This window comes from Elstera cyanobacteriorum (assembly GCF_002251735.1).
GTDB classification, from domain to species: Bacteria; Pseudomonadota; Alphaproteobacteria; order Elsterales; family Elsteraceae; genus Elstera; species Elstera cyanobacteriorum.
On sequence record NZ_NOXS01000032.1, the window covers coordinates 167,556 to 223,920 of the forward strand.

Here is a 56,365-nt window from a genome sequence, read left to right on the forward strand (position 1 = left end):
AGGTTTCTTCCGCCGTTTGGCCGGGGGCGTGCGCGGCGATCCCGACGCACAGGGTCACCGATAGGCGTGGATCAATCTCCGCCCAGGGATAGGCCGCCACCGCTTGGCGCACCTGCTCGCAGAGGATAATTGCCGAGTCAAAATCCGTGTTCGGCAGGGCCAGAACAAACTCTTCACCCCCATAACGGCCTACGGTATCGCCCGCGCGCAGGGTCTGCGTCAGCAGAAGAGCGATCTGTCGCAACACCGCGTCCCCGGTCGCGTGGGAACAAGCGTCGTTAATGCGCTTAAAGAAATCGATATCGGCGAGCGCCAGAACCAGCGGCGCCCCCCGCGCCTCGGCGTCGCGCACCAGACCGGCGGCGATCTCGTCGAAATGACGGCGGTTGAACAGGCCGGTCAGCCCATCGCGGATGCTGACTTCGTAGAGTTTTTCGGCATGGGCGTTGATTTCGCGGTTCTTATCGCGCAGCGCTTCGTGGCTGCGGGCCAGCTCGTCGCTCATGCGGTTGAAGGCTTCGGCAAGCAGGCCGATTTCGTCGCGGGACCGCACCGGCACTTGCTGCCGCAACACTCCGCCGTGCATTCCGGCAATCGCCTGGGTAAAGGGCGACAGCGTGCGATTGACGTGCCGCCCGGCCAAGAGGCCTAAGAGAATGGCCATCAAGGCCGCCGCACCGCTGCCCCAGATCAGGGCATTCTGCATCGCGGCCAGATAGGCAAGGTCGGTGGTCGAATAATTCGCGGTACCCTGGGGCAGGGCATAGGCAACAATTTCGCCTTTCACCCGGATCGGCACGCCCTGCGCCCGTTCGTCGGCGGTCACCTGCCGCCGCATGCCAAATTCATCAAGCTGACGGGGATTGAGCACGATCCCCTCGGGATCATAGAGCGTAAAGCGAAACAGTGGCCGAAAGTTCCCCCCCTCGCTTCCCGTCCCTATCGGGTAGGGCGGCCGGGCGGGGCGGGAGCCGAACTCCCCCGGGCGCATAGGGGGCAGCGGTTGGGCCTGGTCGGCGTCCCCTGTATCGGTTTCTGCCCCGCGCGCGGCCAAAAACGCCCGGCGCCGCCCAACAAACTGGGTGAAGGGTTCAAGCTTTATCCCAGCTTCCCACGAGCCATAGGTCAGCCAATAGGCCGCAACATCGCCCCGGAAATTGCGGGCTGATCCGGCCTCCACGATCTCCCCGAACCGCCGCTCCAGCCGCTCATAGGCAACACCACCCATGACCGCAACCGTAATGAGGCTCGTCAGCAAGAAGGCCATGATCAGCTTTAAGCGTAAGGACATTGAGACGCTACTCCGAGTACAGGGGTAAGGTGCCGTGCTGCGGCGCGAAGAGCAAGCCCTCGGGAAGCCGCGTGACGGCGGCGGCATTCGGCCCTATGGTCGCGCCATTGCGGGGGGCCTGAGGAGCGAGCATGGCGTTCTTTCTGTCGAAACTGCTTTGGATGATTGCCAATCCAGCCAATCTGATGGGAGTGCTGGCGCTGCTGGCGACCGTGGCAGCCTTGCTGCGCTGGCGGCGGCTGATGATCGGTACCCTCACGCTGCTGCTCGCACTCTGTACGGCGATGACGGTCACGCCGCTGCCGAATGCGGTGCTGGCTGCACTGGAATTGCGCTTTCCCCAGCCTGACCTCGGCAAACTTCCTAAGGTAGACGGCATCATCGTGCTGGGCGGCGCGGTCGATACCAACCGGTCGGGTGATTTCAATACGCTGGTCGTCACCGATGCCGCCGAACGGCTGCTAGCGCTGTCCGACCTTGGCCGCCGCTTTCCGAACGCAAAGCTGGTGATGACCGGCGGGTCTGCCAATATCGACCGCGACGGCGCCTTGATGGAAGCCGATCTGGTGCGTGACAAGTTTCTTCCGATGGTCGGGATCGACCCTGGCCGGGTGATCTTCGAGCGCGACTCGCGGAACACGGATGAAAACGCCCGCTTTAGCGCCGCCCTCGTCAAGCCCCAGCCGGGGGACGTCTGGCTGCTGGTGACCAGCGCTTACCATATGCCCCGCGCCGTGGGGATTTTCCGCCACCAAGGCTGGCCGGTGGTGCCCTATCCAGTGGATTACGGCTCGTCGCGCGATAGCCCGATTAGCTTTGATCTGCTCGGTGGGATGCAGAACTTCTATTGGGCGAGCCGCGAATGGATCGGGCTTGTCTATTACCGGCTTTTGGGGCGGACGGACAGTCTCTTTCCGGGTCCGTAATAAGCCGGGTGATTGCGTCATACGACGAGCTGTGCGAGAAGGAACGCAGAGGCAGCGTAACACAGGAAGCGGCAATGCGGGCGAGGCACTTACGGAAGGGCACAGGGGCGGTGGCCCTGGCGGCACTGCTGCTTAGCCTGCCAGTTCGCGCGCAAACCGATCCGGGCTTCAGCGCTTGGCTGCAAAGCTTTAAAGCTGACGCGGCGCAAAAGGGTATTTCGGCCCGCACGCTCGATAGCGCCCTGACCGGCATCGCGCCGATCCCTCGCGTTCTGGAACTCGACCAGCGCCAGCCAGAGAAAACCATCCGGTTCGAAACCTACCGCCGCTCGGTGATCAGTGACGCCCGCGTAAAAGCCGCGCGGGAGCGGCTGGCCCAGCATCGGGCCGCCTTGACCGACGTTTCAACCAGTAGCGGCGTTCCTGCCCCCTATATCCTGGCCCTGTGGGCGGTCGAAAGCGATTTCGGGCGCGGGCAGGGCGGGTTTGCGGTGGTTCCAGCGCTGGCTACCTTGGCCTACGAGGGGCGGCGGCGCGAGTTCTTCGCGAATGAGCTGATCGCGGCGTTGCAGATTCTGGATCGTGGGGAGGCGACGCTTAGCCAATTGCGCGGCTCTTGGGCCGGGGCGATGGGCCAATCGCAGTTTATGCCGTCGAGCTACTTGAAGTATGCCAAAGACGGCGATGGGGACGGCAAGCGCGATATTTGGGGCAATCCGCGCGATGTTTTTGCGTCCATCGCCAATTATCTTGCGACGGTCGGCTGGCGCCCGGACCTCCGGTGGGGGCGGGAAGTCTCGGCCCCGGCGGGGTTGGCGGCGGATCTCGTCGGTCTCAAGACGCGGAAGCCGCTGGCGGATTGGGAGGCGCTGGGAATCACGCGGCGTGACGGCCAACCGGTGACCGGCCCTGCGGGGCTCGAAGCCTCGCTAGTGCAACCCGATGGGCCGGAGGGGCCGTCTTATTTGGTCTATGATAACTTCCGTACCTTAATGGATTGGAACCGCTCGACATATTTCGCCACGGCCATCGGCCTGCTGGCAGATCGGATTGGGGATGGCTAAGGCGATAATGCTCTATCGGGATACGACGAACCATATGCGGACGCTGCTTCGGGTCGGGGTCATCGGGCTGACGGCGGCGGGCTTAGCCGCCTGTAGCTCCCGCCCGCCTGCGACTACCCCTGCCACCACAAGCGCCGGGTCCGCCGATACTTCGCAGGTGCCGGAGAAGGCGGTCTATAAGGTCGGCAATCCCTATCAGATTAACGGCATTACCTATTATCCGTCCGAAGATTATTCGTATGACGAAACGGGGGTTGCCTCCTGGTACGGCCCCGGCTTCCACGCCAAACTCACCGCGAATGGCGAGGATTATGACCAAAACGATATGACGGTCGCGCATCGCACGCTGCCCATGCCCAGTTTCGTGCGCGTAACGAACCTTGATAATGGCCGGGTCGCGGTGTTCCGGGTCAATGACCGGGGGCCTTATGCGCGCGGTCGGATTATCGATATTTCCCGGCGCGGGGCGCAATTGCTGGGCTTCGATCAAGCCGGAACGGCGCGGGTGCGGGTGCAGATTCTCGCGGCCGAATCCCGCCAGCTTGCCGATGCGATGCGCTCGCAGGGGCGGGTTGCGCCGGATAATGCCAGCAAGGGCAGTGGCACGCTGATCGCGCGGGTCGCCCCCCCCGCCAATGATCCAAAGGCCAATGCCGCGCCGCGCAGCAGCGTTGCCGTCGAGCGGCTTGATGCGCCCAACGGGGTGAAATCCGCCCCCTCCGCTGCGGTCCCATCGGCGCCGAGTGCGCCGCCGGTCGTCGGCACGCAGCCGGTCATTCAGCCGCCGCCCGATCCGACCGGGTTGGCGCCGACCACAGCCCCGAAACGGACACAATTGTTTGTTCAGGTCGCCGCGCTGTCGAGCGAGGAGGGCGCGCGCGTGCTGAGCCAGCGCTTGACCGGCTATGGTAAGGTGATCATTCAACCGGTGACCACGGGCAGTGGCCAGCGGCTCCAGCGCGTCCGCATCGGGCCGCTGGCGACGGTCGAAGATGGCGACCGTACCCTAGATGATGTTATCAACCGCGGCGGCTATCCCGATGCCCGCCTCGTGGTCGAATAAGCGAAGGAGTAGAAGGGTCATGCGCATGCGGAACGAGACGCAGCGGTTTCTGTCGGGTAGGCTTCTCGGTGGTGTCGCCGCCGCGCTGATCGCCCTGACGGTGACGGCCCCCGTCGCGCAGGCGCAGCAGCAGCAGCCGAAGCCGCCCGCGCAAAAGGCCGCGCCTGCCGCTAAACCGGCGCAGGGCGCAAAGCCACCGACCCAGACCCCGCCGCCACCCCCCGCGCCGACCGTTAACGCCAAAGGCTGGCCGATCATCGAAACAACGGGGACGCATGCCCTGCTGTTGGATGCGAATACCGGCACGATCCTGATGGAAAAGAACGCCGATCAGCGCATGTACCCCTCGTCGATGACGAAAATGCTGACAACGCATATCGTCTTCGAAAAGCTGAAAAAAGGTGATCTGAAGCTGAGCGACGAGTTCCCCATCTCGGAAAAAGCCTGGCGGATGGGCGGCTCTAAGATGTTCATCGATGTCGGCTCGCGGGTCACGGTGCAAGATTTGCTGCATGGCGCCGTCATCGCCTCCGGCAATGATGCCTGCGTGGCGCTGGCCGAAGGGATTTCCGGGTCAGAAGAAGCCTTTGCCGACGAAATGAACCGGCATGCCAAAGCCATTGGCATGACCGATACGCATTTCCGCAATTCATCGGGCTGGCCAGACCCGGATCATTGGACCACGGCGCACGATCTCGCGGTGCTGGCCCTCTCGACCATTCGCAATTTTCCTGAATATTACCCGATGTATGCGCAGCGGGAATTCACCTTCAATAATATCAAGCAGGGCAACCGTAACCCGCTGCTCTACGATCTGCCGGGGGCCGATGGCTTGAAGACGGGGCACACCGAAGTCGCGGGTTACGGCCTGACGGGCTCGGCGGTGCGCGACGGGCGGCGGCTGGTGCTGGTCGTCAATGGTCTTAAGTCCATGAAGGACCGCGCCCAGGAAACCGCCCGCCTGATGGAATGGGGCTTCCGCGAGTTTGACGCCTATCTGCTCGGCAAACCGGGGGATACGCTGACCGATGTGCCGGTTTGGCTCGGCACACAGCCGACCGTGGCCGTAACCGTCAAAGACTCGGCCTATGTCACCCTGCCGCGCCGCTTGCGCAAGGACATGGTGGCAACGGCAAAGTTCGATGGGCCGGTCGAAGCGCCCGTGCTGAAAGGGCAGGCGGTTGGCAAGCTGGTGGTCAGCGCCCCAGGGGCGGATGCTATCGAAATCCCGCTGGTTGCTGCTGCCGATGTCCCGGAGCTCGGGCTGTTCGGCCGGGTTGGCGCGGCGATGCGCCACTATCTGCTCGGGTCGGCGCAATAGGGCATGACCGCGCGTTTCATCAGCTTTGAAGGCGGCGAGGGCGGCGGAAAATCGACCCAGATCGCCCGCCTTGCCGACTGGCTGCGCGGGCGCGGTAAGAGCGTCTTAACAACGCGGGAGCCGGGCGGCTCTCCAGGGGCAGAGGAAATCCGCACCCTCTTCGTCACCGGCGCGGCCGACCGCTGGGATGGGGTGACGGAAGCCCTGCTGGTTTCCGCCGCGCGCCGCGATCATGTGATGAAAACCATCCGCCCGGCCTTGGCGGCGGGAACCTGGGTCTTGTGTGACCGCTTCGCCGATTCGACGCTCGCCTATCAGGGCTATGGCCGGGGGTTGTCGCTGGAGATGCTCAAAACGCTGCAAGCGCTGGCAACCGATGGGCTGACCCCGGATCTTACCCTGTGGTTCGACGTACCGGTTACGATCGGTCTGCACCGCGCCGCCGCCCGGCGAGGTACCGAAGCGCGCTTCGAGAGCCTGGACACTGGTTTTCACGAAAGACTTGCCCAAGGCTATGCCACCCTGGCCGCCGCCGAACCGGCGCGGTTCCGGCGGATCGACGCGGCGGCACCGCTGGCGGCGGTTGAAGCGGCGGTGATCGATACTGTCGCCGCCCGTTTCCCCGATCTCGGCTAATGCGCGCGCCCCGCGAAACCCTGTCCCTGATCGGCCATGCTGAGGCGGAACGGCTAGCGGGCGAGGCGCTTTCAGGGGATCGCGTGCCGCAAGCCTGGCTGCTGACTGGCCCGCCAGGGGTTGGAAAGGCGACCTTCGCCTACCGCATGGCGCGGTTTCTGCTGACGGGTGCCGGTTCCGATGCTGGCCCCAGCCTATTCGGTGACGCGGCGCCCGCAACGGGGCTGGGCGTTGATCCCGATCATCCCGCCGTGCGCCAAATCGCCGCCGGATCGCACCCCGATCTTCTGGTCATCGAACGGGCGATGGACGAGAAAAAGGATAAGCTGAAAGCGGCGATCAGCGTCGATCAAGTGCGCGAGATCGGCCAGTTCCTGCATCTCACCGCGTCGCAAGGCGGCTGGCGCATTGTCATCGTCGATACCGCCGACGAGATGAATACCAATGCCGCCAATGCTTTGCTGAAGGTTCTGGAGGAGCCGCCGAAACGCTCCATGCTGCTGCTGGTCAGCAATACCCCTGGGCGCCTGCTGCCGACCATCCGCTCGCGCTGCCGTCTGCTGCGCTTCAGCCCCTTAGCGGATGCCGAGGTTCGCGCGGTGGCCGCCGAAGTGCTGGACGCGGGCGAGACGCTCGACCCTATCGCCGTGCTGCTGGCCGACGGCGCACCGGGCCGGGCGCTCGCCCTCGCTGAGCCAGAAACGCGGGCGGTGCTGACCGACCTTCTGGCGCTGCTGAAACAGGGCGCGCGGCTTGACCCCCTGGCCCTGCACGCTTTCGCCGATAAGCTGGGTAAGGCCGGGGCGGACGCGCTTTACCGCAGCTTTCTTGACCTATTCGACGCGTGGCTGATGCGCATTATCCGCCACACAGCCCGAACGGGCAGCCCGCCCAATGACTTGCCGGGCGAAGCGGACGCCGCGCAAGCCGCGATTGCAGCGGCAGGAAGCCTTGATCGTTTGATCGAGGTATGGGAAAAAAACGGTCAGCTTTTCCGGCAGACCGATGGGCTTAATCTCGACCGCAAACAAGCGGTTCTATCGGCCCTGCTGCCCCTGACTCTGCGTCCCTGACGCTTGAAGGAAATTCGATGGCCGCGTCCCCCTCTGTGCCCAGCTATTACGTTACGACACCGATCTATTATGTGAACGACAAGCCCCATATCGGTCATGCTTACACGACGCTGGCCTGCGACGTGCTAGCGCGGTTTCTGCGCCTTGATGGAACCCAAGTGCATTTTCTGACCGGCACGGACGAACACGGGCAGAAGGTGGAAAAATCGGCGGCAGCGGCGGGGATCGATCCGAAAGCTTTCACCGATAAGGTTTCACAGAATTTCCGCGATCTCGCCGTGCGGATGAATTACACCAACGATGATTTCATCCGCACTACCGAACCGCGCCATTACACTGCCTGTCAGGCGCTGTGGAAACGGTTGATGGACAAGGGCGAAATCTACCTGGGGGCCTATGAAGGTTGGTATGCGATCCGCGACGAGGCTTTTTATGCCGAATCAGAGTTGATCGAGACGCCGAACGGCAAGAAAGCCCCGACCGGCGCCGATGTGGAATGGGTGACGGAGCCGAGCTACTTCTTCCGCCTGTCCAACTGGGGCGACAAGCTGCTGGCGTTCTACGACGCCAACCCGGATTTCATCGCCCCGCGCTCCCGCCGCAACGAGGTGATCAGCTTCGTCAAGGGCGGCCTGCAAGACCTCTCCGTCTCGCGCACCAGCTTCTCCTGGGGCGTGCCGGTGCAAGGCGACGACAAGCACATCATGTACGTCTGGTTTGATGCGCTGACCAACTATCTGAGCGCCATCGGCTATCCCGATGAAACTAATCAGGCTTTCAAGGACTTCTGGCCCGCCTCGTTGCATATGGTCGGCAAGGATATTCTGCGCTTCCACGCGGTATTCTGGCCTGCCTTCCTGCTGGCGGCCGACCTGCCGCCGCCGAAGCGCGTCTTCGCCCATGGCTGGTGGACCAACGAAGGGCAGAAGATTTCGAAATCCTTGGGCAATGTCATCGATCCGCTGGTGCTGATCGATACCTATGGCCTTGATCCGGTGCGCTATTTCCTGCTGCGCGAAGTGAGCTTCGGCAATGATGGCGATTTCAGCCATGCCCAGATGGTCAAGCGCATCAATACCGATCTCGCCAATGATCTCGGCAATCTGGCCCAGCGCGTGCTGTCGATGATCGGCAAGAACTGCGGCGGCATCGTGCCGACGCCGGGGCCGTTCACGGAGACCGATACCGAAATGCTGGACGCCGCCGCCGCCCTGCACGCAGGTGTGCGCGAGCAGTTCTTGGAACAAGCCTTCCACCGGGCCCTGGAAAGCGTTTGGGACGTGGTGGTTGCCGCCAACCGTTATGTCGATCAACAGGCGCCCTGGACCCTGCGCAAGACCGATTTTGCGCGGATGGAAACCGTGCTCTATGTCCTGGCCGAAGTCGTGCGCCAAGTCGCGCTGATTTTGCAGGCGGTCATGCCCGCGTCGGCGGAAAAGCTGCTCGATCAGGTGGCCGTGCCCGCCGACCGCCGCAGCTTTGCCGATTTCACGACGCGCCTTGCGCCGGGCACCGCGCTTCCGGCGCCGCAGGGCGTCTTCCCGCGCTGGGTGGCGGCGGAAGAGGGGGCGACCTCGTGAGCCTACTCGTCGATAGCCATTGCCACCTCGATTTCCCGGATTTTTCGGAAGATCTCGACGGCGTCGTCACCCGCGCCAATGCGGCAGGCATTGGGTTGATGCTGACCATCGGCACCAAGTTGCACGCCTTCCCCGGCGTGCGCGCGGTGGCGGAACGGTTTGGCAATATCTATTGCTCGGTCGGCGTTCATCCGCACGAGGCGGAGAATGACTGGGGCTATGCTGCCGAAACCCTGGTCGCCGAAACACAGCACCCGAAGGTGGTGGCCATCGGCGAAACCGGCCTCGATTATTACTACGACCATAGCCCGCGCGATTTGCAGCAAAAGAGCTTCCGCGCCCATTGCGACGCCGCCCGGCGCACCGGCCTGCCGATCATCGTCCATACCCGCGATGCCGACGATGATACCATCAACCTGCTGGAAAGCGAGTTGGTGCAGGGGCCGTTTACGGGCGTGATCCATTGCTTCACCGGCACCCGGCGGCTGGCGGAAGCCTGCTTGGCGATGGGCTTCTATATCTCCATCTCCGGCATCATCACCTTCAAAAGCGCCGCCGATCTGAAGCAGACGGTGGCCGATGCCGTGCCGCTGGACAAGCTGCTGGTCGAGACCGACTCGCCCTATCTGGCGCCGATCCCCCATCGCGGCAAACGCAATGAACCGGCCTTTACCCGGAAGACCGCCGAATGCGTTGCCGGGCTGAAGGGCGTTTCGGTGGAGGCTTTGGCCGAGGCAACCACGGATAATTTCTTCCGGCTGTTCAGCAAAGTCCCGCGCGCGGCGCTGCTGGAGCGGGCGGCGTGAAAATCACCATCCTCGGCAGCGGCGCCTCGGGCGGGGTGCCGCTGGTCGGCGGCATTTGGGGCGCCTGCGATCCCAACGAACCGAAGAACCGCCGCCGCCGCGCGTCGATCCTGGTTGAAATCGAGCCGAGTGACCCGGAAGGGAGCGGGGAGGCGGCAACCATCCTCGTCGATACCGCCCCCGATCTGCGCGAACAATTGCTGATGACCGGCACGCGGCGGATTGATGCGCTGCTGTGGACCCACGCCCACGCCGACCATATGAACGGCATCGACGACGTGCGGATGATCAACCGCTTTATGCAGGCCGCGATTCCCGCCTATGGCCCGCCGGAGACCATTGAGCACGCCCACCGTGCCTTCGGCTACGCGCTGGCGCCGCTGCCAGAAGGCGTGACTTTCTATTTTAAACCCTGCCTCGACGGTCGCCCGATCCCGCCTGGCCCGTTCACCGCCGCTGGGGTCAAGATCACCGCCGTCGATCAAGACCACGGGTTTTCCCGCACCTATGGCTACCGCTTCGGGCGTATGGCCTATTCCACCGATGTCGTGCAGATGCCGCCGGAGGTGCTGGCGCACTATGCCGACCTCGACCTGTGGATCATCGACGCTTTCCGCCCCACACCCCACACCACCCACAGCCACCTCGCCCGCACCCTGGAGTGGATCGCCACGGTCAAGCCGAAGCGCGCCATTCTCACCCATATGAACGAAGATATGGATTACGCCACACTGAAGGCGACGCTGCCGGAAGGGGTGGAGCCGGGGTTCGATGGGATGGTGGTGGGGGTTTGAAACCCGCCAAATTTCTCTATTTTTGAAACTCTTGAGGCATCTCCCTAAACGGGCAAACATCATCGTCAAAAGGTACATGCCGCCGACGAAACTGAGTCCCCTCCACGATCTCCGGCGTGTTGATCCTGTCCATGCGGAAGTGGCGGAAATCGTCGCGGGCGGCGTCCCAGGCCACGAGATACCAGAGGGGCGTTAGGATCAGAAGGGCCTGGGGTTCGACCTCGCGGATGGTTGTCGCGCCTTTTGCGTCACGGTAGTGGAAGCGCAGAGGGAGCCGTTGAAGAAAAGCTGTCTCGAAGGCGGGCAGCAGAAGCGGATCAATCATCCCTAGGTTTGAAATATCCTGCTTGGGCGATAGTTGCCCGACATAGAGGCAGTCCAGAAGTCGGCGCAGGTCGCGCACCTTGTCCGCAGGAAGGGTTCTCTCGATCTTGGCAAGCCCCGCATCAGCCAAATTGGCGAAGGGCAGGGACCGGGCCGCACGCATCGCCGCAACGCTGATGAGAAGCGCGAACACCTCCGTCACCGTGAGTCGAGCCGTGGTTTGCACCGATTCCGGGTCAAGCTGAAGCCCGCCGCCCCGGCCGGATTCGGCATGGATGACGAAACCTTGATCGCGCAGCGCACCAATATCGCGCAGCACCGTTCGCCGCGAAGCGCCAACTTCTGCTGCCAAGTCGTTGACGGTCGAGGTTCCGGTGCGCCGGAGGATACGCACGATCGCATCGTGTCGAAGGCGGATGGTCATTGATCCGAACCCTAGCTCTTTTGGTGCCAAGTTATGGCACCAATTCACGGTACTCGGGTCGGGCTAACGCAACAAGGAGCGGACCATGACGCCTCAAAACCAAACACCTATCGCCCGCGCAACGCCGGTCATCGTCAACCCTTCCCACCTGCATGACCCGACGCCGAATGGTTACAGCACAGCGGTAATCGCCCCTGCTTCTGGCCGGTTGGCATTTATCTCAGGACAAGGCGGACAAGACCAGACCGGGGCTCTCTCGTCCGATTTCGGCGAACAGGTGACGCAAGCTTACGCGAACCTCGCTGCTGTGATCGACGCGCTCGGCGCGCGCCGGGATCAAGTGTTGAAACTAACGGTTTTCGTGGTGGACCATGATATGGCGAAGTTAGGGGCGCTGACCGAGGCCGTGACGCGGATGTTCGGCGGCAAACTGCCGGCACAGACGTTGGTTCCCGTGCCAAAACTCGCCATCGACCCGATGCTTTTTGAGGTTGAGGCGGTGGTTCTTTTGGATTGTTAACGCCCATCACGCTTGGGTGCGGGCGCGCAGGATGCGCCCCATCCAAACGAGCCGACTAACTATTCCGCTGCGTCCCGCTTCGCCGCCTGCCACAGCACTTCCATCTCCTCAAGGCTAGCGGCCTCCACCGACCGGCCCTCCGCCCGCAGGGCCGCCTCGATGAAGCGGAAGCGCTTATCAAACTTGGCATTGGTGCCGCGCAAAGCCGCCTCGGGATCGACGTTCAAATGCCGGGCGAGGTTGACGGCGCAGAAGAGGATATCGCCCAACTCCTCCTCCAGCCGCGCGGCATCGCGGGTGGGGGCGGTGAATTCGGCTTCGAACTCCGCCAGTTCCTCGCGCAGCTTGTCGAACACATCCTTGGGATCGGTCCAATCGAAGCCAACGCGCGCGGCGCGCTTTTGCAGTTTCAGGGCGCGCAGCAAGGCGGGCAGGGCGAGGGCGACATCGTCCAGCACACTCTCGGCCTTGCCTTTGGCGGCGCGTTCCTCGGCCTTGATGACCTCCCAGGCCGCCACCTGCCCGTCGCTGTCGCGGCCATCGGCCTGGGCGAAAACATGGGGGTGACGGCGGATCATCTTGGTGCTGATCGCCTCCGCTACATCGGCGAAGGTGAAGCCGCCCGCGTCCTGGGCGATTTGCGCTTGGAAGACCACCTGCAGTAGTAGGTCGCCCAACTCCTCCTTCAGCGCCTGCGGGTCGCCTTGGTTCACCGCCTCGGAGACCTCATAGGCTTCCTCGATGGTATAGGGCGCAATGGTGGCGTGGGTTTGCTCTAAATCCCACGGGCAGCCGCCCTCTGGGGAACGGAGGCGCGCCATAATCGCCAGCAGGCGCTGCATCGGATCGGCATGATCGGGGGGAGGGGGGAGGGCGGCCCCGGCGGGGGCGGTCATGCTGCCACCTCTGCCGGGGCCTCGGTCGCCACCCGCTCCAACCGGCCCTCGGTCAGCACATAGAAGGCATCCTGGGGCCGGTCCTGGGCGAACATCGCGGCAAGGTCGAGCCCCTGATACAGACCGCGCAAAATAATCCCGGAAATCCCGTGGGAAACGACGATATGCGGTGCCTTAACGGCGGCATGCTCCGCCAGCCAATCGCGCAGGCGGGGGATCGCGCCCGCATCGCCCTCGCCGCCCGGCGCGGTTCGGAACAAATCGACAACATCAAGCTGCTGGCGGTCGGCGGGCAGGGTAGCGCGCACCTTGTGCCAGTCGAGACCTTCCCACGCGCCCGCCGTCATTTCCTTCAGGCGCGGATCGATGCGATGGCGGAGGGTATACCCGCCCGGCCCGCGCGTTAGTTCCGCCGCAAGACGCGCCGCCGTCTCCCGCGTCCGCCCGAGCGGGCTGATTTGCAGCGTGACCGGGCCGGGGGCGGGGAAGCGTTCCGCCAAATAGGCCCGCGCCGCCACGCCCATCGCCGTCGCCTGCGCCCGCCCCAGCGCCGTCAAGGGCGAATCGCCGCTGCCTTGAATGCGCAGCACTTTGTTCCATTCGGTCTGACCGTGGCGAAACAGCAAAATCAAGGCTCAACCTCCTCCGGGGCGCATCCGAACCGCAGCAGAACGCCGCTGGGGTCGTGAATGTAGAATTCTTTCATACCCCAGGGCCGGGTTTCAAATGCCGAAAGCCGGGGGACGCCCCGCGCCGCATACTCGGCATAGAGCGCCACCACCTGCCCGCCGCGAATATAGCAGGAGGTGTTTTCGGCAAGGTGACGATCCGGCGTCGGCCAGAAATGGAGTTCCATCCCGCCGCGCCGAACGATCAGATAGGTTTCGTCGCTATAAACGATCTCGCTGAACCCAAGCAGATCGGCATAAAAGGCCCGCGCCTCGGCAAGATCGCGCGCGGGCAGAACGGGCAAGCAAAGGGCGGTATCGGTCATCGGTAACCTCGAAACGGGGAGCGGTTGGCGGCGCTAAGGCTCTGACGCAAGAGCATCCTGCTTGCTCTCTAGCAGAATACTCGACAAGGCCAAAATCTTGGCCTGTGGCGCATCCTTTCGCCACGCCAGTCTGATCTTCACGTGTCCGAACTTCGGGCGCAACTTGTGCACGCTCAGCCGGTCGCGCTCGGTATAGGTATCGAGCACGCAGTGAGGGATTAACGCCACCCCCATGCCAACGGCGACACAGCCAAGAATCAGATGGTACGAGCCGACTTCGACGATCCGCTCCGGCACGGCATGGTCGCGGGCAAACCAGTCTTCAAGGCGTTTGCGGTGCGGGCACCCCGGATGAAACGCCAGAATGGACTTTGATTGCAGGTCTTTGGGAGAAGATATGCTGGGATGTTTTGCCTCGGCGACGATAACAAGCTCCTCGTCGTAAATGATCGTCGTTGAGAGCCTTCGGTCAGAGACGGGGTCGGGGATCAGGGCGGCATCAAGCTCGGAAGCAAGAACCCGATTGACCAAATCGTGGGGATCTCCCGAATAAAGCTCCAAAGCCACGTCGGGATATTGCTCGTGGAAGCGGCCGAGCGGTTTCGGCAGGCGGACCGCCGCTGTGCTTTCCATAGCCCCAATCCGCAAGATGCCCGTCGGCTTGTCGCTCTGCACCGCGCTCACCGCTTCCTGGGATAACGCTACAAGGCGCTCGGCGTAGCCAACCAAAAGATGACCCGATGGCGATAACTGCAAGCGCCTCCCGTCGCGGACAAAGAGCTTCACGCCCAGTTTTTCCTCCAGAACCTGAATCCGTGCGGTAACGCTTGACTGCGCCCGGTGCAGGACTTCTGACGCGCGCACAATCCCGCCCGCCCGAACCACGGCCAGAAATATCCGCAGGTCCGAAAGCTCCATAAAAGCATCTCCTTTTCCGAACGGTTCGTTCTCAATAAGTCATTTTTTTCGATTTTTCATTTTCGCTAGAATTCCCGCCCGATGCAATTGAACCAACTGAACAAACGATAAAAATCGGAGTGGCCTGAGCATGTCAGCAAGATCAATTCAAGATGCGGGGCCCGCCGACCGTCGGCGGGCCGGGATAGGGGTGCTGTGTGGTCTCGCCGTAGCCTTGATCTGGTCGGGTTGGTCGGTTGCGACCCGGTTTGCGGTAACGACCAGTCTTGGCCCCTACGATGTAACGTTCCTGCGCTTCGGTATATCGGCGCTGCTGCTGTGGCCCATCCTTGTCCGAAAAGGCCTCGGCCTTCAGCAGATCGGCATCGTTCGGCTAGGGGTGATGGTGCTCGGTGCCGGGGTTCCGTTCATGTTGCTCAGTTCGACGGGGATGCAGTTCGCCCCGGCTTCCCACGTCGCGACGCTGATGATCGGCACAATGCCAATCTCGGTGGCGTTGCTGTCCGGGCTTTTATTTGGCGAAAGGTTCACCCGCCAGCAGTTGGGGGGCATGGGTATCGTCATCACCGGGGTGATCTGCATTGGCGGATACGCGTTGATCATAAATCGCGCAGCCGGGGAGTGGCGCGGCGATCTTTTGTTTCTTTTGGCCGGCCTGTTCTTCGCCGGTTTCACCGTGGCGCAGCGGCGGTCGGGCGTTAGCCCGTGGCATGCGACGGCGTTGGTGAACTGTCTTTCGGCGATGCTTTTCACGCCGATCTATTTTCTTTGGCTGAAACCGAACATCTTCACCGCACCCTCGGCAGAGGTCGGCTTTCAGGTCGTCGCGCAAGGGGTCGTGGTCGCGATTCTTGGAATGTATTTCTACTCGGAAGCCGTTCGCCGTTTGGGGGCGCCTCGAGCGGCGATCTTCGGCGCACTCGCGCCAGCCCTTGCGGTGCTGATCGGTATGGTCGTTCTTAAAGAGATCCCTGCAGGGTTGACGCTCGTCGGTATCGGGTTGGTCATGGGCGGTGTCGGGCTTGTTGTCACCGGAGCGCGCCACGCTAAAGCTTGAGGGGGCAAGCTAGATGGTTCGGCGGCGGCTCTTCGCCGTCGCCCAAACAAGGGGTGCGGCGTCAGGACAACCAATTTGCGCTGAAAGTAGGGTGGATTTTGCAAACCCTCAAATGTCGCATAATGTATATTATGTCGCATTTGAATGGAATTTTCTGAACCCGTCAACGCTGAGGCTTTCTCGCTCCTGTGACCCTGGACCCGCCATCGCTATCAAACAGCGTCTCCCGTGCTTTGGTTCACGGGCTTGTTGGGCGCTAGAATCGGTGCGAGCGATTCGGCGATACCGGTAATGCCAGCATTCGATAGGCCAGCGTCTTTCATCACGGCATCGATGATCGGCTTTGCGACCTGGTATTGCAGGGCTGAATTCATCACTTGCTCGGGGAATGTTGCCCCGCTGCTTCCCGGCGCGGCGGTCGTCCCGGTCCCATCGCTCCCCAAGCCTGTAACCTGAACGATGCGGATCGATTCGATCTGCTCCATCGGCTTCACGGCCTTTTCCAGAATGGCCGGAAGCTGCTGTAACAACAAGGTGCGGACCTGAAGATCGATCTGCGCCGCAGACAGCGTGTTGAGCGCGGCGTTGAGGGCCCGGCGGCCTTCGGCTTCGGCAAGCGCGGCCTCCTGCCGGGCTTTCGCTTCGATGGTGATCGCGTCGGCACGATCCAGCGCCGCCTCTTTTTCCGCTGCCGCCGAAACGCGCACGGAAATGGCATTTTGTTCGGCCAGCTTCTCGGCCTCGATCAATTGGATTGATTTTTCGCGTTCCGCAGAGGCGATTTCGCGGGCCGTTGTCACCGCTTCCTCGGCCTTGGCGGCCTCCGCCCGGGCAAGGTTCGCCGCCGCCTCGGCCTCGGACTGATCGCGCGATTTATGGGAAATGGCGATTTGCGTATTCTGCCGCGCGATTTCGACTTCCTTGCGCTGTTCGGCGGTCAAAACCTGAGTATTGCGCTCCACATCAATCTCTTGCGTGCGGATCGCTAGGTTTTTATCGATTTCCGCCGCCTTGACCTGGCGTTCGGCCTCGATCCGTTTTTGGCTGATCTGCCGGTCAGCCTCCACTTTGACCGCTTCAGCCTCAAGGTTGCGGTTGGCTTGCTGGGTGGCGATCAGGGCCATTTGTTCGGCGCGGGCAGTTTCGATTTCGCGCTGTTGGCTCAGTTGCGCAAATTCTTGGTCTTTCTCGATGGCGAGTTTTTGGCGCGTGGCGTCGAGATTCTTAGCCCGCACCTGCATTTCCGTATCTTGCTCGACATCATTGCGCTGCTTGCGCCGCGCCTCGGTCTGTTCGGTGAGACGGGTCAAGCCTTCCGCATCGAAGGCGTTGTTTGGATTGAAGAATTGCTTATCGGTCTGGTCTAAGCTGGTCAGCGATACCGACTCGAGTTCCAGGCCGTTTTTCTCCAGATCTTCGGCAACGGCATTTTGCACCGCTTGAACGAAATCGCGACGCTTGTCCTGCAATTCCTGGATGGTCATGGTGGCTGCGGTCGCCCGCAAGGAATCGACGAATTTATCTTCGACCAAGGTGCGCAGCTCGTCGGGGCTTAATGTCCGGGCCCCGAGCGTCTGGGCCGCCGTACTCACCGCTTCTTCAGTTTGCTTGACGCGAACGAAAAACCCAACGTTCACATCCACACGCATGCGGTCGCGGGTGATCAAGCTCTCACGCTCGCGTCGATGCACCTCGAGCTTCAAGGTGTTCATATTGACGTGAATAAGCTCATGGAACACGGGCAGGATGATCGCCCCACCGTCCATGATCACCTTTTGCCCGCCCAACCCCGTGCGCACGAAAGCGAGCTGCTTTGTCGCCCGGCGGTATAACCGCGCCAGCACCAACCCGATCCCGATGAGCGCAATCAGCGGAATCACCGCAAGGATGGTCAGGTCCGAAAACAGAATTTTCTCGAGCACGGGGGTTCTCCAAGAACGATGGGGTTAGGAGAGCGGGGGTTTAATGAAGGCCGCAGCGGCTTGCGGATCACGGATGGCGCGATAAAACGCGCCCTGTTTATGAACGATGATAATCGGCGTGCCGATGGCGAATTCTTCGCCCTCGCGATCCGGTTCAACCATCAGATAGTGCATACGGTTATGATGGTCCCTCACCTGGGCTTGGGCGGCAAAGCCCGACCGTGCACTTCCGCCAGAAATCACCCCGCCCCGCCCGATGAAGCTTGCGTCACTGACAGCGCTCGTTTCGTCCCGTGGGAAAAACCGCCCCAAGGAAGCCCCGAATAACCGCATGCTCAGAATGCCAAACGGCAGGGCGGCGAGGCTGGCCAGCAGCGCCGGAAGATAGGCGTCAGCCACGCCGACGCTAACCTGCTGAAGTGCGTATCCTCCGACCGAAAACCCCGTGAGGAACAGCATCAGCAGGACCAAGGCGGGCACTTGACCGATATGCAGCCACGCGAGCGCATCCCCCCACAGCCCATGACCACTACCATCGGGAATCAGATCGTCTAGCACCGCCGAGAGATTCTGGGCGAAGAGCAGACCGACCAGTTCAACGATCACAAGCCCAATGAGCAAAAATGCGGCCACCCCGAAAGGGGCTGTTGCGGTCGCGGTGAAAAATCCCATGGGCAGTTCCCTAAGGTCGGCACAGACGCGCAACGATTATAAGCGGTTTGCCCGGCTCAGACTTCTTGAAGTTGTGTCATACACATCAAAAAGACGCGGCCCCCTCATCCCCCTTTAAAACATCACCACCTGCCGGATCGTCTTGCCCGCCGCCAGCCGGTCGAACGCCTCGTTGATCCGCTCCAACGGTAGCGTCTCGCTCAGCAGCCGGTCCACCGGCAGTTTCCCGGCGCGGAAGAGCGAAACAAGGCGCGGAATATCGCGCGTCGGGATGCAGCTCCCGATATAGCTGCCCTTCAGGGTCCGTTCCTCGGCGACCAAGGACACCTGCTGGATCGCCACCGACTTCGACGGATGCGCCAACCCCGCCGTGACCGTGGTGCCGCCGCGCCGGGTGATGCGGTATGCGAGGTCTAAGGCCGGGACCGATCCGGCCATCTCTAGACAGATATCGACGCCGCCGCCCGTGGCCTGCTTGACCTGCTCGATACAATCAGCGTCGGACGCCAGAAAGGCATCGGTCGCGCCAAGGCCACGCGCGAAGGCCAGTTTCTCCGGCAGCAGATCAACCGCCACAACCCGCGTCGCCCCGGCGGCCAGCGCGCCGAGTAAAGCCGCATAGCCAACACCGCCGAGACCGACGACCGCAACCGACTGGCCCGGGCGCACCCCCGCCGTATTCACCGCCGCGCCAACGCCCGTCAGTACCGCGCAACCAAAGAGTGCTGCCTGTTCGAACGGCAGATCCTTATCCACCTTCACCAGCGACCGTCGCGACACAACGGCGTGGTCGGCGAAGGCCGAAACGCCGATATGATGGTTCACCGGCACCGCGTCTGCGCGCAAGCGCCGGGCGCCCGACAGAAGCTCCCCCCGGCCATTGGCGGCATTGCCCGGTTCACAGAGGGCTGGGCGGCCCTCCGCGCATGGGTCGCAATGACCGCAGCTCGGCACAAAGATCAGAACGACGTGATCGCCGGGCGCGAGATCATCGACCCCTGCCCCGAGTTCAACGACTTCACCCGCCGCCTCGTGCCCCAGCACCATCGGCACCGGGCGCGGGCGGTCGCCATTGATGACCGAAAGGTCGGAATGGCAAAGGCCCGCCGCCCGAATGCGCAGCAGCACTTCGCCAGGGCCGGGCGGATCGAGGGTAATCGGTTCGATCCGCAGCGGCTGGCTATCGGCATAGGGCTGCGGTTTGCCAACCTCGCGCAGAACGGCGGCGTTGATTTTCATGGGCTTCCTCCCTCCCGGTCTTTTGGGGGCATCATAGCCGGGCGCTTAAGAACTCCGCTACCGCTTGGCGCAGGCTTTCCCCGAGTTTCTCAACAGCAGGCGGCGGCGCGGCCTCGGCAAACGCAAGACGGAGGGAGACGCGCGGCAGCGGCGGCAAAATTCCCTCCGGCAGCGGGGCAAGATCGGGCGGGCAGAAGCGCGCCACGCGCACGGTGATCGCCAGCCCGGCACGGATGGAGGGCGACAGGCCGCCGAGGCTCGGGCTACCAAAAACCAGTCGCCACGCTTGCCCGGCAGCGTCCAACGTCGCAAGGCCCGCCTTGCGGAACAGGCACGGCGCATCCAGCAGCGCCAGCGGTAACGGTTGCCCAGGGGGCGGCCCCCAGCCTGGGGCGCCAATCCAGGCGAGATCGACCAGCCCGAGATCCTGCCCAGTGGGGCTCTGGGGTTCGGCAAACAGCAAAATCAGATCGAGGCTACCGTCGCGCAGCATGCGATTTAAGGTTTCCTGCCGCTCCACCCGCCCCTCCAGCACCACATCGGGATGGGCGCGGGCGAAGCGGGCGAGGGCGTTCGGCAAGACCGTATCGGCAATATCCTGGGGCACGCCGAGCCGCACCCGCCCGCTCAGCCCCTGCCCGCGCACCGCCGCCAGGGCCTCATCGTTGAGCGCCAGCAGCCGCTGGGCATAGGCAAGCAGCACTTCCCCCGCTTCAGTCGGCACCAACCCGCGCCCGGATTTCACGAACAGCTTGCGGCCAAGCTGCGCCTCCAGCCGCCGCAACTGTAGGCTGACCGCTGACTGCGTTCGCCCTACCCGGTCGGCCGCGCGGGAAAAACCACCCAGATGCTCGGCGGCGACCAGGGTGCGCAGAATGGCAAGGTCCAGCGTATCGTTCATTACTTTTCCAAAAATAATGTTTCACATACAATTTATCAATTTTTTTTAAGCATAGCGAGGGGGTAGAACAGGGGCGCACCCCCTTCCTGCTCAGGAGAACCGCTATGCCCCTCGTTCGTCTCGATCTGCCGCAAAGCCTGGCCGACCAAGCCCGCCCCATCGCCGATGCCGTTCATACCGCCTTGGTGTCGGCGATTGGCATTCCCGCCGACGACCGGTTTCAGGTGATCGCGCTGCACGCGCCGGAGCATCTGATCATCGACGCGCAGTACCTCGGCATTCCGCGCAGCGGCAGGGCGCTGATCGTGCAGATTTACCTGCGCAAGGGCCGGTCGGTGGAGCTTAAGAAGGCGCTCTACGCCGCCATCGCCGCCAATCTCACCGCGCTGGGTTTGCGGGCCGAAGACGTGCTGGTGTCGCTATCGGAAAACGATCTGCCCGATTGGTCTTTCGGTCTGGGGCTTGCCCAATATTGTTAAGCCCGTACACTGGCGCCCGCAGACCTGTTTCCGCCTTGGAGTTTTCCTATGACGACCGCCCCGAAAACTGTTCTCGTTACCGGCGCGACCGCTGGTTTCGGCACTGCCATTGCCCGCCGTTTCATCGACGAAGGGCACCGCGTGATTGCCACCGGCCGCCGGGAGGATCGGTTGGCCGCGTTGCAAGCGGAACTCGGGGCAGACAGGCTCTTGACGCTGACGGTGGATGCCCGCGACCGCAAAGCGGTGGAGGCGGCCTTCACCGCCCTCCCCGCCCCCTTTGCCGAGGTTGATGTGCTGGTCAATAACGCCGGTCTGGCCCTTGGCCTCGGCCCGGCTCCCGACGCCGATCTCGACGATTGGGAGGTGATGGTTGATACCAATGTGAAGGGCCTGCTCTACGCTACCCGCCTACTGCTGCCCGGCATGGTGGCACGCAATCGGGGGCATATCGTCATGCTCGGTTCGACCGCTGCCGAATGGCCCTATCCCGGTGGGCATGTCTATGGCGCAACAAAGGCCTTCGTGCATCAGTTCGCGCTGAACCTGCGCGCCGATCTCGTGGGCAGCAATGTCCGCGTGACGGATATTCAGCCGGGTCTCTGCGGCGGGACAGAGTTTTCCAACATCCGCTTTAAGGGCGACGACGCCAAGGCCGCCGCCATGTATGCGGGCACCCAGCCGCTAACCGCCGAGGATATTGCCGAAGCGGTCTATTGGGTTACCAACCTGCCCAAGCATGTGAACATCAATACGGTTCAGATGATGCCGACCTGCCAAGCCAATGGCCCGCTGGCAGTAAAGCGCGAGGGTTAGTCAAGGCCGATCAGGGCCTTGAATTCCGGCGTGAAATAGGCGCGCAGGGCGGCGTAGGGAATTTCGGCGACCATATTGGACCCGAAACTCCCCGCCTCGCCGTTTTTCAGGCGCAGGCCGAAACTGCGGGGACCGATGACCCACCAGCGCGGATCTTGGGTTTTGGCCCGAAGCTCCGCCTCGGTCATGGGCGGGTCATAGGGCGTTTTCGCCGCCGCCAGCGCCGCGCGGATCGCGTGATCCGCCTCCCGCACCGCAACTGGGCGCCAAGCGGTACCCGGACGGAAAACATCCGTTTCGGTCAGGCGGTGCCCACTGGCGAGATCAATCGTCTCGACCGCAACATCGTAAATCCAAACGCCGGGTTCCGGGTCGATCCCGAGAAAGCGATACTCGAGGCTGATGAGGCGGTTCGTTACGACCGTCGCCTGATAGTCCAGCGTGACGTTGTAAAATTTCGGCAGCCGCGCGCTAAAATCCTCGGCGGGGGGCGGCAGCGGCTTGAAGGTCGGCGACACCACCTCCGGCGTCAGACGAACGGTATAGTTCACCTTACTGTCGGTCGCATCGGGAAAGGGGTTCGGCGCAACCTGAAACGCCTGCCGCGCCAAAAGAACCCCGCCCGCGCCCAAGGGGGTAAGCGCGCGGGTGCGATAAAAGGCGGCTTGAGTCTCGAGGCGTTCGCGCAGGCAGGCCCCCGGATAGTCCTGCATCGCCGGGGTGGCCCATTCGGCGGCGCAGAGCGCCCGCAGGAAGGCCCAAAAGGCACGATAATCAGCCTCAAGCCGGGGGCGGGCCGCCTCCGGGGCGCGGGTTTGCACTGCCGTAAAACTTGCCGCAACGGTTGCTGCCTGGCGCGCCAGATCGGGCGCGGCGCAGATCAGCCGGTCCACTGCACCGCCCGCAGGCGTGCAGTCCGGGGCGGACGGGGGTGCCGCAAGGGCGGGCGTGCTGATCACCACAAGCAGGACGGACAATCGACTGACTAGCATCGTACCCCTCCAGGAAACCCGGTCGCGTCAGGATACGCCTATTTCACCCCGTCGATCAGCTTTTTGAACTCGGGTGTCAGAAACTCCGCCACAGCCGAATAAGGAACCGGTACTACATGGGCGCCCGCCGCATAGGGGCCGACTTCATAGATCCCGAAATAGACGCCGAAGCTCTTGGTCAGGGCCCAGCGCGCAGGGTCGGCAACGGCTTTCGTCTGCTCTGCGACGGTTAGCGGCTCATAGGGCCATTCCTCGGCCTTGGCCGCCGCGCGCAGCAGCGTATCGGTCTCCCGCGCTAGCACGGCCCGCCACGGGGTATTCGGGCGGAAAATGTCGGCCATCGTTAGCGGGCGCGCCGCCGTAAGATCGATGGTTTCAAAGGTAGAACCGTAGGTGCCGTGCGCACCGCCCTGATAAGTATAGGTAATCCGCTCCAGCGACAGCAGGCGGTCGCCGGTTACCGTGGCCTTAAAATCGCTGGTCGTCTCGAAACTCTCGGCGTCTGGCTCCGGCAGCTTATCCGCGGCGAGGGGCTTCAGCGCCGGGGCGAGAAACTGCGGGTAGCGGTAGCTTTCCACCCGGATTTTCGGCGCATGCTCGACAATATCCGCCGCCGCAACCGGCGCGCTGCGATAGACTTGGCGCCCCAGCAAAACACCGCCGGAGCCGGGCAATAGCGTGAGCGCACTGCCGGTATAAAACTCTGTCTGCCCCCGATAGGCGCTCTCGATACAATCCTTGGCATAGCCCGAAAAGCCCGATGGCGGCGCCCAACGCGCTTGGCAGGTTTTGCCGACATGGGCGATCCACGCGCGTTGATCGGCCCGCAGCAAGGCTTTCGCCTCCTCCGGCGCCCGGGCGAGGACGGCTTTATAAGCGTCCGCCAGCGCCTGATCAGCCTGCGCCAGATCGGGGGAGGCGCACACCGTCTTCTCGACTTCGGTGGTTGCCTTGGCGCAGTCGAAGCTGGGGGCGGCTTGGGCAAGCGCACTCATGGTAATTACACTAGACAGTAAGGCCAATCCACTCACAGCACTAAAAACTCTTGGCAGAAGAAAAGTATTCATTGGTTCTTTCTCCAATCAATCAATTCAATCGCGTCCGGCCGCATAAATTTTTTGAGTGACGATAGGGGTAAGGAGATCGAGCAGGGAGAAGGCCATTGCGGTTGCGTTTCGTAAGAGAAAACCAACTCTGTTTCCGTCAGGTGCCAACCATATTCAGAGAGAAGCACGCGATACCATTGCCGAGGTGACCAATTGGGGCGTCCCCCGCAACTTTCCGTGTCCTCCAACGGCATAGCCTCGACAGCAGTATTGACGACATAGTCGCGCCAGGAAGCCTCCGGCTTGAACAGAGTATCGAGAGTCAGCCTTCTCTCCCGCCGCAAGTCGATCGTATATGTGAATTCCCCATGGCTGCTGGGGGAGCTAAAGGGAGAGCTTCTGCCAAACTGCTCTCGTATTGATATGAATGTTGGCGTGGCTACGACAATTTCAAAATCGCTCCCTGACTCACCGGGAGTGTCTAAGCCCTGATCGCGCACATCATCCTTCGGAAGTGCTGCCGCCAAACGGGAGGATAGAAAAGTTGGTGCGTAAAGGGTCATTACGCCCAGACAGAGATTTGGTCCCAAGCAGATTTGGCTATCTGGATCTCGATTATACTCATCGCTGTCCCGCGCCGTCATTTTTTGACGACGGAGTAAAATTTTCCCGTCGGGGAGCGCGATAATCGCTTTTTGGTAAAAATACTCGGCCTGCTCAGAATATTTCTGTATCAGACATTCAAAATTATAACCTTCGGTGCCAGCCTGCGGATAAACGCGGTTCAAGCACATGATCTGAACGGCTTTCAACCAATCCCGCTGACTATCGCGTAAAATCTTCTGGCCGCTCGGCGGAAGTTTATGCAGAGCCGCGCTGTACGCCGTGTTTAGCTCTCGATCTGCAGCCGCAAGCGCTGGCCTCGCGCAGATCGTCTTTTCAAGCAAGCTGCTGGCCTTTGCACAATCGAAGCTGGGGCCATCAGCCGCCCAAGCCTGTACGGCAAAGGCTGTGAAACCAATCATGAAGAGAAAGCGGATCATTCAGGGAGCCGGGTCAGGTTTAATGTGGGTGTAGCATCCCACATCACAACCTCCTTAGATAGGCTCTCCTGCCGATAGCGAACCGGGTTTCGGGTCCGTGTTGAGGATATCGAAAACGCAGAAAATAACTATTCCCACAACGCCTTATTCTTCGAACAGCATAGCCCGCGCCGCCTGCCACTGCGCTTCCCGCGCGGCGATCAGTAGGCCCGGATCGGCGCTCGCTGGACCGTAGGCTTTGCCGGTCAGCGGGCTGGCGGCATAGCCCCCGGCTTCTTCGACCAGTAGCACCCCGGCGGCATGGTCCCACGGAAGGGTGCGGTAGAAGAGCGCGAGATGGGCCTCGCCGCGCAACAGCCGCACATAATCCTTGGCTGCCGAGTAGCGCGGGGCGTTGGAGGCGAACTCGGTCGCACGACCGGTCAGGCGCTGACGATGGTCGGGCGGGAAGAAGCGCACCGACAGGGCAGCGTGCTGGTCGGTAACAGCAAGCGGCGGCGCGGCAATGGCAACGGGGGCGCCGTTGATCTGCGTCCCATGCCCTTTGACCGCCGATGCCATCAGATCGGCCAGCGGATCAAAAATCCAACCCCCAACCGTTTCACCCCGATGCACCAGGGCGACGATGGCGCCGAAATTCTCGTTCCCGCGCGCGAAATTGGCGGTGCCGTCGAGCGGATCGATCACCCAGACCCACGCGTCGCTCGCCAGCCGGTCACGCACGGCGGGGTCGGCGGCGACCGCCTCTTCCCCCACGGTGGTGGAACCGGGGAGCAAGGCTTCCAGCGCCGGGGTGAGCGCGGCTTCCATCGCCAGATCGGCGGCGGTTACGAGATCGTTCGGGGCTTTCTCGCGAATATCCCCTGCTGCGAGATTACGGAAGCGCGGCAAGAGTTCCCGCAGCGCCATCTCGGCCAACAAAGTCCCAACGGGGGCGCGCAGGTCGACGGCCAGGGTCATTGCTCGATCTCCGCGTCGGGGAACTGCCGCTGATAGCGCGCAAGTTCGGCGGGATCGAGACCGACGGTCAGATGCGCCTGCCCTTCCTCGTCATCCTCGCGCGTCAGCACCTCGCCGTGGGCATAAAGCCAGGCAAGATGCCGCCCATCCGCCGGGCCGATGGTGACGGCGATCACCTGCTGACGGTTGCGCAACGCCTCGTCGAGATAGGTCAGCAGCGCCTCGATCCCCTGCCCGGTCAGGGCCGAAACCGGCAGCGCCGTGCCGGTGACCCGCCGGGTCTGATCGGCCAAGCCTTCCGCGTCGAGCTGATCGATCTTATTCAGCACTTCCGGCAGCCCGGCATCGACCTTGGCATCCAGACCGAGCGACCGCAGCACCGCCTCGACATCGGCTTTCTGGGCCTGGGTGTCGGCGTGCGAGGCATCGCGGACGTGCAGGATAATATCGGCTTCCAGCACCTCTTCCAGCGTCGCCCGAAAGGCCGCGACAAGCTGGGTCGGTAGGGCAGAGATGAAACCGACCGTATCCGACAAGATCACCCGCCGCCCGGACGGCAGCGACAGGCCGCGCATCGTGGGATCGAGCGTGGCGAAGAGCATATCTTCGGCCAGCACCTCGGCCTTGGTCAGCCGGTTGAACAGGGTCGATTTCCCCGCATTGGTATAGCCGACCAGGGCGATGACCGGATGCGGAACCTTCTTGCGCGCCCCGCGATGCAGCTCGCGCGTCCGCTTCACTTCCTCAAGCTCGCGCTTCAGCTTGGCGATGCGGTCGCCGATCAAACGGCGGTCGATTTCGAGCTGGCTTTCCCCCGGCCCGCCGAGGAAGCCGAAGCCGCCGCGCTGCCGCTCTAGATGGGTCCAGGACCGCACGAGGCGCGAACGCTGATAAGTCAAGGCCGCGAGTTCGACCTGCAAGCGCCCTTCATGGGTGCGGGCGCGGGCACCAAAGATTTCAAGGATCAGGCCGGTGCGGTCGATGACCTTCACCTGCCATTCGCGTTCCAGATTGCGTTGCTGAACCGGCGAGAGATGGCCATCGACAATAACGACCCCGGCCTTGACGGCGTTGATCGCCGCGCCCAACCGTTCCAACACACCGGTACCAAACAGCGTTGCCGGGCGCACGGCCTTTAGGCGAACCGCCTCGGCCTGCTGAACGTCAAGGCCGATGGCTTCGGCAAGGCCAACCGCTTCCTGCACGCGCCCGTCAATCGACCGGCTATCCGGCCCTTCGGTTTTCCCGAGATCGGGATGCACCACAAAGGCGCGCGTCGCTTCTTTTTCACCGTCCTCGGCCTCTCCGAAAGGAAGGGCCGAGGCGCTGTCAAACTCGTCAGCGGTTTGGTCCGCCGTCGTCTCTTCTTTAGAGTTCACCCGCGTCTTTCGCTCCGTCGAACAACTGAACCGGCGCGGCGGGCATGATCGTCGAAATCGCATGCTTGTAGACAAGCTGCGAATGCGCATCGCGCCGCAACAACACCGAGAAATTATCGAACCAAGTCACGATGCCCTGTAGCTTCACGCCGTTCACTAGGAACACGGTCACCGGAATTTTTTGTTTGCGAATAGTGTTCAGGAAAACATCCTGGACGTTTTGGGATTTTTCGGTGCTCATTGCGGCAGTCCTTCTTGCTTTTGGGCCATTGCCAATTAAACCAACGCTTTATCGGTCAGTGCGGACCGATATCGTTACACACACGCACCTATATGTAGGACAATCCGGCGCCCCCGGCTAGGGGTGCAGTGCGGGATGCCCGTTAGATTTTGCGGTCGGTGCCGTTGACCCCGAGCGATTTCAGCTTCCGGTGCAGGGCCGACCGTTCCATCCCGACGAAGGACGCCGTGCGGCTGATGTTACCGCCAAAGCGGTTGACCTGCGCCAGCAGATAATCCCGCTCGAATACTTCTCGCGCCTCGCGCAGCGGCAGCGACATAATCTCGCCACCCTTGTCCCAGGCTAGCACCGCCGGGGCTTTTGCACTGATTTCCGGTGGCAGCATATCGGCGCGGATCGGCGCGCGCGGATCGCCGGGGGCCATGATCAGAAGCCGTTCGACGGTATTGCGCAACTCGCGGATATTGCCCGGCCAATCGTAGGCTTGCAGCGAAGCCAGCGCATCCTCGCCGATCTCGCGCGGCGGGAGGCCGTTGATTTCCGTCGCCCGGCGAACGAAATAGCGCACGAGATCGGGGATATCGTCGGCCCGCTCCCGCAGGCTGGGAATCCGGATCGGCACGACGTTGAGGCGGTAATAGAGATCCTCGCGGAACCGCCCTTCCGCCATTTCGGTCGCAAGATCGCGGTTGCTGGAGGCAATGACGCGCACATCAACCTCTACCCGCGACCGACCGCCAACGCGCTCGAACGTCTGCTCCTGCAAAGCGCGAACGATTTTGCCCTGGGTGGCCAAGGGCATATCCGCCACCTCGTCGAGTAGCAAAGTGCCGCCGTGGGCCTGCTCGAACAGGCCAACGCGCCGACCGCCCTCGCCCTCGTCCGACCCGAAAAGCTCAAGCTCGATCCGGTCGGGGTGCATGATGGCGCAATTGACGCCGACGAAGGGGCCGGACGCCCGGCGCGACTGCGCGTGCAGCGCCCGCGCCACCACTTCTTTCCCCGTCCCCGGCGCCCCGGTAATCAGCACGCGGCTATTGGTTGGTGCCACTTTTTCGATGGCCTGACGGACCGCCGTGATCCCCTGGGAGGTGCCGGTCAGATCGAATTCGACGCTGGTGCGCGACTTGAGGTCCGCGACTTCGCGCCGCAGCTTCGCCGCCTCAATCGCCCGGTCGATAACATGCAGCAGGTGATCGGACTTAAAGGGCTTTTCGACGAAATCATACGCCCCCTGCTTGATCGCGCCGACCGCCGTTTCAATCGTACCGTGGCCGCTCATCATCACCACAGGCATCCCCGGATGATCGGCTTGCACCTTCTCCAGAATTTGCAGCCCGTCGAGCGCGCTCCCCTGCAACCAGATATCCAGCAGCATCAGGTGCGGCTGACGGGTGCGCACCGCCTCCAACGCCTGATCGCTCGATCCGGCGGTTCGCACGCTGTAGCCTTCGTCTTTCAGGATGTCGGCGAGCAGATTGCGGATATCCGCCTCGTCGTCGACAACTAGAATTTCATGCGCCATAGGTTCCTTCCGCTGTCCCGTCGCGCGTTTCGTCGCGGGCGGTCCCGAGAGTTTCGCCTTTTCGTGGCAAGATAAGGGCAACCTCTGCCCCCCGCGCGCCCGGTCGCTCAGGTTCACCGGGCGCGAGCGGTGCATCCGTCAAACGAATCTCCCCCGCATGGTCTTCCATAATCTTGGCAACAATGGCAAGCCCCAAGCCGGTTCCTTTCGCCCGCGTCGTCACATAGGGTTCGGTCAAACGATCGCGCTGGTCAACCGGCAAGCCGCGCCCATTATCGGTGACGGTCAGGCGCGTGCCGCGCCCATCCTGCCCCAAGGCCACACGCACCTGCCCGGTCGGCAGCCCCTCACCTTCGCGTCCATCGATGGCATCGATGGCATTCTGAACGAGATTGATCAGCGCCTGACGAATCTGCCGCCCATCGCAGCGCACGGTCTCCGCCACTTCAGGCAAGCTGAGATCGAAGGTGATATCAGGCCGGGCCGAGCGTTGCAGCAGCATCACTTCCCGCAAAATCTGCGGCAAGTCTTCCGGCTTCATCACGGGCTGCGGCATGCGCGCGAAGGCGGAGAACTCATCGACCATCCGCCCAATGTCGCCCACTTGGCGGACAATGGTATCGGTGCAGAGAGTAAACGTCTCAGGGTCGCTCGATATCTCTTTGAGATATTTACGTTTCAAGCGTTCCGCAGAAAGCTGGATCGGCGTCAGCGGATTCTTAATCTCGTGGGCGATGCGCCGCGCCACATCGGCCCAAGCCGCCGTGCGCTGCGCCACTAGCAGTTCAGTAATATCATCGAAGGTAACGACATAGCCCTGCGTTTCGCCCTGCTCCAACAGTTCAGCAGTCACCCGAACCAAAAGGGTTTGCGTGCGTCCATCGCGGTTCAGCTTGACCTGACCATCAGCCCGCCGGTCGGGCCGTTCGCGGGCCGCTTCGAACAAGGGCTGCATTTCCGGGACGATGGCGGCCAGGGGCTTCCCCACCAGCGGTGTCAGATCAAGGCCGAGCAGGCTGCCCGCCGAGCGGTTGCCCATCGTTAGCCCCCCGTCCGGGTCGAGGCCCAAGACCCCCGCCGATACGCCGCCCAGCACCGCTTCGATAAAGCGGCGGCGCTCGTCCAATTGGCTATTGGTGGCGAGAAGGGCGTGGCGCTGATGATCAACCTCGCGGCTCATGCGATTGAAGGCACGGGCGAGGGAGCCAAGCTCGTCATCCCCCGGTAGATCGGGAACACGGGCGGAGAAATCCCCGGCGCGGATACGTTCCGCCGCTGCAATAATGACGGAAATTGGCCGAACGAGATTGGTGGCGACGACCAGTCCCAGCGCAGAGGAGAGCACCAGCAAGACCAGCGCCAATACCAGATAGACGAGGCCAAAGGTCGTTTGAAGCTGCGAGCGTTCTTTCTCTAAATTCTCATAAGCGTCAACGGCATTGGCCGTTTCTTGCACGTAGGAAATAACGCGCGGATCGACCGCCCGCCCGACATAGAGATAGCCGCCAATGCTTTCCAAGCGGATGAGCGCACGAACCCGATCATCATCGGAATTGGTCATGATCGCGACTTCGCCGCGCTGGGCTTGCTCCAGCGCCCAGGCTGGAACTGGCTCGAATTCTAGCCGAAAGGTCAGGCCTGCCCGGGCCAATACCTGCCCGTCGCGCCCGAAGACCACCGCTTCCGACAGGTTGCGTAAGGCGGCCTGCGTTCCTACAAGATCACGGAACCAGACCGGATCGGCAAAGAGCCGGGGCGACTCCCGGTCAAGATCAACGGCCATCGACAGAATATCGCCTTTGATCGCCAGATTATGTTCTTGAAGATAGGCCGCCGCGATGGCTTTCGAGCCATCCAGCGCGCTGCGCACCCGTTCTGAAAACCAGCCGTTGACCGATAGGTTGAGAAAGACAACGGAGAAAACGGCCACCAGAATGGTCGGCGGAATGGTCACAGCGCCGAACAGCAACACAAGGCGAATATGCAGCCGCGACCCGGCAAGACCCCGCCGCCGCTCTGTCCAGAGTTCAACAAGACGCGACACGACAACGACCGCCAAGGCCAGCAGCAGCACAAGATCGACAATCAGCAACCAGGTGACCCAGCCCCGATCCACCGACACAAACGGCCCTGCCCCGGTCATCGCCGCATAGGTGGCGATACCCGACAGGGTCAGCAACACCATAAGGGTCAGGATTAGCCGCCGCCCGAGGCCCCGGGCATCGGCGCGACGTTCCAGCCACGCGCCGAGTTTTCGGGCGGCGGCGGGTTGCGTCATCGAAATGTCAGGCTTTGCACCCTCGGTGGCGCGCGCGCCCCGCTCGGATTCGGTCACCGATGCTCCCTCGTCAGGTTCCGGGCAGCGTTGCCACTGCCCGGTCTTTGGGCAGCTATCTTATCCCGCGCATCACCTGAATGTCCAACTCGCGGATTTTCTTGCGCAACGTATTGCGGTTGAGGCCCAGAAGCTCCGCCGCTTTAATCTGATTACCGCGCGTCGCCGCTAGGGTCAGCAGCAACAGCGGGCGTTCGACTTCGCGCAAAACCCGATCATAGAGCCCTGCCGCCGGAAGCTGATCCTTATGGGCGGCGAAATAATCCTTAAGGTGCCGTTCGACGGCGCCGCTGAGATTTTCGCTTTCGGGCGGGCGGTCCGGCGTCGGGTCCGGGGCGCTATCGGCCAGTTCCTGCTCGATGACGTCGGCGCCGATCACTTCCTGACTATAGAGCGCCGCAAAGCGCCGCATCATATTCTCAAGCTCGCGAACATTCCCCGGCCAGCGGTGCGCGCGCAGCCGGTCAAGCGCCCCTTGGCTCAAGGATTTCTGCGGCAGCCCTTCGTTGGCAGCGATCTTCAGGAAATGGCGAGCAAGGGCCGGGACGTCCTCGCTGCGCTCGCGGAGCGGCGGCAGGCGGATCGGCACGACATTCAGCCGGTAGAAGAGATCCTCGCGGAACTGGCCAAGCCGGATGAGCTGGCGCAAATCGCGGTGGGTCGCGGCGACGATGCGCACATCGGCCTTGATCGCCGTGCGACCGCCGACCGTGGTATATTCGCCTTCCTGCAAGACGCGCAGCAGGCGGGTTTGCGCTTCAAGCGGCATATCGCCGATTTCATCGAGGAACAGCGTGCCGCCTTGGGCCTGTTCGAACCGACCGACCGACCGGCTGTGGGCGCCGGTAAAAGCCCCTTTTTCGTGCCCGAACAGGTCGGATTCGATCAGCTCGCGCGGGATCGCTGCCATATTGACGGCAACGAACGGCCCGCCCCGGCGTTTGCCGTAATCGTGCAGGGCTCGGGCGACCAGCTCTTTCCCCGTCCCGCTTTCCCCCGTGATCATCACCGTTAGATCGGTGCCCATCAGGCGGGCGAGAACCCGGTAAATTTCCTGCATCGCGGGGGAACGGCCAATCAGCGGCAGTTGCTCTTCCCCTTCCGCCACATCGGGCGCCGTCGGGTAGCTTTCGCCCTGAACGGTCAGCGCCCGCTGCACGACGCGCATGAACTCGTTGAGATCAAAGGGTTTCGGCAAATAGTCGAAGGCCCCGACCTCCGTCGCCTTTACCGCCGTCATTAGCGTGTTCTGGGCGCTCATGACGATCACCCGGAGGTTCGGGCGGGCGCGCCGAATGCGCGGCACCAGATCAAGCCCGTTCGCATCCGGCATGATCACATCGGTGATCACCAGATCGCCCTCGCCCGCTTCCACCCACGACCACAGCGTCGAGGCCGTCGCCGTCGTGCGGACTTCATGCCCCAGCCGGGTTAAGGCCTGGGTCAGTACCGTGCGGATAGCGCGATCATCGTCTGCGACCAGAATGGTGCTGCCTGTCATACCATGCCCCTCATCATTTCCCCCACGCACCGCGCTCATCGCGTCGGCACCATTGGCAGATACACGCGGAAGCTCGTCCGTTTCGGCTGGCTATCGACCTCGACCACGCCGCCATGATCGCCAATGATCTTCGCCACCAATGCAAGTCCCAGGCCGGAACCATTTGTCTTCGTCGTGACAAAGGCATCGAAGAGATGGGGCTGGAGATCGTCGGGGATTCCTTCGCCATTATCCTGCACGGTCACGACCAGCGGCAAATGCACCCGCGTCTTGGCCCCCGGCACCTCCAAGCGCACGCCGTGCTGGTAGGCCGTCTTCAGGGTGATTTCACCCCCGGGGTGCGGCATCGCCTCTGCGGCGTTTTTCACGAGGTTTAGGAAGACTTGGACCAATAAATCGCGGTTGCCGTAGACGGGTGGCAGCGACGGATCGTAAAGCTCGATAAAGCGGTGATCGCGGGCAAAGCCCGACTGCGCCAGCTTGCGCACGTGATCCAAGACCTGATGAATATTCACCGGCTCGCGCTGAAGGGCGCGACTGTCGGAGAAAACCTCCATCCGATTGACCAGGGCTTTGATGCGGTCCACCTCGTCGACAATCAGGCGGGTCAGCATCTGATCGTCCGGCGAGGCCGAGGTTTCCAGCAATTGCGCCGCGCCGCGAATACCGCTCAGCGGGTTTTTCACCTCATGGGCCAGCATTGCCGCCATCGCGGTCACCGAGCGGGCCGCACCACGGCTGGACATTTGCTGATCGATTTTCGAAGCGATGGAATGCTCGCGCAAGGCAATCAACAGCGTGCCGGGCCGCTCAATGACCGGCGTAACATCGACCGTTACGCGCTTCGCGGCAAGGCGCGGCCCTTCCAGCAGAACCCCATGTTCGACCAGACTACGGCCCTTATTACGGCAGAGCTCGACCAGCGCCGTCAGCGGGCTATCCCCGGCCAGATACTCGCTGAGATGCCCGCCAACCGCTTGGGCGGAGGAAACCCCAAGAAACTGTTCCGCTGCAATATTCAACAGTCGTATACAATTATCCTCGTCCAGCGCGATCATCACATAGGGTAAGGCATTGATAAGAATATGTTCTTCAATAGGATGCGGTTTCGTTACCCGCCCCTGGCGCGGCCCCTTGGAAAGCCCGGTCATGCCGCAATCCCCTGGGTCGTCATAGCCGCATCAATCAGGGTGGTAATCGCCGCCCGCACCGGCGCGGCTTCTGTCGCTCGGTTAACCACGGTTCGGAAAGCCGTCACGGCAGGCGATCCAGCAGGCAGCAGCGCTTCGGCATACCAAGCCAGATGCTTACGGGCGATCCGCAGGCCCATCTCAGTTCCATAGTGCGCGATTAGGGCATCGAGATGCTCTTCGATCACCGCTGCTTTCTCAGCGAGATCGGGATCAGGGCGAACCTCGCCGCGTGCCAGATAGGCGGCGGCCTGCCCGGCGAACCAAGGGCGCCCACAGCAGCCCCGCCCGATCATCACCCCGGCCGCCCCAGACTGGTCGAGGGCCTGGCGAATATCGCTCAGCGACTGGATATCGCCATTGACGATCACAGGAACGGAAACCGCCGAAACCGTCGCACGAACCTGCGCCCAATCGGCGTGCCCAGTATAGAATTGCATGCGCGTGCGCCCGTGGACGGTGATCAGCTTGACCCCCGCCGCCTCCGCCTTAGAGGCCAGGGAGGGGGCGTTCAGCGCGTCCCAATCCCAGCCCAAGCGCATTTTCAATGTCACCGGAATCGAAACGGCGTTGACCACCGCTTCGATGATCGCCAGGGCCGTCGTTTCGTCGCGCATCAAGGCCGACCCCGCCTGGCCGTTGACGACCTTTTTGACCGGGCAGCCCATGTTGATATCGATGATCGCCGCGCCCAGACCCTCGTTAACGCGCGCGGCTTCGGCCATGATCTTAGGATCGCAGCCCGCCAATTGCACGGCGGCGGGCTGCTCGTCCATCTCGGTTTGCGCCATCGCTAGCGTCGTCTTATGGCCGCGTGCCAGGGACTCCGATGCGATCATCTCCGAAACAACCAACCCGGCGCCATAGCGTTTTGCCAGCCGCCGGAAGGGTAAATCGCTGACCCCCGACATGGGGGCCAGCAGAACAGGTGCATCAACTGCTATAGAACCAATCATTAAGCCCATTTTTTGGGCATTCCTTCTGCTGATGATTAGCAATTAGGCATCGGCTCACGCTAACCTTCCCGCCGTCGTCCGACAAGCGCCGTCTTGTCAAACGCCTGTGCAAACCTGAGGGTAGAGTCTGTCGGGGGGAGAAAAACGAATGACAGAAAGTCGCATCGTCGAAACACTGGTGACGCAGGCCTATGGCGCCTTTGCCTTGCTGGCGGGCATGGAGTTGGATGTCTTCACGCCCCTCGCCCACGGACCGCTAACGGCAGCGGAGATCGCCGATCAACTCGCGCGGGATGGCACCCCCGCCGACGCCAACCGACTGCATCGCCTGTGCCGCGCCTTGGCGGGCTATGGCCTGCTGCAGACCGAGGGTGGCGGACGCTTCGCCTTGACCGAGGAAGCGGCCCGAACCTTGGTAAAAGGCGTTCCCGGCTATCGTGGCACCGCCGCATCAGCCTATGCCGAAGGCTGGCGCGCGTGCCTTGAGACTTCGGCCTCGATCCGCAACCATGCCCCCGCCGCGCATCTCGATTTCGCCGACGGTAGCCCAGAACGAACGCAGGCGGTCTTGCGGGGGCTGGCGCCCCAGGCGATAGCGGGCGGTAAAGCCTTGCTCAAGTATCTCGATTTTTCCGGCATTCACCGGATGATCGACATCGCAGGTGGCTCCGGCGCCTTGACCATCACCGTCCGTACCGCCCATCCGCAGATCGCGGCGACCATTGTCGAACTGCCGGAAGTCGCACCGCAAACTCGCCTGCTGCTCGACGAACACCCTGGCGGCGAGGCCGTTACCGTCATCGGCGGCGATGCAGTGGCGGGTCCGCTGCCAGGCGGCTTCGATCTGGCGGTGATGCGCTGTTTTCTGCAACTCTTCGGCCCGCCCCAGATTAAGGCCGCGCTGGCAACGGCCCATAAGGCCCTCGCTCCCAACGGTCAGCTCGCCATCATCGGCTATTGCCTGACCGACGATGAACGCGGCCCGGCCTTAGCGCTCGGGGCCGACCTCCTGTTCCTCAATTATTACGAGGCCGGGGCCGCTTACCGCTTGGGGGAATATCGCGGGTGGCTAAAGGACGCCGGGTTCAGCGACCCGCGCTTAACGCTGCTCGGCGGCGGGATGAGTTTGCTTATCGCGAAGCGGCTGTAACGGCGATCAGCGCCGCGCCGACGCGCCGATCTTCCGCCAACAGCACATTATAGGTTCGGCAAGCGGCGCCGGTATCCATCGGCTCCAACACAACGCCCCGGTCCCGCACCGCTTTGCGCAAAGCGGGCGGGACGAGGCCGATCTCGGTACCGCAGCCGAGCAAAAGCACGTCGATATCCCCCGTCAGCACCGGCGCGAGGCTGTCCAGCGTCAGATCGGCGAGGGAGTTTACCGCCCACGCCTGGGTCTGCGTCGGACGGACCAGAACCGACGACGGCCAGACCGTGCCGGTAATGGTAAAGCCGCTGGCGCCATAGCGTTCGATGCGCTGGCGGTTGCCGGGAATGAGCGGGGTGATATCGACCATGATTAGCCTGCCGGGGTTTCGGCCGTCTTATCGCCCTCGACCGGCGCCGTGCCGCGCCGCAGGCGATTTTCGCCCAGGAACAGCAAGATCGGCGCGGCAATGAAGATCGAGGAGGAGGTGGCGATGAAAATGCCGAACAGCATGACCAGCGAAAACTCCCGCAGGGCCTCGCCACCGAAAATGATCAGCGGCATTGCCGACAGGAAACTGGCCATTGAGGTGCCAATCGTCCGGTTCAGCGTTTCGTTGATGGAGAGATCGATCAACTCGCGCAGCGGCATCGCTTTGTATTTACGCAGATTTTCGCGCACCCGGTCGTAAACCACCACCTTGTCGTTGATGGAATAGCCCATGATGGCCAGGATGGCCGCGATACTGGACAGGTTGAATTCCAGATTGAACAGCACATAGAAGCCGACCGTCTTCGTCACGTCGAGAACCAGCGTGACCACGGCACCAATGCCGAACTGCCATTCGAAGCGGAACCAGATATAGGCCAGCATGGCAAACAGCGACAGACCAAGGGCGATCATCCCATTGGTGAACAACTCGCCCGACACGGCAGCGCCCACCGCTTCGACCCGCTGAAAGGTCACCCCCGGATAGGCTTCCGTCAGCTTCTGGCGCACGGCATTGACCGCGCGCTGCTGGGCTTCCTCGTCCCCGGGCTGGCGCTCGATGGCCAGCGAGACATCGACCGGCGAGCCGATTTCCTGCAAGCCGATGTGCCCCAGGTTCAACGGGTCTAGAACCCCCCGGATCGCACCAAAGTCGGCCGGCTGGGTGAATTTGGCTTCCACGGCAATACCGCCGCGAAAATCCACCCCCAGGTTTACCCCCGGCGCGAAATAAAGAATGACCGATAGGACGGACAGGATGGCGGAGACCACCAACCCGGCAATACGGCCGCGCATGAACTGGATGCGGGTGCCGTCGGGAACCAGACGAACGTAATACATGGACTTCCCTCCGGCCTTACAGCGGCAGCTTCGACGGGCGGTTGCGCGCGAACCATAGGCCCATCATGTAGCGCACCATGACGGTGGCAGTGAACATGGAGGTGAGAATCCCCAAGGTCGTGGTAACGGCAAAGCCTTTGATCGGCCCCGATCCCAGCCCGTAGAGAATCAGCATCTTCAGCATCGTCGTTAGGTTCGCATCGACGATGGTGGCAAAGGCGCGCTTGAACCCGGAGTCGATCGATGCGATGGCGCTGCGCCCCAACTTGGTTTCTTCGCGGATACGCTCGTTAATCAGAATATTGGCATCAACCGCGAGACCGACTGCGATCAGCATCCCGGCGATCCCCGGCAGCGTCAACGTCGCCTGCAACAGCGACAGGGCGGCAATCGTCATGATCAGGTTGAAGATCAGCGCCACCACGGCGAAGAAGCCGAAGGTGCCGTAGGAGACGATCATATAGGCCATGATCATCACCAGTCCGCCCAAGACCGAGTACAGCCCGGCCTTGATTGCATCCGCCCCAAGATCGGGACCGACGGTGCGTTCTTCGATAATCTTCAAGGGCGCGGGCAGAGCGCCCGCCCGGAGCAGTACCGATAGGTCGCTGGCCGACTGCGTGGTGAAATTGCCGGAGATGATGCCGCGCCCGCCCGTAATCGGCTCGCGGATCACCGGGGCGGAAATCACCTTATTGTCGAGAACGATAGCGAAAGGCTTGCCGACATTTTCTGTCGTCGCATCGGCAAAGCGCCGCGCCCCGACCGAATCGAAGCGGAAGCTGACGACCGGCTGGCCTTCCTGGAAGCTCGGCTGCGCATCGACCAGATTTTCGCCGCTGACCATCACGCGCTTATTGACCACATAGGCGGGCGCCTGCTCGCCACGTTCGGAGGGCAGAATTTCCGACCCGACCGGCGGGCGACCCGTCGGGCTGGCGTCGGTATTGACCATGCGGAAGGATAGTTTCGCGGTGGTGCCGATCAGGGCCTTGATGCGGTCAGGTTCGCGCACGCCGGGCAGTTGGACCAGAATTCGGTCGGTCCCCTGCTGCTGAATGCGCGGCTCCTTCGTGCCGGTTTCATCGACGCGGCGGCGAATGATTTCGATGGACTGCTGCAAGGCCGCATTGCGCTTGGCGATAATCGCCGCAGGCTTCAGCGTCAGGGTCATCACGCCATCGGCGCCGACGACGGCATTCAGGTCCGGGTCAGCGTTCTCGATGGCCCGGCGCGCCTTATCGGGATCGGTCCCATCATTCAACTTCAGCGTAATCTGGGCGCCGTCCTGGGCGAGCCCGCTGAAGGCGATATTTTCCTTGCGCAGATCGCCGCGGATCGCATCGACCATATTGGCCATACGGTCGCGTTCGACCGCCGCCAGATCGACTTGCAGCAAAAGATGCGAGCCGCCCTGCAAGTCCAGCCCCAGGCTGACCTGACGGGCAGGCAGGAAACTCGGCAGGGTCTTCAGCGTCGCTTCGGAAACAAGGTTGGGGGCGGCGATCAGGATCGACAGAATCGATAAAATCCAAATCGCCCACACCTTCCAGCGGGCAAAATACATGGGACGGATCCCTTAAAAACAAGTGTAGAGGGGCAGGAACTTGGCCCTGCCCCAGCGCAGACCTTTAGGCCTTGGCGTCTTCCTTATCGGCTTTCGCCGGATCGGTCTTGGCCAACACATCGCTGACCGCACCGCGCAGCACGCGGATTTTCACGCCTTCGGCGATTTCCACCTGAAGTTCGCCGTCGCCTTCAGCCTTGGTCACCGTGCCGATGATGCCGCCGGTGGTGACGATGCGGTCGCCGCGTCGAACATTGCCCAGCATTTCACGATGGGCCTTCGCCTTCTTCTGCTGCGGACGGATCAGCAGAAAATAGAAGACGATGAAGATCAGAATCAGCGGGCCGAACTGGATCAGAATGGCGTTGATACCGCCCGGCGCAGCGGCAGCGGCGTCTTGGGCAAAAGCGGGGGAGATAAACATAGCGGCTCCATGAGATGGATGGGTCTAGCCCCAAAAAAGGGGCGGAATTCCTGGCGGCGGACTATAACGCCGCCGCCACGAAAGGCAATGCGGGCGCGTCTTAACGCAGTTTGTTCGAGAAAAGACTAGCCCTCGGTATGCGTCAGCCGCGACGGCAAGCTGGCGGTCGGGCGACCGAGAAACTGTTCAGGATCAACGGCCTGGGTGCCTTTTCGGATCTCGAAATGCAGTTGCGGCGACGAGACATTCCCGGTCTGGCCGACGCGGGCGATCACCTGGCCCCGGCGCACCGTGTCGCCTCGATTGACTAATAGCACTTCGTTATGGGCGTAAGCCGTCATATAGCCGTCGGCATGGCGGATCAGCAGCAGATTGCCGAAACCGCGGATTTCATCCCCGGCATAGGCCACGACGCCGTTTTCCGCGGCCCGCACCGGTGATCCCTTGGGCGCGGCGATATTCAGACCGTCGTTATGCAACCCTTTTTCCTGCGGCCCGAACGTCGCGATCACACGGCCCGTTACCGGCCATTGGAAGCTACGGCCCCCGCGCGGCGGTGGTGATGGCAGGGCGGCAACAACCTCGTCGCGGCTAGGCTTCTTCACCGGGGCATCGGGCGCGGGAACGGGTGTCGCCGGCTCGCCGGCGTCATCCTCGGCGGCTTTATGCGGTTCGGCCTTCGGCGGCTCGACCGGCTTCGGCGGTTCAGCCGGTTTGACCGGCTCAGCCTTGGGAGGCGTCGGGATCGGTTTCGGCGTTTCCACGACCTTCGGCGGTTCCACCGGCTTGATCGGTTCAGCCGGTTTCGGCGGTTCGGCCTTCACTGGACCTGCGGTCGCGGCGGCGGGCTTTGCGGGCGGCGGCACAACGGCCGGGGCCGGTTCCGCCGGGGTAACGGGCGGCGGCGCGGGCTGGGTAACCACTTGCTTCGGCGGCGGCGGCAAGGCGGCAACCTTAACCTCGCCCGCGCGGTTCACCACCGTCACCGGGCGCGATACCGGCACGGGCGGGGCCGGTTCGGCGCTGGCTTCGGCCACCGTTCCCGGCAGACGGAGAATCTGACCGACTTTGACCGTATAGGGTTCGCGCAGATCATTCGCCCGCGCCAACGAGGCGCTATCGACGTTATAGCGCCGCGCGATGCCCTGGACCGTATCGCCTGCCGCAACCGTATGGGTCTGCTCCGTCGGCACCGACAGCCGCTGGCCGATCAGCAGTTGATAGGGCGGTTGCAGATCATTGACGTCAATCAGCGTCTTGACCGGCACTTTGAACTCGCGCGCCAAGGCATAGACCGTATCGCCGCGCTGAACGACATAGCTGGCGCGGATACCCGTGCTCTGCGTCCCCTGCCGCCCCAAGGATGGCGGCGGCGGGCCGCCTGCCCATTGCGGCGTATCAAAACCTTTATCGCCGCAGCCGGTCAGTGCGGCGGCCAGCAGGCCAAGCCGGAGGAGCAAGCGAGGTGCCGAGGCCATCTGTGCCTAACTCCGGCGGGGCGCGGTTAGGCGCGAAAGGGCTTCGGCGACTGACTGCGGGCGCGACGGCTCCAGCATATCGCTAATCAGCGGCACGAAACGCACGGCCCCCAAATCCTGCACTTCGACCTCGCTCTGGTGGCGGGTGACGAGCAACAGGCGCTGATCAATCGGGCTGCGCGCCACCGGCACCACCATCATGCCGCCGACCGCCAACTGGTCAAGCAAGGGGCGCGGCACCTCGTGTTCCGCCGCCGCCGTAACGATGATCCGGTCGAACGGCGCCTGCTCGGGCCAACCTACCCCGCCATCGCCGTGCTTCGCTGTCACATTGCTGATGCGCAGGTGGGCCAGCCGTTCTTCAGCTTCCTTCAGCAGCGGCTTATGGCGTTCGATGGTGTAAACCCGGCGACAGAGCTGCGCCAGGATCGCCGTTTGATAGCCGGAGCCCGTGCCGATCTCGAGTACCTTGTGCCGGTCCGACAGGCGCAGCACTTCGGTCATGATCCCCACGACCTGCGGCTGGCTGATCGTCTGGCCATGCCCGATGGGCAGGGCGGTATTCTCGAACGCATGCTCGCGGAAAGTGCTGGGAATAAAGAAATCCCGCGGCACACGCAGCATAGCCGCCATCACCCGCTCGTCCCGGATACCGGCATCGGTCAAAACCGTCAGCAGTCGATCCTGGGGCGGGGTCGGCGCGGTCATGGGGCGGTCAGGGTCTCCAGCGGGCTGGCCAACACATCGCGCAGGGCGGCGCTGGTCGGCTCGTCCGTCAAATCAAGATTAAGCGGCGTCACCGAAATATACTGCCCGAAAACGGCAGCCACGTCAGTGCCCTCGGGCGGCGGTTCCGCCGTGCCGATGGGGCCGATCCAATAGTAATGCTCGCCGCGCATATCCGTGCGCTGCCCCAATTGCTCGCCCATCTTGCGGCTGCCTTGGCGCGTGACGACAACGCCCTTCACCGCCTCCGGCGCGCAGTCGGGGAAATTGACGTTCAGCATTACATTCTTCGGCCAGCGGATGCCGACCAACCGACGGATCAGGTCCGGGCCGTGGGTCTCCGCCGTCTCCCAGCGCGGCGGAATACCGGAACTGACGTGGAGTGATAGGGCAATCGCCGGAATGCCGAGCAAGGTCGCCTCCATCGCCGCCGCAATCGTACCGGAGTAGGTCATATCCTCGGCGATATTGCTGCCCCGGTTGACGCCCGACAGCATTAGGCTAGGCCGATGCTTCTGCATCACCTGACGAATACCAAGCAGCACCGAGTCGGTCGGCGTGCCATCGACGGCATAGCGCTTTGGGCCGACGTGACGAATGCGCAACGGGCGGCGCAGGGTTAGCGAATGCCCTGCCCCGCTCTGTTCCGTTTCGGGCGCCGAGATCCAAACATCTTTCACCAGCGCCTTCGCGATCCGCTGCAGGGCTTTCAGTCCCGGCGCGGCCACGCCATCGTCGTTCGAGAGAAGAATACGCCCGCTCTCGAGGCTGATCGGATCGTAAAACCCCGTCATGCCGCCGCGCCTTCGATCTTGGTCAGGCCGCCCATATAGGGATGCAGCACGGACGGTAGCGCGATACTGCCGTCTTCCTGCTGATAATTTTCCAAGACCGCAACCAAGGCCCGCCCGACAGCCAGGCCCGAGCCGTTAAGGGTATGTAAGAAGCGCGTGTGTTTTTCCCCAGCCTTCCGGCAGCGTGCCTTCATGCGGCGGGCTTGGAAATCGCCGCAGTTGGAGACGGAGGAGATTTCGCGATAGGCCTCCTGCCCCGGCAGCCAGACTTCGATGTCATAGGTCTTGCGCGCCGCGAACCCCATATCGCCCGTGCATAGCGTGACCGTGCGGTACGGCAGCTCGAGCCGTTCCAGCACCGTTTGCGCCGCCGTCAGCATGCGCTCATGCTCCCGATCAGACTCTTCGGGCGCGCAGACGACGACCATTTCGACTTTCGAGAATTGGTGCAGACGAATCATGCCGCGCGTATCGCGCCCCGCCGACCCGGCCTCCGAACGGAAACACGGGGTATGGGCCGTGAACCGCAACGGCAACTCCTCCTCCGCCCAAATCTGATCGGCGGCCAGATTGGTCAGCGGCACTTCAGAGGTTGGGATCAACCAGTCGCCGCGCGTCGTGCGGAACAAATCTTCTTCGAACTTCGGCAACTGCCCGGTGCCATAGACCGCCGAGTCGCGCACCAGATAAGGCACGCTCATTTCGGTAAAGCCAAACTCGGTCGTATGCAGATCGAGCATGAAATTGGCCAGCGCCCGTTCCAGGCGCGCGATCTGATTACGCAGTACGACGAAGCGGCTACCGGACAGGCGCGCCGCCGCCTCGAAATCCATCATCCCCAGCGCTTCGCCAAGGTCGAAATGCTGTTTCGCGGCGTAGTTAAACTTGCGCGGGATGCCGAAGCGGTGCCGTTCGACATTGCCGCTTTCATCGCTGCCGGCCGGAACATCGTCGGCAGGCAGGTTCGGCAGAGTCGCGAGCAGTTGGTCCAGCCCCTCTTCGGCGGCTTTCAGGCGGATTTCAAGGTCGGGTAGCACATCCTTTAAACGGGCGACTTCGGCCATGAGCGCGTCGGCATTTTCGCCCTGGCGTTTTTTTTGGCCGATTTCTTTCGAGGCTTCGTTACGGCGGGCTTGGGTCTGTTCGGTTTCAAGGATCAGCGCGCGGCGATGGGCGTCGAGCTCCAAGATTTCCTGACTGCGCGGCGGCAGCCCCCGCCGGGCGAGACCGGCATCAAAAGCCTCGGGAGCAGACCGGATCAAAGAAAGATCATGCATCGACCATCAACCACGTAACGCTAGAGAGTTCCAACCAAACAAACCTTACGGCTCGTCAGAAATTCCAAGTTCGGCATCGCGTTCGGCTTCCGCCTTGGCGCGCTTGCGTTCGATCAGCTTGGCCGACCAGATCGAAATTTCATAGAGAAGAATCAACGGGATCGCTAGGCCAACCTGAGAAATAATGTCCGGCGGTGTCACAACCGCTGCGACGATAAAGGCGACGACAACCGCATAGCGTCGCTTCGACGCGAGCCCGGCGGAGGTAACAATCCCAACTTTTGCCAGCAGCGTCAGCAACACCGGCAGTTCGAAGGCGATGCCGAAGGCGAAGATCAGCGACATGATCAACGACAGATATTCGTTGACCTTACCTTCGAACTGGATCGGCAAACCAATGCCGCCCGCCGGGGCCAATTGCTGGAAACTCAAGAAGAACTGCCAGGCCATCGGAATAATGAAATAATACAGCAGGGCCGCGCCCATGAAGAACAGCACCGGCGTTGCCACCAGGAACGGCCAGAAGGCGTTTCTTTCGTTCTTATACAGGCCGGGCGCAATGAACATCCACGCTTGGGTGGCGATGACCGGAAACGCTAGAAACGCCGCTGTCCAGCTTGCCAGTTTCACCCGCGTAAAAAAGGCTTCGGTCAAATCGGTATAGATCATCCGCCGCCCCTCGCCCAAGGCATGGGCCAAGGGATCGGCGAGGAAATTGAAGACCAGATCGGATTTCCAGAAAGCCAGCGCAAAGCAGATAAGGAAACCCGCGAAGGAATAAATCAATCGGCGGCGCAGTTCGATCAAATGCTCGATCAGCGGCATCTGTCGGTCGGTCTCGGGACCAGTGGGGGCTTCGGTATCGGTCATGGCTTACGGGCGCGGCGGAATTTCGGGGGACGGGAGCGGCTCGGCCTCGGCAGCCGGTGCGGTGGCAGGCTCAGGGGATGGGGCCGCTGCAACAGCCGGAAGATCGGGAACCGGTTGTTCCGCCGACGGCGGCGCCTCCAACTGCATGCTGAAGCTCGGCAAATCGATGGTCGGCATTTGCTTTTCTGCCTCCATCACCGCCGCATTCATCTTCTGTTTCAGCGCATCCACTTCGGCTTCACGCACAGCCTGATCCAAGCTGCTCTGAAACTCCGAAGCAAGGCTTCGCGCGCGGCGTACCCAACGGCCAATATTCACCAGCAGCCCCGGCAGTTCCTTCGGGCCGATGAAAATGAGGGCAACCGCGCCGATCAGTAGTAATTCCGACCAGGCAATATCGAACATTCCGCACGTACCTTTCGCCCGCAGCGCGGCGGACTATGGCAGATGGCCGGGGCGGGCGCAATCATCCGCCGCCGCTGCTTAGGTTTCCTTGGGAAAGAGATGCACGCGGTGACGATCAACCACCACCGGAATCCGGTCACCGACCGTCGGAAGGCGCCCCTCCCCCCAGCGGGCGGTAAGGTCGAGTGCGCCGATCCGCAGCCCCAGAAGCTGTTCGCGCCCCAAGCTGCGCGCCTGCGTAACGACTGCCATCACCCCGCCGTCCAGCGCCCGGTGAAAGGCTTCCTGGCGGATAATCAGCGTCACGGGGCCGGCCATGATCGGCGCATCGAACCGCCCGAGATCGTTGCTGACAATCCCGGCGCGCGCCTGCGCATCGATCTGCGTGACCGAGCCGAAGAACGCCGCCGCAAAGGCCGAGACAGGGCGATCATAAAGATCGAGCGGCGCCCCCGCCTGCTCGACCTGCCCCGACCGCATCAATACGATGCGGTCGGCCATCCGCATCGCTTCGTCGGGATCGTGGGTCACAAGTACGGTCGCAACCCCGGTTTCTTTCAGCAGTGCCAGCGTCGTATCGCGCAGCCGGTCGCGCAGGGTTACATCCAGGCCGGAAAAGGGCTCGTCCATCAGCACGAGCCGCGGCCCGGGCGCCAACGCCCGCGCTAGGGCCACACGTTGCTGCTGTCCGCCCGACAGCGTATGGGGAAAAGCGTCGAGAAACTCGGCCATTCCAATGCGCTCGCCCCATTGGCGCGCCCGGTCCTGCTGGTCAGCTTTTGACAGATCGGTCAGGCCGAAGGCGATGTTCTGGCTCACCGTGAGATGGGGAAACAGGGCGAAATCCTGGAACACCATCCCCACCCGGCGCCGTTCGGGCGGCAGGCTGCCGCGCGCATCCGCCACCACCTGCCCAGCGAGTTTCACCTGCCCCTGCTGCAAAGGCTCAAGGCCCGCCGCGAGACGCAGTAGGGTCGATTTCCCACAGCCGGAGGGGCCGAGCAGACAGACGACCTCCCCCGGCGCAACGTGAAGATCAATGGTCTTCAAGGCTTGCACGGCGCCATAAGCGTGGCTGACGCCTTCAATACTGAGCATAAATTCCTACTCTCCTGCGCCGGACAGCGCCCCCGGACGGCTACGGGCCAGCGCGCGGGCCAGTAGGATGACCGGCAACAGCCCGACCGCGACAATCGCCAACGACGCCGGGGCCGCGTCGGCCAACCGTTCGTCCCCCGCCATCGCATAGACCAGCACGGCGAGCGTATCGTAATTAAATGGCCGCAGAATCATCGTGGCGGGCAGCTCTTTCATCACATCGACGAAGACCAGCAGCCCCGCCGCCAACAAACTGGGGCGGATGATCGGTAGATGGACACTCCACAACGTCTGCCCAGGGCTGCGCCCCAAACTGCGCGCGGCAAAATCCATCTGCGGCGTAACCTTGCCTAAAGCCGCTTCCATCGCATTGAGCGCAATCGCGAGAAAGCGGATGACGAACGCGAAAAGCAGTGCCACCAGCGTTCCCGACAGTAAGAGCCCGGTTGATACACCAAAAACCGCGCGGAACCAGGCATCGACCACCGTATCGAGCGCCGCCAACGGAATGACGACGCCCACCGCGATCACGAGGCCCGGCACGGCATAGCCGAGGCCCGCCGCCCGCACCGCCCACCGCACGAGCGGCGTCGGGTGCAGCCGCGCGGCATAGGCCAGCGTCAGTGCCAAAGCAACAGCGGTCATGGCAGCAATCGCCGCAAGGGTCAAACTATGTTCCGCCGCTTGCCAGAAGGCCCGATCCACCATCGCGGGCGCCGTTTCGACCGACCAAGCGATCAGCATGGCCAGCGGCACGAGGAAGCCGAGCAGACAAGGCAGCGCACAGGCAAGCATCGCCAGTGCCGCCTTCCCACCGGTCAACGGAAAGCGCGGCAGATGTCGATAGCGCAGGCTGGTGTGCCGCGTGCTGCCGGTGCGGCCTTTACGTTCCAACGCCATCAGACCGGTAACGAAGAGCAGAAGCACCCCCGCCAATTGCGTCGCCGCCGCCGGCTCGTTCATCCCCAACCACGTCCGATAAATGCCCGCCGTCAGGGTATCGACGGCGAAATATTGGACGGTGCCGAAATCATTCAAGGTTTCCATCAGGGCCAGCGCCACCCCCCCGGCAATCGCTGGGCGCGCGAGCGGTACCGCGAGCCGCCGGAAGCAACCAAAGGGGGTCTGTCCCAGGGATCGCCCGGCCTCAAGCACGCAAACCGATTGCTCGAGAAACGCCGCGCGCGCCAGCAGATAGACGTAAGGATAGAGCACCAACACCATGACGGCGATGGCTCCGCCGAGCGACCGAATGTGCGGAAACCAATAGCTGCCAAGGCTCCAGCCCGTTACATCCCGCAGCAGGGTCTGCACCGGACCGGGGGTATCCAAGACGCCCGTATAGGCATAGGCGACCACATAGGCCGGAAAGGCCAGCGGCAGCAGCAGTAGAATTTCAAACAGCCGCGCCCCGGGGAACTGGCAGAGCGTGACCAGCCACGCCGTCCCGACCCCAATCACGGCAACCCCGACGCCGACGCCCAGCATCAGCATCAGGGTATTCGTCAGGTAGGTCGGCATAACGGTCGACAGAAGATGCGCCCAAACCTCCCAGGCCGGAAACAGGAAGGAAGCGGCAATCGTCACAATCGGCGTCGCGAGCACGAAGGCCAGCAGCAGGGCCAGCACCGTCCACCCGCCCCCACGCCGCGCCCATCCCGTGCGGGAAAGGGTGGGCAAAGGCGCCGCGAAGCGCGTCGCGGAAGGTGGCAGGCTGGTATCGGTCAATCCGGGTCACCGAAAGCAAAAAGGCGCCAGCCGTGGGGCTGAGGCGCGAACCTTAACGCGACTGGTTCTCACCTGCAAGATCGGGCGGATCATCCCCGAGCAGCGTTTCGACCGGATCGTCGGCGCTGAGCGCGGCCTCCGCCTCTTCCTCGCGCATGGCAATGGTGATGCCCGCCCGGCGATCCAGCAGCCCAGCGGCCTTGAGTTCCTCGACCCCTGGCAAATCATCGAGACTGGTTAGCCCGAAGTGATCGAGAAAGCCGGTCGTCGTCACCCAGGTGACCGGGCGCCCCGGGGTGCGGCGGCGGCCCTTCGGTTTGATCCACCCGGCTTCCAGCAGCGCATCCATCGTGCCCTTCGACAGTTGCACACCGCGAATTTCTTCGATCTCGCCGCGCGTGACCGGCTGATGATAGGCGATAATCGCCAGCGCTTCGACGGCAGCGCGAGAGAGTTTGCGGCTCACCTCCAGCGTCACCCGCAGCCCGGTCGCAAGGTCTGCCGAGGTCCGAAACGCCCAGCCGCCCGCAAGCTCCACCAGTTCAACCCCATGCCCGGCATAAAGCTGCTGCAATTCCGCGAGCAAAGCCTTCACATCGGCGCCGGGCGGTAGGCGGGGGATAAGGTCCATCTCGGTCAACGGCCCGGGAGCGGCGAACAACTGCGCTTCCAATAGCCGCAGGGCATAGGGCAAGGGTTCTAGGGTCATACTCTATCCCCTTCCTCCGGGTCACTCGCGGCGTCGCCCCCGGGGGAACGCACCAAAATAGGGCCGAAGCGGTCGCTTTGGCGCAGGTCGAGCTTACCGGATTTCGCAAGTTCCAGGGCGGCGAGAAAGGTCGCCGCGACCGCCGACCGAAAGACGAGACCGTCGCGAATATCGGTCGGCAGAAAGCTACTCAGCGCCTCCCACAGTGGCATCTGCCCCAAGCGCGCCGTGAGCCGTTGCAGGGCATCGTCCATCGAATAAAGCTCGGTCGCCGCGATCTTTAGGCGGGAAAAATCCGTGCGGCGCTTATGGTCGGCATAGGCGGTCAGCAGCTCATAGAGGCTAACGTCCCATTGGGTTTTAGTGTCGGTCGCAAACCGTTCCGGCCAGCCCCGGGCAAAAACATCGCGCCCCAGCAGCGCCCCCTCGAACAGCCGCGCCCCCGCCTTTTGCATTGCCTCCAACCGTTGCAGTTGGAAGGCGAGGTTAGCGGCCATTTCCTCGGCGCTTGGCTCGGCCTCCTCGCTCGGCGGGTCGGGCAGCAGCAGGCGCGATTTGAGGTAGGCGAGCCAGGCCGCCATAACGAGGTAATCGGCGGCGACCTCCAGCCGCCGGTGCAAAATCCCCCGGATAAAGGCGAGATATTGATCGACCAACGGCAGAATGCGGATCTTGGTTAGATCGACCTTCTGCTCGCGCGCCAGCGTCAGCAGCACGTCGATCGGGCCTTCGTAGCCGTCGAGATCGAGGTGGAGAATGGTCTCATCCGCCGGGGATGGGGGGGTGTCCCACCCGGCGGCATCCCCGGCCCCGGTCATTACCAACCGGTCAGGGTTAGAATGGCGCCGGTTACGGTCCTTAACGGGCCGTGCAGCACCCAGCCCAGCGGGTTGAGCGGATAGCCCGCCTGCGCCGATACCATCGGCACGATGAAGGCCAAGCCCATGACGATCAGCATGCCAATATTCTCAAGCCGCGCCAGCGGGCGGGCCAGAAACATCGGCAAAACCCCGACCGCAACGCGCCCACCGTCGAGCGGTGGGATCGGCAGCAGGTTGAAAAGCGCCAATAGAATATTGAATTTAACAGCATTCACCAAATTCTGCTCGGCCCACTGCCCCGCCACGGTAGGCAGCGAGTCGACAAAATGCAGCAAGCCTGCGGCGGCGGTCGCCATCGCCAGATTCATCAACGGCCCAGCGGCGGCGATGATTGCCATCCCCCGGCGCGGCGATTTCAGGTAGCGCATATCGACCGGCACGGCCTTCGCCCAGCCGAAAAAGAAACCCGACCCCAGCATCAACATCAACCCCGGTAGAAACAGAGTTCCCACCGGATCGACGTGGCGAATCGGGTTGAGGCTTAGGCGCCCAGCCAACCGCGCGGTTGGATCACCTAAAGCATTGGCGACATAACCATGCGCCGCCTCGTGCAGCGTGATCGCCAGCAAGGCCGGGATCAGCCAGACCGACAGATTATGCAAAAACCCCGCGAAATCGAACATGAAGACGCGGGACTAGCGCACAACCAGACAGTCCTGACCGCGCGCCTTGACCGCCCCGCACACAGCGGCGGCATCGGCGGCAGGCCCGGCCTGGATCCGGTAATAGGTGCCCTTGTTCGGAATCTCGACCTTGGCGACGCTCATCGATAGGGCGGCGAGTTCGGGATGGGTCTTTTGCAGCTTTGCCCACTCGGCGGTCGCGGCGGCTTCCGACTTCACGGCGCCGAGTTGCACCTTCCCGCCCCGTCCCGCCGAGGCGGCGGCTGTCGGGGTTGGTGTCGCGGCAGGCGGTGGCGTCACCGGCGCGGGCGGCTTGGCGGCGACAGGGGCCGGGGCCTGCGCGGCAGGCGCGGGCGGCGGGGTTGCCGGACGGGCAACGACCGGTTGCGGCTGCGGTGCGGTCTGAACCGTCGCGCGCGGCGTGGTAGCGGCGACCTGCGGCGCAGGCGATGGCACTAGGATTGGCGAGGCCTGCGGGGCTGGCGCCGGGGCCGCCGGACGCCCAGCAGTCAAAGCGGGCGGAACGGTCGCCGCGATTTGCGGGGTCTGCGGTTGCGGCGCCGCTGCAACGGCAGACGGTAGCGCAGGCTTTGCCAGCGGCGCTTCCGGCGGCGGCAGCAGCCGTTCGACCTTACCCCCCGCAACATCAACCGCCTGGCCGTTCAGGATCAGCTTATCTTGATTGGGCACGTCCATCCCACCGGGATCGGTCGGGCGCGTCTTCAGCGGTCCGGCATCGGCCTGAACCAGCGGCACGGCGCCGCCGTTCGACTGGCTCGCGCCTTGATTATACGCATACCAGACGATACCGCTGAACCCGCCAAGGGCGACCAGCGCGATCGTCGCCGGAAGCCAGCGCCGCCCCTTCGGTTCTTCCGAGGGCAGCGTGGGTTCCAAATCGCGGGGATCGAAATCTTGTTGCATCAGCGCATTTCCTCGACCGGCTCAACGCCCAAAACGGCCAGACCAGAGGCGATGACGGTCTTAACCCCCTGAACGAGGGCCAGACGCGCCAACGTCAAAGCGCCGTCTTCCGGTAGAATAAAGCGCAGGGTTGCCTCGTCCCGCCCCTTATTCCACAGCGCGTGGAAGCCCGCCGCCACATCGCCTAAGTAAAAGGCGATGCGGTGCGGTTCATGCGCCTCGGCGGCCGCCTCAACCAACCTAGGCCAGCTTGCTAACGTGCGCATCAAACCAAGTTCTGCCTCGTCGGTCAAGCGCGTTAACGAAGCATTAGCCAAATGTTCGGGCGTTAATGCATCTTGTGACAAACTATCGACAGCATTGCGCAGAACAGAGGCCGCGCGCGCATGGGCATACTGCACGTAGAAAACCGGATTATCTTTTGATTGTTCCTGAACTTTGGCGAAATCAAAGTCCAGCGACACATCATTTTTCCGCGTGAGCATAATAAAGCGCACCACGTCGCGGCCCACTTCATCCACCACATCGCGCAAGGTAACGAAAGTCCCTGCCCGCTTAGACATTTTCACCGGCTGGCCGTTATCCAGAAGATTAACCAACTGGCATAACTTGATATCGAGCGCGGTCTTGCCATCGGTCAGCGCTTTTACCGCCGCCTGCATGCGCTTGACATAGCCGCCGTGGTCGGCCCCGAAGACGTTGATGAGGACGTTCGCCCCAGCCCGATGTGAATTTCCGACAGCCTTATCATAGTGATAGGCGATGTCGTTCGCAAAATAGGTCCAGCTCCCATCCGACTTTTTCAGTGGCCGATCAACATCGTCGCCGAAGTCGGAGGCGCGGAACAAGGTCTGCGGGCGCGGCTCCCAATCATCCGGCGTTTTGCCCTTCGGCGGCTCCAACACGCCAACATAAATCAGGCCGCGATCTTCCAGCGCCTTCAAGGAGGCTTCGACCGCACCGCTTTCGACCATCGCGCGTTCGGAGGAGAAAAGATCGTGCTTCACGCCCAGCGCGATAAGGTCTTCCTTGATCAGCGCCATCATCGCGGTAATGGCTTCGGCGCGGATCGGGGCCAGCCACTCGGCCTCGTCGGCATTCCGCCATTGGTCGCCATAGCGCGCCGCTAAGCCTTGCCCCAGCGGCACCAAATATTGCCCCGGATAGAGGCCAGCCGGAACCTCGCCCATATCATCGCCCAGGGCTTCCCGGTAGCGATGATAGGCAGAGCGGGCCAGCACATCGACCTGCGCCCCGGCGTCGTTGATATAATATTCGCGCACCACGTCATGCCCGGCCTTCGCCAGCAGCGAGGCCAGCACATCGCCGACGACTGCCCCCCGGCAATGGCCGACGTGCATCGGCCCGGTGGGATTGGCCGAAACATATTCGACATTCACCCGCACACCCGCGCCGATCTGGCTGTCGCCATAGGCGGTCCCGGCGCGCAGAACGGCAGCGAGCTCACCTTGCCACTGGCTGGGATCGAGACGGAAATTCAAGAACCCCGGCCCGTCGATCGACAGGTCGGTAATGCCGAGCGCCGGATTGGCACGTAGTGCCTCCCCAATCAAAGCCGCAATATCGCGCGGCTTCATCGCGGCAGGCTTTGCCAGCACCATACCGACATTGGTCGAAATATCGCCGTGGCTCGCGTCGCGCGGCGGCTCCACCGTCACTTTGGCGGCATCGAGGCCCGCAGGCAGCTTGCCTTCGGCCATCAGCGCGGCCAGCGCCTCGGTCAGCGCCAGATGGAACCGTTTGAAGATATGCGGCGTTACGTCGGTCATAGCGTTCCTAAAAACTCACGTCTTAGCGGTCAAATCGAACAGGCGGCGATGTTCTTCCAGCGCGTAGCGGTCGGTCATCCCGGCGATATAATCGGCGATCACCCGGGCGGCGGCGGGGCTGCCCGGTTCGGTGATCTGGCGCTGCCATTCCGGCGGCAAGGTCTGCGGCATCTCCATAAAGAGATGGAACATATCCTGAACTACCCGCCGCGCTTTGGCAATCATGCGGTTGACGCGGTAGTGTCGGTACATGCGGTCGAACATGAACGGCCGCAAGGCCTTATCCGCTGCCTGCATCGCGGAGCTGAAGGCAACGAGCGGCTGGCCCAAGGCGCGCACGGCATCGGCGGAGGTTGGCTTAAGCGCGACAACCCGCGCGCGGGTTTCCGTTACAAGGTCGGTGACCATGATGTTGATCAACCGCCGCACCGCCTCGTGCGTCAGCCGCACGGGTTCCGCCCCCGGATGGGCGCGCAACAGCTCGTCGAACACGGGGCCGACCACAGGCAACGGCAAGAGATCGTGCGGTGTAAACAGCCCGGCGCGCAGCCCATCGTCGATATCATGGTTGTTATAAGCGATATCATCGGCCAGCGCTGCCACCTGGGCTTCGGCGGAAGCATAAGTGTCTAGCTTCAAATCGCAGACCGATTGAAAGGCTTTGATTGTCGGCGGCGGATTGGTCAGCGGGCCGTTATGCTTCACCACCCCTTCCAGGGTTTCCCACGTCAGGTTGAGCCCGTTGAAGGCGATATAACGCCGCTCCAGCAGGGTTAGAGCCCGGAAGGTCTGATCATTGTGATCGAAGCCGCCATAGGGGCGCATTACCTCGTTCAGCGCCTCCTCGCCGGAATGGCCGAAGCAGGTATGGCCAACGTCGTGGGCCAGCGCCAGGGCCTCGGCCAAATCTTCATCCAGCCCCAGGGCACGGGCGATAGAGCGGGCGATCTGCGCCACTTCTAGCGAATGGGTCAGCCGGGTGCGGTAATGGTCGCCTTCATGAAAGACGAAAACCTGCGTTTTATACTGAAGCCGCCGGAAAGCCGTGGAATGAACGATCCGGTCGCGGTCGCGCTGAAACGCCGACCGTTCGCCAGAGCCTTCTTCGGCATAAGCCCGGCCCCGGCTGTGCTGCGGGTCGCAAGCAAAGGGGGCGCGCAGCGGCGTCGGGGCGGCGGTCGAACTCATGGCCCGCACCCTACCCGCCCGGTCAAGGCGATTCAATGGAGGAACCTATGACATTCCTGGAAATTGACGGCGGCGCTGCGGGCGCATACATAAGAACGGTGTTACGAAGGAGATCTGTTATGGCCGAAACCGCCCCCGTCGCCCTATCGGACAGCGCCGCGAAACGGATTGCCACCATTTTGCAACGCGAGGCGCCCGGCGCGCGCCTGCGCATCGCTATTTCCGGCGGCGGCTGTTCCGGCTTTCAATATGGGTTTACCTTCGATACGGCGATGAATGCCGACGATATTCTGCTGGCGAAAGACGGCGCCGAAGTGGTGATCGACGAAACCTCGCTGGGCCTGATGGGCGGCGCGGTGATCGATTTCGTCGAGGATCTCGCCGGGGCTGCTTTCCAGATCAAAAATCCGCAGGCGGCGGCAAGCTGCGGGTGCGGGAATTCGTTTTCGCCGGTATAGTCCCCGGCATGAAAATCGCAACCTGGAACGTCAATTCCCTTAAAGTCCGTCTGCCGCATCTGCTACGCTATCTGGAGGCCGACACCGCCCCGGACGTTCTGCTGCTGCAAGAGCTGAAGTGCCAGACAGAGGATGTGCCGCGCGCCGAGATTGAGGCGCTGGGCTATCACGTCGAAGCCGTCGGGCAGAAAACCTATAACGGTGTCGCCATCGTCTCGAAAACGCCGATTTCGGTCGTTCTGCGCCGTTTGCCCGGCGACGAGGCGGCGGACGAGCAGGCGCGTTATCTGGAAGCCGATATTGCGGACCTGCGGGTAGCGGCGCTCTATCTGCCGAACGGCAATCCGGTCGAGACGGAAAAATACCCCTATAAGCTGCGCTGGATGGAACGGCTGGCCGACCGCGCGGCGGCGCTGCTGGCTGAAGACCGGCCCTTCCTGCTCGGCGGTGATTATAACATCTGCCCGACCGATGCCGATGTTTACGATCCTGTCGGCTGGCGCGACGATGCCCTGGTGCGCCCGGAAAGCCGCGCCGCCTTTCGCCGCTTGCTGCACCTGGGGTTGACGGAGGCGTTCCACGCGCTGCACCCGCACGCCACCCGCGCTTTCAGTTTCTGGGACTATCAGGCCGGGGCTTGGCAGCGCGACAATGGTTTGCGCATCGACCATCTGCTGCTCTCCCCAGCCCTCGCCGACCGGTTGGAGGCCTGCGAGATCGACAAGGAACCGCGCGGCTGGGAACGCGCCTCCGACCATACCCCCGTCTGGTGCCGCTTGCGGGCGGCTTAGGCCGCTGCAAAGGTCTACTGCGAAATAGGCGTAAAACGCGCCTTGCCCTCTGTTACCGTCACGCTTATTGATAATGACTATCAATTGCTATGGTATGTGAGGTCATGATGAGGATCGTTCGGTCGCTGCTGGGGGTGGCGAGTTTGCTCGCGGTGGTCAGCGCAGCGCCAGCCCTTGCAGGGACGCAGTATCCGCTGACGGTGGAAAACTGCGGCGCCAGCGTGACCTTTCAAAAGGCCCCGACGCGCGCCATCGGCCTCGGCCAGAACAGCGCCGAAATCCTGCTGCTGCTGGGGCTTGAGAGCAAAATGGTCGGAACCGCCTTCTGGCCCAGCAAGGTCTTGCCCAATCTTGCGGCGGCGAATGCCAAAGTGAAGCTGCTGACCGTGGAGTTTCCGACCTTCGAAGCCATGCTGGCCGAAAACCCGGATTTCGTCGCTGCGGCTCTGCCGACCCTGATCGGCACCAGCAGTAAAATCGCTAAACGCGAGGATTTCGAGAAACTCGGCGTCGGCACCTATCTGTCGCCGAGCACCTGCATCGCGCAGGCAACGAAGGATCTCTACGGCAGCCGCGCCCAACTGTGGAGCATGGATCTGCTCTATAAGGAAATCGACGATCTTGCGCGGATTTTCGACGTTAGCGACCGCGGCCAAGCGCTGATCGCCGATTTCAAAGCGCGGGAAGCGGCGCTGAAGACGGCGGTTTCAGCCTCCGGCAAAAAACTGTCTTATGTCTTCTGGTTCTCTAGCCCATCGCCGTCGGCGGATGCCTATTTGGGCGGCAAGAATGGCGCTTCGGGCTATATCGCCGATCTGCTCGGCGGCACCAATGCCATCACCACCGAAGCCGAATGGCCGACCCTGGGGTGGGAAGGCATTATCGCCGCCAACCCCGATGTGATCGTCGTCGCCAGCCTCGACCGCAACCGCTGGGAACTCGATAAGCCTGAGGCGAAAATCAAATTCCTGACCAGCGATCCCGCCGTCAGCCAAATGGCAGCGGTGAAGAATAAGGCCATTGTCGTCATGGATGGCCAGGCGATGAACCCAACCGTCCGCACGGTCTATGGCGCCGAAGAGGTGGCCAAACAGTTGAAATCGCTCGGTCTGCTGAAGTGACACCAATGGGGTTTGGGCGGGCGGCGGCCTTAACCGTCGCCGCCCTTGCGACGATTGCCTTAGCGGTCGCCATCAGCGTTGGGGTCGGCGATCTCCCGATCCCGATCTCGACCACGGTTGCGGCGGTGACCAATCGGCTCGGCTGGACCGATG

57 protein-coding genes (2 of these 57 only partly in view) are annotated in these 56,365 nt (G+C 62.7%); 18 read left to right on the forward strand and 39 right to left on the reverse strand.

What is annotated here, in order from left to right:
- Window positions 1-1,291 carry the 5' portion of a GGDEF domain-containing protein gene (locus CHR90_RS09875; RefSeq protein WP_170941368.1) on the reverse strand. 65 nt of this gene lie to the left of the window's left edge, so 1,291 of the gene's 1,356 nt are visible here — the first part of the coding sequence; it begins with the start codon at window positions 1,289-1,291; its stop codon lies off the left edge, out of view.
- Between the two features lie 131 nt (window positions 1,292-1,422).
- Between CHR90_RS09875 and CHR90_RS09880 the strand changes: the two genes are divergently transcribed.
- From CHR90_RS09880 to CHR90_RS09920, 9 genes are all read left to right on the forward strand, one after another.
- On the forward strand, window positions 1,423-2,217 hold the full coding sequence (locus CHR90_RS09880; protein ID WP_094408838.1) for a YdcF family protein: 795 nt from the start codon (window positions 1,423-1,425) through the stop codon (window positions 2,215-2,217).
- Window positions 2,218-2,291: 74 nt separating this feature from the next.
- Complete coding sequence (locus tag CHR90_RS09885; protein ID WP_094408839.1) at window positions 2,292-3,281, forward strand: lytic murein transglycosylase; 990 nt, start codon at window positions 2,292-2,294, stop codon at window positions 3,279-3,281.
- A gap of 34 nt (window positions 3,282-3,315) precedes the next feature.
- Entirely contained in the window at window positions 3,316-4,344 is a 1,029-nt protein-coding gene (locus tag CHR90_RS09890) for a septal ring lytic transglycosylase RlpA family protein (protein WP_094409248.1), read from the forward strand.
- A 19-nt stretch (window positions 4,345-4,363) separates the two neighbouring features.
- A complete protein-coding gene (locus CHR90_RS09895) occupies window positions 4,364-5,665 on the forward strand; it encodes a D-alanyl-D-alanine carboxypeptidase family protein (RefSeq protein ID WP_229671456.1) in 1,302 nt (433 codons plus the stop codon).
- A 3-nt stretch (window positions 5,666-5,668) separates the two neighbouring features.
- A complete protein-coding gene (gene tmk / locus CHR90_RS09900) occupies window positions 5,669-6,301 on the forward strand; it encodes a dTMP kinase (protein WP_094408840.1) in 633 nt (210 codons plus the stop codon).
- The gene (locus CHR90_RS09905) at window positions 6,301-7,374 is read left to right on the forward strand and encodes a DNA polymerase III subunit delta' (RefSeq protein ID WP_094408841.1); all 1,074 of its coding nucleotides are present in this window, start codon (window positions 6,301-6,303) and stop codon (window positions 7,372-7,374) included. The genes tmk and CHR90_RS09905 overlap by 1 nt, the downstream gene beginning before the upstream one ends.
- 17 nt (window positions 7,375-7,391) lie before the next feature.
- The gene (metG, locus tag CHR90_RS09910; protein ID WP_094408842.1) at window positions 7,392-8,954 is read left to right on the forward strand and encodes a methionine--tRNA ligase; all 1,563 of its coding nucleotides are present in this window, start codon (window positions 7,392-7,394) and stop codon (window positions 8,952-8,954) included.
- A complete protein-coding gene (locus CHR90_RS09915; protein ID WP_094408843.1) occupies window positions 8,951-9,760 on the forward strand; it encodes a TatD family hydrolase in 810 nt (269 codons plus the stop codon). Before metG ends, CHR90_RS09915 begins: the two co-directional genes overlap by 4 nt.
- Window positions 9,757-10,554 (forward strand): MBL fold metallo-hydrolase, encoded by a 798-nt coding sequence (locus tag CHR90_RS09920; RefSeq protein WP_094408844.1) that lies wholly within the window; start codon window positions 9,757-9,759, stop codon window positions 10,552-10,554. The genes CHR90_RS09915 and CHR90_RS09920 overlap by 4 nt, the downstream gene beginning before the upstream one ends.
- Before the next feature lie 16 nt (window positions 10,555-10,570).
- Here CHR90_RS09920 and CHR90_RS09925 read toward each other — a convergent pair whose 3' ends face one another.
- Complete coding sequence (locus CHR90_RS09925; RefSeq protein WP_094408845.1) at window positions 10,571-11,302, reverse strand: helix-turn-helix transcriptional regulator; 732 nt, start codon at window positions 11,300-11,302, stop codon at window positions 10,571-10,573.
- Between the two features lie 85 nt (window positions 11,303-11,387).
- Here CHR90_RS09925 and CHR90_RS09930 point away from each other — a divergent pair, with 85 nt between their 5' ends.
- Entirely contained in the window at window positions 11,388-11,822 is a 435-nt protein-coding gene (locus CHR90_RS09930) for a RidA family protein (RefSeq protein ID WP_094408846.1), read from the forward strand.
- A 59-nt stretch (window positions 11,823-11,881) separates the two neighbouring features.
- On the opposite strand, the gene mazG is transcribed toward CHR90_RS09930, so the two are convergent.
- Genes mazG through CHR90_RS09950 form a run of 4 tightly spaced genes read right to left on the reverse strand, consistent with a single transcriptional unit; the run spans window position 11,882 to window position 14,630 of the window.
- The gene (gene mazG / locus CHR90_RS09935) at window positions 11,882-12,718 is read right to left on the reverse strand and encodes a nucleoside triphosphate pyrophosphohydrolase (RefSeq protein WP_212668666.1); all 837 of its coding nucleotides are present in this window, start codon (window positions 12,716-12,718) and stop codon (window positions 11,882-11,884) included.
- Entirely contained in the window at window positions 12,715-13,350 is a 636-nt protein-coding gene (locus tag CHR90_RS09940; RefSeq protein ID WP_094408848.1) for a histidine phosphatase family protein, read from the reverse strand. The genes mazG and CHR90_RS09940 overlap by 4 nt, the downstream gene beginning before the upstream one ends.
- On the reverse strand, window positions 13,347-13,712 hold the full coding sequence (locus CHR90_RS09945) for a bleomycin resistance protein (protein WP_094408849.1): 366 nt from the start codon (window positions 13,710-13,712) through the stop codon (window positions 13,347-13,349). The genes CHR90_RS09940 and CHR90_RS09945 overlap by 4 nt, the downstream gene beginning before the upstream one ends.
- 33 nt (window positions 13,713-13,745) lie before the next feature.
- Complete coding sequence (locus tag CHR90_RS09950; RefSeq protein WP_094408850.1) at window positions 13,746-14,630, reverse strand: LysR family transcriptional regulator; 885 nt, start codon at window positions 14,628-14,630, stop codon at window positions 13,746-13,748.
- Window positions 14,631-14,760: 130 nt separating this feature from the next.
- Between CHR90_RS09950 and CHR90_RS09955 the strand changes: the two genes are divergently transcribed.
- Window positions 14,761-15,687 carry a DMT family transporter gene (locus CHR90_RS09955; RefSeq protein ID WP_094408851.1) on the forward strand — a complete coding sequence of 309 codons (927 nt, stop codon included), beginning with the start codon at window positions 14,761-14,763 and terminating at the stop codon, window positions 15,685-15,687.
- Window positions 15,688-15,899: 212 nt separating this feature from the next.
- On the opposite strand, the gene CHR90_RS09960 is transcribed toward CHR90_RS09955, so the two are convergent.
- From CHR90_RS09960 to CHR90_RS09975, 4 genes are all read right to left on the reverse strand, one after another.
- Window positions 15,900-17,609, reverse strand: a complete 1,710-nt coding sequence (locus tag CHR90_RS09960) for a flotillin family protein (protein ID WP_094408852.1) — start codon at window positions 17,607-17,609, stop codon at window positions 15,900-15,902.
- Window positions 17,610-17,633: 24 nt separating this feature from the next.
- The gene (locus CHR90_RS09965; RefSeq protein ID WP_094408853.1) at window positions 17,634-18,281 is read right to left on the reverse strand and encodes an OB-fold-containig protein; all 648 of its coding nucleotides are present in this window, start codon (window positions 18,279-18,281) and stop codon (window positions 17,634-17,636) included.
- 114 nt (window positions 18,282-18,395) lie between these two features.
- Window positions 18,396-19,520 (reverse strand): zinc-dependent alcohol dehydrogenase family protein, encoded by a 1,125-nt coding sequence (locus CHR90_RS09970; protein WP_094408854.1) that lies wholly within the window; start codon window positions 19,518-19,520, stop codon window positions 18,396-18,398.
- Window positions 19,521-19,551: 31 nt separating this feature from the next.
- The gene (locus CHR90_RS09975) at window positions 19,552-20,421 is read right to left on the reverse strand and encodes a LysR family transcriptional regulator (RefSeq protein ID WP_094408855.1); all 870 of its coding nucleotides are present in this window, start codon (window positions 20,419-20,421) and stop codon (window positions 19,552-19,554) included.
- Between the two features lie 104 nt (window positions 20,422-20,525).
- Between CHR90_RS09975 and CHR90_RS09980 the strand changes: the two genes are divergently transcribed.
- Window positions 20,526-20,900, forward strand: coding sequence for a tautomerase family protein (locus CHR90_RS09980; protein ID WP_094408856.1), 375 nt, complete (start codon window positions 20,526-20,528; stop codon window positions 20,898-20,900).
- 48 nt (window positions 20,901-20,948) lie between these two features.
- A complete protein-coding gene (locus tag CHR90_RS09985) occupies window positions 20,949-21,716 on the forward strand; it encodes an SDR family NAD(P)-dependent oxidoreductase (protein WP_094408857.1) in 768 nt (255 codons plus the stop codon).
- Here the strand turns inward: CHR90_RS09985 and CHR90_RS09990 are convergent.
- The 11 genes from CHR90_RS09990 to dusB all read right to left on the reverse strand — a co-directional run bounded on the left by CHR90_RS09990 (window position 21,713) and on the right by dusB (window position 34,893).
- Entirely contained in the window at window positions 21,713-22,708 is a 996-nt protein-coding gene (locus CHR90_RS09990; protein ID WP_141210920.1) for a lysozyme inhibitor LprI family protein, read from the reverse strand. The genes CHR90_RS09985 and CHR90_RS09990 overlap by 4 nt on opposite strands.
- A gap of 38 nt (window positions 22,709-22,746) precedes the next feature.
- A complete protein-coding gene (locus CHR90_RS09995; protein WP_170941369.1) occupies window positions 22,747-23,703 on the reverse strand; it encodes a lysozyme inhibitor LprI family protein in 957 nt (318 codons plus the stop codon).
- A gap of 68 nt (window positions 23,704-23,771) precedes the next feature.
- On the reverse strand, window positions 23,772-24,797 hold the full coding sequence (locus CHR90_RS10000) for a lysozyme inhibitor LprI family protein (RefSeq protein WP_141210921.1): 1,026 nt from the start codon (window positions 24,795-24,797) through the stop codon (window positions 23,772-23,774).
- 144 nt (window positions 24,798-24,941) lie between these two features.
- Complete coding sequence (locus CHR90_RS10005) at window positions 24,942-25,757, reverse strand: inositol monophosphatase family protein (RefSeq protein ID WP_094408860.1); 816 nt, start codon at window positions 25,755-25,757, stop codon at window positions 24,942-24,944.
- A complete protein-coding gene (hflX, locus tag CHR90_RS10010) occupies window positions 25,754-27,022 on the reverse strand; it encodes a GTPase HflX (RefSeq protein ID WP_229671476.1) in 1,269 nt (422 codons plus the stop codon). Before hflX ends, CHR90_RS10005 begins: the two co-directional genes overlap by 4 nt.
- A gap of 103 nt (window positions 27,023-27,125) precedes the next feature.
- On the reverse strand, window positions 27,126-27,377 hold the full coding sequence (gene hfq / locus CHR90_RS10015) for an RNA chaperone Hfq (protein WP_094408862.1): 252 nt from the start codon (window positions 27,375-27,377) through the stop codon (window positions 27,126-27,128).
- Window positions 27,378-27,519: 142 nt separating this feature from the next.
- A complete protein-coding gene (gene ntrX, locus CHR90_RS10020) occupies window positions 27,520-28,902 on the reverse strand; it encodes a nitrogen assimilation response regulator NtrX (RefSeq protein WP_094408863.1) in 1,383 nt (460 codons plus the stop codon).
- Window positions 28,892-31,237: a sensor histidine kinase NtrY-like gene (locus tag CHR90_RS10025; RefSeq protein WP_141210922.1), complete on the reverse strand. Its 2,346-nt coding sequence runs from the start codon at window positions 31,235-31,237 to the stop codon at window positions 28,892-28,894. The genes ntrX and CHR90_RS10025 overlap by 11 nt, the downstream gene beginning before the upstream one ends.
- Before the next feature lie 55 nt (window positions 31,238-31,292).
- Window positions 31,293-32,738 (reverse strand): nitrogen regulation protein NR(I), encoded by a 1,446-nt coding sequence (gene ntrC / locus CHR90_RS10030; RefSeq protein WP_094409251.1) that lies wholly within the window; start codon window positions 32,736-32,738, stop codon window positions 31,293-31,295.
- Window positions 32,739-32,773: 35 nt separating this feature from the next.
- On the reverse strand, window positions 32,774-33,889 hold the full coding sequence (locus CHR90_RS10035; protein ID WP_094408865.1) for a two-component system sensor histidine kinase NtrB: 1,116 nt from the start codon (window positions 33,887-33,889) through the stop codon (window positions 32,774-32,776).
- Window positions 33,886-34,893 (reverse strand): tRNA dihydrouridine synthase DusB, encoded by a 1,008-nt coding sequence (gene dusB, locus CHR90_RS10040; protein ID WP_094408866.1) that lies wholly within the window; start codon window positions 34,891-34,893, stop codon window positions 33,886-33,888. Before dusB ends, CHR90_RS10035 begins: the two co-directional genes overlap by 4 nt.
- Window positions 34,894-35,032: 139 nt before the next feature.
- On the opposite strand from dusB, the gene CHR90_RS10045 reads away from it, so the two are divergent.
- A complete protein-coding gene (locus CHR90_RS10045; RefSeq protein WP_094408867.1) occupies window positions 35,033-36,034 on the forward strand; it encodes a methyltransferase in 1,002 nt (333 codons plus the stop codon).
- Here the strand turns inward: CHR90_RS10045 and CHR90_RS10050 are convergent.
- From CHR90_RS10050 to CHR90_RS10135, 18 genes are all read right to left on the reverse strand, one after another.
- Window positions 36,015-36,401, reverse strand: a complete 387-nt coding sequence (locus tag CHR90_RS10050; RefSeq protein WP_094408868.1) for an Mth938-like domain-containing protein — start codon at window positions 36,399-36,401, stop codon at window positions 36,015-36,017. The genes CHR90_RS10045 and CHR90_RS10050 overlap by 20 nt on opposite strands.
- 2 nt (window positions 36,402-36,403) lie before the next feature.
- A complete protein-coding gene (gene secF / locus CHR90_RS10055; RefSeq protein WP_094408869.1) occupies window positions 36,404-37,360 on the reverse strand; it encodes a protein translocase subunit SecF in 957 nt (318 codons plus the stop codon).
- A 16-nt stretch (window positions 37,361-37,376) separates the two neighbouring features.
- Window positions 37,377-38,927 carry a protein translocase subunit SecD gene (gene secD / locus CHR90_RS10060; protein ID WP_094408870.1) on the reverse strand — a complete coding sequence of 517 codons (1,551 nt, stop codon included), beginning with the start codon at window positions 38,925-38,927 and terminating at the stop codon, window positions 37,377-37,379.
- Between the two features lie 64 nt (window positions 38,928-38,991).
- Window positions 38,992-39,351: a preprotein translocase subunit YajC gene (gene yajC, locus CHR90_RS10065; protein ID WP_094408871.1), complete on the reverse strand. Its 360-nt coding sequence runs from the start codon at window positions 39,349-39,351 to the stop codon at window positions 38,992-38,994.
- Window positions 39,352-39,476: 125 nt separating this feature from the next.
- A complete protein-coding gene (locus CHR90_RS10070) occupies window positions 39,477-40,829 on the reverse strand; it encodes a LysM peptidoglycan-binding domain-containing M23 family metallopeptidase (protein WP_094408872.1) in 1,353 nt (450 codons plus the stop codon).
- Window positions 40,830-40,835: 6 nt separating this feature from the next.
- On the reverse strand, window positions 40,836-41,537 hold the full coding sequence (locus CHR90_RS10075; RefSeq protein ID WP_094408873.1) for a protein-L-isoaspartate(D-aspartate) O-methyltransferase: 702 nt from the start codon (window positions 41,535-41,537) through the stop codon (window positions 40,836-40,838).
- Entirely contained in the window at window positions 41,534-42,349 is an 816-nt protein-coding gene (surE, locus tag CHR90_RS10080) for a 5'/3'-nucleotidase SurE (RefSeq protein ID WP_094408874.1), read from the reverse strand. Before surE ends, CHR90_RS10075 begins: the two co-directional genes overlap by 4 nt.
- Entirely contained in the window at window positions 42,346-43,626 is a 1,281-nt protein-coding gene (gene serS / locus CHR90_RS10085; protein WP_094408875.1) for a serine--tRNA ligase, read from the reverse strand. The genes surE and serS overlap by 4 nt, the downstream gene beginning before the upstream one ends.
- A gap of 45 nt (window positions 43,627-43,671) precedes the next feature.
- Window positions 43,672-44,496 carry a twin-arginine translocase subunit TatC gene (gene tatC, locus CHR90_RS10090; protein WP_094408876.1) on the reverse strand — a complete coding sequence of 275 codons (825 nt, stop codon included), beginning with the start codon at window positions 44,494-44,496 and terminating at the stop codon, window positions 43,672-43,674.
- Between the two features lie 3 nt (window positions 44,497-44,499).
- The gene (gene tatB / locus CHR90_RS10095) at window positions 44,500-44,901 is read right to left on the reverse strand and encodes a Sec-independent protein translocase protein TatB (RefSeq protein WP_094408877.1); all 402 of its coding nucleotides are present in this window, start codon (window positions 44,899-44,901) and stop codon (window positions 44,500-44,502) included.
- Window positions 44,902-44,979: 78 nt separating this feature from the next.
- Entirely contained in the window at window positions 44,980-45,999 is a 1,020-nt protein-coding gene (locus CHR90_RS10100) for an ABC transporter ATP-binding protein (RefSeq protein WP_094408878.1), read from the reverse strand.
- 6 nt (window positions 46,000-46,005) lie between these two features.
- Window positions 46,006-47,727: an ABC transporter permease gene (locus CHR90_RS10105; RefSeq protein ID WP_229671455.1), complete on the reverse strand. Its 1,722-nt coding sequence runs from the start codon at window positions 47,725-47,727 to the stop codon at window positions 46,006-46,008.
- 52 nt (window positions 47,728-47,779) lie between these two features.
- Window positions 47,780-48,436, reverse strand: coding sequence for an SMC-Scp complex subunit ScpB (gene scpB, locus CHR90_RS10110; protein WP_094408879.1), 657 nt, complete (start codon window positions 48,434-48,436; stop codon window positions 47,780-47,782).
- Window positions 48,433-49,254, reverse strand: coding sequence for a segregation and condensation protein A (locus tag CHR90_RS10115; protein WP_094408880.1), 822 nt, complete (start codon window positions 49,252-49,254; stop codon window positions 48,433-48,435). The genes scpB and CHR90_RS10115 overlap by 4 nt, the downstream gene beginning before the upstream one ends.
- On the reverse strand, window positions 49,254-49,940 hold the full coding sequence (locus tag CHR90_RS10120) for a site-2 protease family protein (protein ID WP_094408881.1): 687 nt from the start codon (window positions 49,938-49,940) through the stop codon (window positions 49,254-49,256). The genes CHR90_RS10115 and CHR90_RS10120 overlap by 1 nt, the downstream gene beginning before the upstream one ends.
- Before the next feature lie 12 nt (window positions 49,941-49,952).
- Complete coding sequence (locus tag CHR90_RS10125; RefSeq protein ID WP_094408882.1) at window positions 49,953-50,864, reverse strand: SPOR domain-containing protein; 912 nt, start codon at window positions 50,862-50,864, stop codon at window positions 49,953-49,955.
- Window positions 50,864-52,654: an arginine--tRNA ligase gene (argS, locus tag CHR90_RS10130; protein ID WP_094408883.1), complete on the reverse strand. Its 1,791-nt coding sequence runs from the start codon at window positions 52,652-52,654 to the stop codon at window positions 50,864-50,866. The genes CHR90_RS10125 and argS overlap by 1 nt, the downstream gene beginning before the upstream one ends.
- 15 nt (window positions 52,655-52,669) lie before the next feature.
- On the reverse strand, window positions 52,670-53,842 hold the full coding sequence (locus CHR90_RS10135) for a deoxyguanosinetriphosphate triphosphohydrolase (protein ID WP_094408884.1): 1,173 nt from the start codon (window positions 53,840-53,842) through the stop codon (window positions 52,670-52,672).
- Between the two features lie 119 nt (window positions 53,843-53,961).
- On the opposite strand from CHR90_RS10135, the gene erpA reads away from it, so the two are divergent.
- The 4 genes from erpA to CHR90_RS10155 form a co-directional block, all read left to right on the forward strand.
- Window positions 53,962-54,300 carry an iron-sulfur cluster insertion protein ErpA gene (erpA, locus tag CHR90_RS10140; RefSeq protein WP_094408885.1) on the forward strand — a complete coding sequence of 113 codons (339 nt, stop codon included), beginning with the start codon at window positions 53,962-53,964 and terminating at the stop codon, window positions 54,298-54,300.
- Between the two features lie 8 nt (window positions 54,301-54,308).
- A complete protein-coding gene (gene xth / locus CHR90_RS10145; protein WP_094408886.1) occupies window positions 54,309-55,091 on the forward strand; it encodes an exodeoxyribonuclease III in 783 nt (260 codons plus the stop codon).
- 104 nt (window positions 55,092-55,195) lie between these two features.
- On the forward strand, window positions 55,196-56,212 hold the full coding sequence (locus CHR90_RS10150; RefSeq protein WP_229671454.1) for an ABC transporter substrate-binding protein: 1,017 nt from the start codon (window positions 55,196-55,198) through the stop codon (window positions 56,210-56,212).
- A gap of 5 nt (window positions 56,213-56,217) precedes the next feature.
- Window positions 56,218-56,365, forward strand: the start of a protein-coding gene (locus CHR90_RS10155) for a FecCD family ABC transporter permease (RefSeq protein WP_094408887.1). Its footprint extends 869 nt past the window's final position; only the first 148 of its 1,017 coding nucleotides appear in the window; it begins with the start codon at window positions 56,218-56,220; the stop codon falls past the right edge of the window.

Excerpts from the sequence above, each read along its gene's own strand:
- CHR90_RS09980 (WP_094408856.1), top strand. The coding sequence starts at position 20,526 with ATGCCCCTCGTTCGTCTCGATCTGCCGCAAAGCCTGGCCGACCAAGCC.
- CHR90_RS10045 (WP_094408867.1), top strand. The coding sequence starts at position 35,033 with ATGACAGAAAGTCGCATCGTCGAAACACTGGTGACGCAGGCCTATGGC.
- tmk (WP_094408840.1), top strand. The coding sequence starts at position 5,669 with ATGACCGCGCGTTTCATCAGCTTTGAAGGCGGCGAGGGCGGCGGAAAA.
- CHR90_RS10125 (WP_094408882.1), bottom strand. The coding sequence starts at position 50,864 with ATGCAACAAGATTTCGATCCCCGCGATTTGGAACCCACGCTGCCCTCG.
- CHR90_RS09905 (WP_094408841.1), top strand. The coding sequence starts at position 6,301 with ATGCGCGCGCCCCGCGAAACCCTGTCCCTGATCGGCCATGCTGAGGCG.
- xth (WP_094408886.1), top strand. The coding sequence starts at position 54,309 with ATGAAAATCGCAACCTGGAACGTCAATTCCCTTAAAGTCCGTCTGCCG.
- CHR90_RS10070 (WP_094408872.1), bottom strand. The coding sequence starts at position 40,829 with ATGGCCTCGGCACCTCGCTTGCTCCTCCGGCTTGGCCTGCTGGCCGCC.
- scpB (WP_094408879.1), bottom strand. The coding sequence starts at position 48,436 with ATGACCCTAGAACCCTTGCCCTATGCCCTGCGGCTATTGGAAGCGCAG.
- CHR90_RS09955 (WP_094408851.1), top strand. The coding sequence starts at position 14,761 with ATGTCAGCAAGATCAATTCAAGATGCGGGGCCCGCCGACCGTCGGCGG.
- mazG (WP_212668666.1), bottom strand. The coding sequence starts at position 12,718 with ATGACCGCCCCCGCCGGGGCCGCCCTCCCCCCTCCCCCCGATCATGCC.
- CHR90_RS10135 (WP_094408884.1), bottom strand. The coding sequence starts at position 53,842 with ATGAGTTCGACCGCCGCCCCGACGCCGCTGCGCGCCCCCTTTGCTTGC.
- CHR90_RS09965 (WP_094408853.1), bottom strand. The coding sequence starts at position 18,281 with ATGGGATTTTTCACCGCGACCGCAACAGCCCCTTTCGGGGTGGCCGCA.
- CHR90_RS10120 (WP_094408881.1), bottom strand. The coding sequence starts at position 49,940 with ATGTTCGATTTCGCGGGGTTTTTGCATAATCTGTCGGTCTGGCTGATC.
- secD (WP_094408870.1), bottom strand. The coding sequence starts at position 38,927 with ATGTATTTTGCCCGCTGGAAGGTGTGGGCGATTTGGATTTTATCGATT.
- yajC (WP_094408871.1), bottom strand. The coding sequence starts at position 39,351 with ATGTTTATCTCCCCCGCTTTTGCCCAAGACGCCGCTGCCGCTGCGCCG.
- surE (WP_094408874.1), bottom strand. The coding sequence starts at position 42,349 with ATGACGGGGTTTTACGATCCGATCAGCCTCGAGAGCGGGCGTATTCTT.
- ntrX (WP_094408863.1), bottom strand. The coding sequence starts at position 28,902 with ATGGCGCATGAAATTCTAGTTGTCGACGACGAGGCGGATATCCGCAAT.
- CHR90_RS09990 (WP_141210920.1), bottom strand. The coding sequence starts at position 22,708 with ATGCTAGTCAGTCGATTGTCCGTCCTGCTTGTGGTGATCAGCACGCCC.
- dusB (WP_094408866.1), bottom strand. The coding sequence starts at position 34,893 with ATGGGCTTAATGATTGGTTCTATAGCAGTTGATGCACCTGTTCTGCTG.
- CHR90_RS10000 (WP_141210921.1), bottom strand. The coding sequence starts at position 24,797 with ATGATCCGCTTTCTCTTCATGATTGGTTTCACAGCCTTTGCCGTACAG.
- tatB (WP_094408877.1), bottom strand. The coding sequence starts at position 44,901 with ATGTTCGATATTGCCTGGTCGGAATTACTACTGATCGGCGCGGTTGCC.
- CHR90_RS09930 (WP_094408846.1), top strand. The coding sequence starts at position 11,388 with ATGACGCCTCAAAACCAAACACCTATCGCCCGCGCAACGCCGGTCATC.
- hfq (WP_094408862.1), bottom strand. The coding sequence starts at position 27,377 with ATGAGCACCGAAAAATCCCAAAACGTCCAGGATGTTTTCCTGAACACT.
- secF (WP_094408869.1), bottom strand. The coding sequence starts at position 37,360 with ATGTATTACGTTCGTCTGGTTCCCGACGGCACCCGCATCCAGTTCATG.
- tatC (WP_094408876.1), bottom strand. The coding sequence starts at position 44,496 with ATGACCGATACCGAAGCCCCCACTGGTCCCGAGACCGACCGACAGATG.
- CHR90_RS10050 (WP_094408868.1), bottom strand. The coding sequence starts at position 36,401 with ATGGTCGATATCACCCCGCTCATTCCCGGCAACCGCCAGCGCATCGAA.
- CHR90_RS09880 (WP_094408838.1), top strand. The coding sequence starts at position 1,423 with ATGGCGTTCTTTCTGTCGAAACTGCTTTGGATGATTGCCAATCCAGCC.
- CHR90_RS10115 (WP_094408880.1), bottom strand. The coding sequence starts at position 49,254 with ATGACCGGGGCCGGGGATGCCGCCGGGTGGGACACCCCCCCATCCCCG.
- CHR90_RS09995 (WP_170941369.1), bottom strand. The coding sequence starts at position 23,703 with ATGAGTGCGCTTGCCCAAGCCGCCCCCAGCTTCGACTGCGCCAAGGCA.
- CHR90_RS09885 (WP_094408839.1), top strand. The coding sequence starts at position 2,292 with ATGCGGGCGAGGCACTTACGGAAGGGCACAGGGGCGGTGGCCCTGGCG.
- CHR90_RS09895 (WP_229671456.1), top strand. The coding sequence starts at position 4,364 with ATGCGCATGCGGAACGAGACGCAGCGGTTTCTGTCGGGTAGGCTTCTC.
- CHR90_RS09950 (WP_094408850.1), bottom strand. The coding sequence starts at position 14,630 with ATGGAGCTTTCGGACCTGCGGATATTTCTGGCCGTGGTTCGGGCGGGC.
- CHR90_RS10075 (WP_094408873.1), bottom strand. The coding sequence starts at position 41,537 with ATGACCGCGCCGACCCCGCCCCAGGATCGACTGCTGACGGTTTTGACC.
- CHR90_RS09925 (WP_094408845.1), bottom strand. The coding sequence starts at position 11,302 with ATGACCATCCGCCTTCGACACGATGCGATCGTGCGTATCCTCCGGCGC.
- CHR90_RS09970 (WP_094408854.1), bottom strand. The coding sequence starts at position 19,520 with ATGAAAATCAACGCCGCCGTTCTGCGCGAGGTTGGCAAACCGCAGCCC.
- CHR90_RS09890 (WP_094409248.1), top strand. The coding sequence starts at position 3,316 with ATGCGGACGCTGCTTCGGGTCGGGGTCATCGGGCTGACGGCGGCGGGC.
- erpA (WP_094408885.1), top strand. The coding sequence starts at position 53,962 with ATGGCCGAAACCGCCCCCGTCGCCCTATCGGACAGCGCCGCGAAACGG.
- CHR90_RS10035 (WP_094408865.1), bottom strand. The coding sequence starts at position 33,889 with ATGACCGGGCTTTCCAAGGGGCCGCGCCAGGGGCGGGTAACGAAACCG.
- CHR90_RS09985 (WP_094408857.1), top strand. The coding sequence starts at position 20,949 with ATGACGACCGCCCCGAAAACTGTTCTCGTTACCGGCGCGACCGCTGGT.
- CHR90_RS10100 (WP_094408878.1), bottom strand. The coding sequence starts at position 45,999 with ATGCTCAGTATTGAAGGCGTCAGCCACGCTTATGGCGCCGTGCAAGCC.
- CHR90_RS10150 (WP_229671454.1), top strand. The coding sequence starts at position 55,196 with ATGATGAGGATCGTTCGGTCGCTGCTGGGGGTGGCGAGTTTGCTCGCG.
- ntrC (WP_094409251.1), bottom strand. The coding sequence starts at position 32,738 with ATGACAGGCAGCACCATTCTGGTCGCAGACGATGATCGCGCTATCCGC.
- CHR90_RS09975 (WP_094408855.1), bottom strand. The coding sequence starts at position 20,421 with ATGAACGATACGCTGGACCTTGCCATTCTGCGCACCCTGGTCGCCGCC.
- CHR90_RS10005 (WP_094408860.1), bottom strand. The coding sequence starts at position 25,757 with ATGACCCTGGCCGTCGACCTGCGCGCCCCCGTTGGGACTTTGTTGGCC.
- argS (WP_094408883.1), bottom strand. The coding sequence starts at position 52,654 with ATGACCGACGTAACGCCGCATATCTTCAAACGGTTCCATCTGGCGCTG.
- serS (WP_094408875.1), bottom strand. The coding sequence starts at position 43,626 with ATGCATGATCTTTCTTTGATCCGGTCTGCTCCCGAGGCTTTTGATGCC.
- metG (WP_094408842.1), top strand. The coding sequence starts at position 7,392 with ATGGCCGCGTCCCCCTCTGTGCCCAGCTATTACGTTACGACACCGATC.
- CHR90_RS09945 (WP_094408849.1), bottom strand. The coding sequence starts at position 13,712 with ATGACCGATACCGCCCTTTGCTTGCCCGTTCTGCCCGCGCGCGATCTT.